The sequence below is a fragment of the Cobetia sp. SIMBA_158 genome (assembly GCF_046566945.1).
GTDB classification, from domain to species: Bacteria; Pseudomonadota; Gammaproteobacteria; order Pseudomonadales; family Halomonadaceae; genus Cobetia; species Cobetia amphilecti.
Map to the genome: position 1 here is coordinate 115,343 of NZ_JAWJYL010000003.1, position 57,671 is coordinate 173,013.

Sequence of the window (57,671 nt, forward strand, 5' to 3'; positions counted from 1 at the left end):
GGCTCAACCACTGCTGATCACTTGACCAGGTCGCGTCAGGAGCAGCCGACGGTCGGGAAGATGGGGCGTCTGCGGTCATCATGAGAGGTCCAGAAATAAAGAAAGATCAGAGACGGAATGGCAGTGTCAGCCCAGCACCAGCGGTGGCTCTGCCAGTCCCTTGAAGCCGTGTGCTGACAGGTCCAGCGCGAAGAGGTCACCATCCCCTGCCGCATGATCCGGCGTGGCCATGCCTTCATGCGCCGTGGTGATATACAGCGTGCTCAGCCCCTCGCCACCGAACAGCGGGCACGAAGGCTGGCTGACCGGCAGCGCCACATGGGCGATTTCCTTGCCGTCGTGGTCGAGCCTTGCCACGCGGCCGGCCCCCCAGAGCGCGATCCACATGTGGCCATCGGCATCGATCACGGCGCCATCCGGGCCACCACCGGCATCCCGCAGATCGGCCCACACTTCGGGGGCGTTGTATTCACCTGCCGAGGTGAGTGGCCAGCCATCGGCGTCCAGCTGCCAGCGCATCACCTGACCGGTGACGGTGTCGGTGAAATAGGCGAAGCGGCCATCCGGCGAGAAGCACAGCGCATTGGGGATGCTCAGCCCCTCGAGCACGCGGGTCAGTTCACCGCGATGCAGCCGATAGAGGCTGCCAGCGCCGGACTCGGCGTTGCAGCCCATGCTCGAGAGCCACAGACTGCCGTGGCGATCGACCCGCGCGTCATTGCTGCGCGTGGCCGGCGTCGTTTCCGCCTCGAAGGGCATGACATCTTCCACGGCGCCGGTCTCGGGGGTGAAGCGCGAGAGCATCCCCTGCGCGACCAGCAGGTAATCGCCGCCTTCGGTAACGGCTGCGTAGGAGGTGCGGCGCGCAAGCTGAGTGATGACGTGATCACTGCCGTCCGCGGCGGCGTGATGCAGCTCGCCGGCGAGAATGTTCAGCCAGCGCACTCGCGCAGGCAGGGCCTTGGTTGCGGGCGTCCAGCCCGGTCCTTCGCCCAGCTCGCAGCCACTGGCGACGAGGCGCCTGGCAGTGCCAAGGCATGGTGATGACGTCATCTGCTGCTCCTTTGCGATATCCGTGGGCTCTTTACGCTGTTCAGTCTGCTGCCTGCCATGCCGCGACCAGGGTGCGGGCACGTTCGCCAACCTCGGCGGCGCTCAGGCCGGGCGTGTAGATGGCCGTGCCGAGGCCAGCGCCGTGGACACCGCCCGCGCGCCATTCTGCGAAGTTGTCACTGCCGATGCCGCCGACGGCATAAAGCTCGGTGTCCTTGGGCAGCACGGCCAGCATGGCTTTCATGTTGACGATGCCGACCTGAGTCGCCGGGAACAGCTTGAGACCCGAGGCGCCGGCAGCGAGAGCCGCGAAGGCTTCCGTCGGCGTGACGATGCCGGGCAGCGAAACCATCTCCAGCCGGCGGCTTTCGCGGATGACATCGACATCGGCATTGGGTGAGACGATCAGACGGCCGCCCGCGGCGTGCACATCGCGCACCTGCTGCGGGGTCAGCACAGTGCCGGCACCGATCAGGATCTTGCCGCCATGCGCGCGCTCGCAGTGCTCGACCAGCGCGGCGATGCTCTCCAGCGGCTGAGGGGAGTTGAGCGGGACTTCGATACGGGTGATGCCGGCGGCGATGATCTCGTCGGCGATGGCGATGATGTCTTGCGGTGTCACACCGCGCAGTATGGCGACCAGAGGCAGGCTCATGGCGATCTCCAGAAAAGGGGCTGTTTGAAGAGGAGCTCTTTGAATAAGGGCTGGGTGAAGTGAGGAGTGACGTGGCTCACTGACTGGCAATGTCAGCAATGCTGAATCAATGGCTCACAGAGGCGCGATCCGATGACGACGCACGGGCCGACGACAAGCCACGGTCTGATGACGATGCCTGCGCGGATGATCGTGCACGCTGGATGCGTCCGAGCCCTGCCAGAATCATGTCGGCGTTGGCCGCGGTGGTGACCTGATAGCCTAGATGCTCCAGCGCGACCTGATAGCGCTGGCACAGCACGGCGTCGCCGATCAGCGTGATGGTAGCGTGATCCGAAAGCTCCGCAGTGGCGCCCGCCAGCTCAAGCCCCAGCACCAGGCCTGACAGGCGAGCACCGAGTACCGCCTTGCGAGCGTCACCTTGAGGCAGAGCCGTATCGAGCAGATCACGGGCACGAATGCCGAACAGCTGCGCGGTGGTGCGCTCCGGGGCGGCAAGCGCCGTGTCGATGCCCTCCAGATAGGCATCGCGCTGGGCGGGGTCGCTGAGATCTCCCGCGGCGACGGAGTGCTTGAGCACCGAATCCTGACTGAGCAGCTTGAAGAGCTCGCCGCTCATGAAGGTACTGAAGCCGGTGATGGCGCCACCGACGAGATGCGCCCACTTGGCGTGGGTGCCGGGCAGACACACCGCACCGCTGTAGTCGGGTTGGGCGGCGACCAGGCCCGCCAGCTGGGTCTCCTCGCCACGCATGACATCGTAGGTCGGCTGCTGCTGGCAGAGGCCCGGCACGATGGCGACGGCAAGGCGGCTGTCGCGGGTCGAAACATGGGTCAGCTGCTCGGAGAGTGCCCCCAGCACATCACGGGAAGGCGTCTTGTCCGTGGGCAACGGCAGGTAAGCCGCCTCCTGCCAGCCTTGACGCGCGCCGGCCATGCCACAGATCAGCACCGGCATGGGAGAGGTCGCATCGTCGGGCAGCCAGTCATTGATCAGCACGCGCAGCACATCCTCGAACTCATCCGCCGCCAGTCCCAGCATGCCGCGGGCACTGCTGGCCTGAGCGATGACTGCATCGTCGCCATTGACGGCCCAGGCGCGCAGATTGCTGGAACCCCAGTCGACGGCGATCCAGGCCGGCGTGACGCTGACGGCGCTCACACTCGGCCTCCGTCTACCACCATCGGCTGGCCGGTCATCATGCGCGAGGCGCTGGAGGCCAGGAACAGACACGGATTGATCATGTCCTCGACCGGAATGGCCTCTTTCAGGCACTGCTGGTCAATGCACTCGTTCAAATCCTTGTCGTTGACCCACAGCTCGCGCTGACGCTCCGTCATCACCCAGCCCGGAATCAGGCAGTTGACGCGAATGGCGTCCGGGCCCAGCTCGCGCGCCAGCGCCTTGGTCATGCCCATGATGCCGGCCTTGGCGGTGACGTAGGTCGGGTAGCCGTCCAGTCCCAGCATGTAGCTGTTGGAAGATAGGTTGATGATGGCGCCGCCACCCAGCGTGCGCATGTCGGGGGCGACGGCCTGGGCGGTGAAAAATTGCGGGCGCAGGTTGGTGGCGATGGATTCATCCCACTGTTCCACCGTCCACTCATCCAGCGTATGACGGGTGTCACGCGCGGCGTTGTTGACCAGCACGTTGATCAGCCCGTGGGCTTCACGCGCCTGAGCGACGGCGGCCTGCAGCGCCTCGATATCCTGGATGTTGCAGGGGATGAACAGCGGACGATTGGCGTAGCGAGCTTCCATGGCGTCACAGAATTCGCTGGCATCGGACAGGCCGACGAAGGCGACCTTGGCGCCCTGGGCGAGGAAGCCTTCGGTCAGCGCGGCGCCGATGCCGGAGCCACCGCCGGTGATGAAGACGCTGGCGCCTTCGAGGTCCGGGTAGCGAAAGTCGGCGAAGGCGGGGCGTTCGGATGATGCGGTACGAGTCATTTCGAATCCTTCCTTGAGCGTGACAGGCCTTCGGCGGAAGGCCTGTCCTGGCATGGCGTCTGTGTTGTCAGTGTGTGCGTTGCGGCATGCTCGGCATTACCACTCGGCGACGGAGCCGTCTTCGTGGGTCCACAGCGGGTTGCGCCAGCGATGGCCGACCTTGGCACGCTCCTCGACGAAGGCTTCGTCGATCTCGACGCCCAGCCCCGGGCCCTGCGGAATGGCGCAGAAGCCGTCCTTGATCGCCAACGCATCCTTGTCGACCAGATAATCCAGTACGTCGTTGTCCTTGTTGTAGTGGATTCCCATGCTCTGTTCCTGGATGAAGGCGTTGTGACACACCGCGTCCAGTTGCAGCGAGGCCGCCAGCGTCAACGGGCCGAGCGGGCAGTGCGGGGCCAGCGCCACATCGTAGGCCGAGGCCAGGGTGGCGATCTTCAGGCCTTCACTGATGCCGCCACAGTGGGAGAGATCCGGCTGGATGATGTCGACCATGCCGTCCGCCAGCAGATCACGGAACTGGAAGCGGGTGTGCAGGCGCTCGCCGGTGGCGATGGGCGTCGCGATGCCTTCGGCGATGTGCTTGAGCGACGGCAGGTGCTCAGGCGCGACCGGCTCCTCGATGAACATCGGGTGGAATTGCTCCAGCTCACGCAGCAACGCCTTGGCCATCGGGCGATGCACGCGACCATGGAAGTCGATGCCGATGCCGACATCCGGACCGACCGCATCGCGGGCCTCGGCGACACGTGCCACGGCGTCATCGATCTTCTTGTGCGAATCGACGATCTGCATCTCCGGCGTGCCATTCATCTTGAAGGCGGTGAAGCCTTGATCGACCAGCGCCTTGGCGCCTGCGCCGACATCTGACGGGCGGTCACCGCCGGTCCAGGCGTACATGCGCATCTTGTCGCGTACCGGGCCGCCGAGCAGCTGGTGCACGGGCACTCCCAGATCACGGCCCTTCAGGTCCCACAGCGCCTGATCGATGCCGGCGATGGCAGACATCAGGATCGGGCCGCCACGGTAGAAGCCCGCACGGTACATCACGTTCCACAGGTGCTCGATATTGCGCGGGTCCTGACCGACCAGATAATCGGACAGCTCGTGCACGGCGGCCTCGACGGTCGCGGCGCGGCCCTCGATGACCGGCTCGCCCCAGCCATAGCAGCCTTCATCGGTCTCGATCTTGAGGAACAGCCAGCGCGGCGGAACTTGCCAGGTCTTGAGTCGGGTGATTTTCACGGATGCATCCTTGTTGAGAATGGGCGTTTGAACGAGGGGCAGCGCCAGGCGAAGCGGGTCGTGGAATCGGCCGTCATCAGCTGACGCTCCGATCAGCATCAGAAGCGGCGGTGTCCCAGCTGCGGGTGGTCAGGTGAGAAGCCGAGATCGCGCGCTGCGGTCTCCAGTACCCGCTCGGCACAGGTGCGTGCCATCTCGGGCTGGCGCAGGCGAATGGCCTCCATCACCGCACGGTGACGATCGAGGCTGGCGCGATGATGGCTGTGATCATGCTGCTGCGCGGACTGTTGGGTGCTGTGGATCAGTTGGCTGATGGAAGGGCGCAGCAAACTGCCAAGCTGTGTCCACACCAGATTGTGCGTGGCGTGGTATATGGCCTCGTGGAAGACGACATCATGCTCGGCATGCGCCTCGCGTGAGCTGTCATTGGCGGTATTGACCATGCCTTCGAAGGCGCGCTCCAGGCGCGCGAGGTCCTGGGCATTGGCCTTCATTGCGGCCAGCGCACTGACATAGGGCTCGACGGAGAGGCGGAAGGCGTAGATCTCACGCATCAGGTCCGGGTTGATACCGTCGAGACCGCTGACCCAATGGCTCATCAGCGGGTCCAGCAGCTGCCACTCGCTCATCTCGCGTACGATGGTGCCGCGCCCGGCGGTACGCTCCAGCAGCCCGGCGCTCACCAGTTGTGCCAGGGCATTGCGAACACGGTTGCGGCTGGCGTCGAAGCGCTGGCAGAGGTCCAGTTCACGCGGAAAACTGTCACCGGGGCCGAAGCTGCCCGCGAGGATTTCCCGCGCCATGCAGGTGGCGATGGCCTCCATGCTGCGCGGGGTCGCGTCGTCAGCCGAGGCGCTGTCAGTGGCGAGCGAGGCTGTCGCCAGAGAGTCGGTCATTGAGATGCCTGTCGTGAGGAGATGATCAGGAGAGTCACTGCATCGCGTCGTCTGCGAGCGCGGCGCTGACACATGAGGTTCCGAGCATCAGAATAAATGTCTGAACACACATTAATAAATGTCGGACATTTCAACAAGGCGCAAACACTTCAACTTTGGTCGCGCGAGAAGCCCGCCCGACACAGCTAACAAGGGCGCAGCTAACAAGGATGGAGGCAACAAGAACGCGGGTAATAAGGGGGGTAGTAAAAAGGAGTGCGCCTATAACCACAGGGGCCAGACATGATGTCTGGCCCTGTCACGCCTTATGGCATTGGGAAGGCGGGTCACATGCAAAGCGCCATGACCAGGTCAAGCCGATGGCGGGTAGCGAGCCAGGTGGCCATTGAGGGTCAGTTGCCATTCCTTGAGTGTCTGGGCACAGGAGAGATCGAGCAGCGTGACCTCCAGCGTCGCGGTGTCCTCCAGCGATGTCAGGGAATCGGCGGTGGGCGGCGAGGCAGTGCCATTGGCTGGCGCCTCGAACAGTGGCTCATTGCCTTCAGGGTGGCGAGTCACTTTCTGCGCAGGCGAGATATCCCGACATTGATGGCCCATCACGATGAAGTTGCCCTCACTGACGCGGAAGACACGCAGCGGATGGAAGCAGGCATTCAGGTGCGGGCCAAGTTGGGCATCGAGTGGCGCAAGTTGTTTGCCGCCAGCGTCGCGTCGCGCGCTTCCCTTCCGGCTCAGACGAAGATGGCACAGCGTGATGTGCTGTCCCATGGCGTCCTGACACTCACGGGCCAGCGCTTCGAGAGCGGCATCCAGCAGCGCACGGGTGAAGCAGCCACTGTGGCTGTCGCGCCACCGGTTCGGGTCACGTTCTACCTGCTGCGGGCAGAGTCGATGCAGGGTGGGCGCCGGCGGTATCGGTTGCTCCGTCAGCACTTCACGCGCCGCCTGCAGCAACTCTGGCGGTAGATGGCCATGACGGTGCTCGATATCGCACAGCGCCTGGGCCTCACTGACCTCGGTGTGTCGCACCAGCTCGATGACCTGCACGACCAGCGCCAGAGTGCTGGCAGCGAGGGACGTCTCGCCATGAGAGGTCGCTGCAGTATCGGGTGAGGCTTGCTCAGCCTGCAGGATGTCTGCATGAGGAGGCGTAGAAGTAGACCCGGACGGAGACGCAGCAGGAGGTGTTGTAGAGGACTGCGTGGGCTGGGAGAGCGCATCAGCGTTGCCGTTTGCATGCGGTGCCAACCTGCTGCAGGCACCGAGCATGAACTGCTGGCTGGCACGCAGCAGGTCAGCTTCGGCGGGCGCCATCAGGGCGTCTTCCATCATGCGTGCACCGATCTCGACATGACGACGCAGCAAGTGATACTGATCGAAATGCAGTTCATCGCGTGGTCGCAGCAGTGAGTCAGGCAGCGCCAGCTTGCCGATATCATGCAGCATGGCGACGCGCTCCAGCGTGGCGATTTCCTGGCGGTCCATCCCGAGTCGTGTCGCGATGGCGCTGACAAGATTGGCGGCCAGCCAGTCTTCTCCCGAGCGCTCGGGGCAGCGTTCCTCGCGGATCATGCGCATCACCGACCCGAGCCTGTCTTCGCCGCGCTGCTCAAGCTCATGCTCCAGTTGATTCATGCGCTGGCGCATCTGCAGCTGTCGCTCGCGATACTGGCGCAGGAAGGCGTAGCCAAAGGCCAGGCAGAGCATCAATGTCACCAGCAGCGTGATCAGGAAGTGCCAACGCTCCAGCGCTTGCTTCTTCTTCATCAAGTCTGCGTGCGCCTTGAAGGCGGCTTCACTGATGTCATCGAGATAGACGCCGCTGGCGATGATCCACTGGAAGGGGGGATACAGGGCGGCGTAGGCGGTCTTGTCGACCTGCTCGGCGCCCGGGCGCTTGGGGAAGCGGTAATCGAAGTAGATGCCACTGCTGTTCAAGACACCCTCGAGCTCGGTGCGATACGGGAAGCGGCCACTGCTGTCCTGGTACTCGGTCGACAGCAACTTGCCTTCGGTGGCCGGCAGCAGAGGATGGATCAAGCGGCGTGCATAGCCCTCACCGCCGGCCGGGTCCAGTATCTCGTTGATCCAGACATAGCGGCTTTCCTCGCGCTCGATACTCGCGTGCAGTGACTGTCTCAGCTCATTGGCGACCAGAAAGGCCACCATCTTCGGGTCGATATGCACCAGCGCCCAGGGGGCAGGCTGCTGTCGACGATCAAGGCGCACGGCGCCGGGGCTGTCTTCCTCTTGCCCCAGAGGCACGGCAAACACCAATCCGGCATCCGTGCCGCGCAGGAATTGCGCCTTGCGCATGCCCGCATTGAGGCGCTGATTCAGCTCCTGATTCCACCAGTCAGGGTGGAGCGTGGTGGGGAGCTGCACGATGTCGATCCAGTCCGGGTTGATGCGCAGGTCCGGGAACTGGCGCAATAGTTCGGTGCTGACGAAGGAGCGATCACGACCACTCAGATGGCTGATGCCCAGAGACGGGGAGCGCATGGTGGTGATGAGAAGACGTTGCAGACGATGCTCGTAATCGCGATGTCGCGAGGCGATCATGCCCAGTGTCTGCTCCACCATCAGGCTGGCCTGTTGACGCCGCTCCCTAGCGACCAGCATCTGGGTCGCCTGGGCCTGCAGAATGTCCTGTTCGCGACTCTGCGATTCCTGAAATACCAGCAGGCCGCCAAGCGAGAGACAGGAAAGTGCGGTCAACCCCAGCCACAGGCGCAAGGGTTTGCCGAACGGACGCTGTCTGTCCGGGGAGCGAAGATCGGGCGGGCCGGTATCTGGCCCATGTCGAGAGAGATCACTATCCTTGATCATCGAGTCACGTCATCCATGAGTGATGCGGTGGCGCTGCGAAGGGCGATGATGGCACTGTTTCGAGCATAGCGGCTAGCGCAAGACCCAAGAGATGTCGTTTCAGGCCTCGACGTCATCTAGCCAACGCTACGGTGTTGCCGTCCAGATGCCAAGTGAGAGTGCTCAACACTCCGTGAAGCCCCAGTTCAGGGCACTTGCGCGCTTTGCGTATCGCGCGATGTCTTGCGAGCAGGCGTTGAAAGGGGCATGATGAAGCTAGTTTTCTGTATGGCTTTCAAGAAGATATCTGTCATTTGTCTATGGCTGTCCAGAAGAGGCTCGCTAACATCTTGATTTGAGGCGCGCCGGTCGAGTGTTGAAGGTGTCGTGCATAAGCTGCAAGTCAAATTGTCGCTCATCGTCCTGCAGTGAACTCATAGCGTTGTCTTCTTGTTGTCGACAAGATCAAAAGTGGAAAATCGTGCATGAACCGACATGATGAAAAGATCATTGCCAGTGCTCGCAAGCAGCGTGCTCTCTTTGATGAGCTCGAAAAGGCGTTGGCGGAAGAGCTGAATGCGCTGGATCGCTCTTCTCAGCCTGCGCCCGCCGCTGAGTCGAACCACGACGCCGACGACGCGCGCGCTCAGCAGCGTGAAGCGGAGTTCGTGGCGCGACTCGAGAGCCTGATCGCGGAATTCGATCTCGATCGCGAGGCCGCCCAGACATGGCTGCGTGAGCTTGAGGCCTTCAAGGGAGACGCGGAGTCAGAGGAGTCAGCGTAAGCCTTAGTCTTGCCTGACGTCTCTTGCACTACGCCCTGAGCCAAGTCCTGAGCTATCACCTGAGCTACGCAGATATGGCACTGCGCGTCGCGTTGGTCTGTTCAGGCCTGCAAGCCTGCAAGCGTGCAAGCCTGCAAGAACAACGCCCGGCACTTCTTCCTGAAGGCTGGGCGTTGTGCGTTTCTCGCTTGGCGCATCTGGATCCAATGGTTATCTAGCCCGATAGATTTTCTGACGTCTTGTTATTGGTTTACCAGCTTAGCGAATTATTGGCTTGCCGACGTATCTACGAGACCGCTTGCCTGTTTGACGGCAAGCTTCATTCGGCAACGTTCCCACCAGCCCTCGGTCCAGGACTGTGGTCTAGATCTCCTCCCAGATGGCTTCCTTCAATTCATCTGTCAGGCCTTGCAGACGTTTCAGGCGCTTGACGGTATGTTCCTGCACATCACTGACAATCTCCGTCAGGCACTCCTTCGACTCGTGTGGGTCAACGAACCCGGTCGATAGCAGACACTGGCCCATTTCCATGCTCTTGGTCTGCCACATGCGAATAAACTCGATTTCCTGCTCATATGCCTTGAGGCTCAGGGTCCACCATACCTGCTGACAACGCATCAAGGGGGCGAGGGAATGCACGAGGTCGTCGGGTCGATTCATCCAGGGCAGTGGGGTGCTGAACATGGCAGCGAAAGGCTGCATCGGTTGATTGGCGACTGGCATTCTGGACTCCTGTCTCATGGTATCTGATAGCTGATGAGTGCAAACCTTGGGGAAATACCTGCGGGGCGGCTGGTGTTTGGCGTTATTGTGACCAATAGTGATAGTGGCTGGTGTCTAGTGGCGCAGGCTTCGCAACCTGAGCTGAGTTGAGCATAGCTCCCTCTGCTGGAATGCGCGCGAGCATCCTGTGCTGTCCCCAGTCAACCCTGGCTTCAACAACCCTAGCTTCAACAACCCTATTCTCAGACAACCCTGTGCCCAGATGATGAATTGCGTGAGGTCACCGACTAGGAGGCGATCATGATCAATGAAGTCAAATCCGTACTGGCAGCATTCTTTGGTGTCCAGAAGGAGGCCAATCGCAAGCGTGATTTCGAGCACGGCCATGCGCTGGACTTTCTGGTGGTGGGGCTGGTGACGGCCGCACTGCTGGTAGGAGGGATGGCATTGCTGTCCACGGTCGTCGCCGGCTGATGAGCCGCTCAGGTGACAGAGACGAAACGTCACACAAGACACTTCAGATATGAAACATCCGGCATGAAAAAAGCCCCCGCCCAGGAGAGCATCCTGGACGGGGGCTTTTGCTTGGCTCACTCGGCTGCGATTGCCTTCTATCCAGTGTCTATCCGAAGGCAGAAGCAGTGAGTGATCAAGAGCGGGCGATCAGCGACGCGCGAATAGCGGCGTCTTCTGGTCGACGCCGGTCTGGTAGCTGACGCTGAACGAGCTCAGGGCATGCAAGGCATCTTCCACGTATTGATCGTCACGCAGGGCGAAAGCACTGATGCCGCAACGGCTCATGTAGTGGAGTTGATCCACCAGCACGTCACCGATGGCGCGAATCTCACCCTGATAGCCGAAGCGCTCGCGCATCAGGCGTGCGATGGTGTAACCGCGGCCATCATTGAAGTTCGGGAAGTCGACTGCCAGCAGCGGTGCGTCCGCCAGTGCCTTGCCCAGTTCCGGCGTGAGCTCGGTGTCACTGGCAAGCCAGGGCGCCAGATGATCAGAGCCTTCACCGGCGGCGACCAGCGCCTGCCATTCTGCCAGCGGCAGCAGGGCGGGTTGCTGATAGCTCGGCAGATTGCCGTCTTCATCCAGACGCACGACCTGCCAGGCATCTTCGCTCACCAGCTGATTCTGACGGATGACGCCACCCTGGCGCTGATCGGTCAATTCACGTGCTGATGTCATTTCTGCAGTCACCTCAGGCATAGACCCGCTCCTTGAACGGCTTCATGCCGATGCGGTGGTAGGTATCGACGAAGACTTCATCTTCCAGACGCTGCTCGACGTACACCTGCAGCACCTTGTCGATGACGTTCGGCATGTCTTCGGCATTGAAGGACGGGCCGAGGATCTTGCCGAGCGTGGCGTTGTCGTCGCTGCGTCCGCCCAGCGAGACCTGGTAGAACTCCTGGCCTTTCTTGTCCACCCCAAGGATGCCGATGTTGCCGACGTGGTGATGGCCACAGGCGTTCATGCAGCCCGAGATGTTCAGGTCCAGCGGGCCGAGGTCATACAGGAAGTCGAGGTCTTCGAAGCGGTCCTGCAGTGCCTGAGCGATGGGAATCGACTTGGCATTGGCCAGCGAGCAGAAATCGCCACCCGGGCAGCAGATCATGTCCGCCAGCGTGCCCACGGTCGGGTTGGCCATGCCGAGTTCTTCCAGCGCCTTCCAGAGTGTCTCGAGTTCATCAACCGGCACGTCAGACAGCACCAGGTTCTGCTCGTGAGTCACGCGCAGTTCACCGAAGCCATACTGCTCCGCAAGGTCAGCCACGGCATCCATCTGGTCGGCAGTGACGTCACCCGGGGCTAGTTCACGGCGCTTGAGCGACAGGGTGACGGCCTTGTAGCCCGGCACCTTGTGGCCGACGACGTTGTTGGTCACGAAACGCGCGAAGGCACGGTTCTCGCGGCGCAGGGTCTCATAGGCCTCGATGGCCTCGGCGCTGACTTCACGGCGCTCAGGCTCGGGGAAGTAGCTGGTCGCCTTGGTGACGGCGGAGTCGGTGAGGGTTTCCGGGCCATCCTTGAGGTGGGCCCATTCTTCCTCGACGCGACGACGGAATTCCTCGATTCCCAGTGCCTTGACCAGGATCTTGATGCGCGCCTTGTACTTGTTGTCGCGACGGCCCCACTGGTTGTAGACACGCACGATGGCGTCCAGATAGGTCAGCAGGTGCTGCCAGTCGAGGTCTTCGCGCACGATGTCGCCGACCATCGGCGTACGGCCGAGACCGCCACCCGCCAGGATGGTGGCCTTGACGCTGCCATCGTCGGCGCGGTTGAGACGAATGCCGATATCGTGGACCTGGATGGCAGCACGGTCGGCGCTGGCACCGGTGACGGCAATCTTGAACTTGCGCGGCAGATAGGCGAATTCCGGGTGAAGCGTGGACCACTGACGGATCAGCTCACACCAGGGACGCGGATCGACGGTCTCGTCTTCCGCGATACCGGCGAACTGGTCAGTGGTGGTATTGCGGATGCAGTTGCCGCTGGTCTGGATCGCATGCATCTCGACCTGAGCCAGTTCGGCGAGAATCGCCGGGACATCTTCCAGCTTCGGCCAGTTCAGCTGCAGATTCTGGCGAGTCGTGAAGTGTCCATAGGAACGGTCATAACGACGACTGATGGCCGCCATGGCGCGCAGCTGGACAGCGCTCAACATGCCGTAGGGAATGGCGATACGCAGCATCGGGGCATGACGCTGGATGTAGAGGCCGTTCTGTAGGCGCAGAGGGCGGAATTCTTCATCTCCCAGACGGCCCGCCAGATAGCGATCCATCTGGTCCTTGAACTGAGCTACCCGCTCGTCGACCAGTGTCTGGTCGTAGGTGTCATAGCGATACATGTCAGGGGTGTCCTGCGGTCGGGCATCAGATGATCGTCCACTGATGCGAATCTTGTTGATGCTGAAGCCACCATACCCTCTATTCTTTATTCTTTAAAAGAATAAATCCTCATAGTTTTCGACGATGGCGTTATTAAGAAGGCGCGTTGAGTTTGCCTACCAGCAAAGAAAAAGAAAAGACCAGCCGCCGGAGGGTGAGGCGTCTGGCCATGTTGCCCGGGGTCTCACGACAGGCACGGGCCTGCCGCGTTCCGGGCTTGCGCAGAACGGAGGGCCTCTGTCAGATGCCATCAGCCCGGGTCATTGTCTGTGCCTGGTGCGCTCCTGACAGCTTTCAGCAGACTGACACGCGCATCCGCGTTGGTGTGAAAGCGAGTCTCGAAGGCCTGCTGCGGCATCGGGCGACCGAAGAGATAGCCCTGGAAGGCGTGGACACCCATGGCCTGGAAGATTTCGGCTTGCCCCCGCTCCTCGACCCCCTCGACAACGACCTGCATGCCGAGTGATTGGCCCATCGCGACGATGACCCGCGCCAGCTCCCTGTCCCGGCGACTGGTCTCGACATTCATGACGAAGGAGCGATCGACCTTCAGGATGCCGAAAGGCAGGTCATGCAGATAGGAGAGGCATGAGAAGCCTGTCCCGAAATCATCCAACGAGAGGTTGACGCCCAGTCTGCGTATTGCCTGCAGTTGATAACGCAGGCTGTCTTTGCTGTCGAGCATCAGGTTCTCGGTGACCTCGACCACCAGCTGCGAGGGACGAATCGGGTAGCGCTCGAGCAGTGACTCGAGCTGGTGCAGAATACCTTGATCCCTGAACTGGATGACGGAGGCATTGACGGACAGATAGCGCTCCTCGATCCCGAGTCGTCGCCATTCGCACAGAATGACGGCAGCCTCTTCCAATACCCAGTTGCCGATCTCGACGATCTGTCCAGTCTTTTCTGCCGCCGCAATGAACTCATCGGGGGGCACCAGGCCGAGCTCAGGGTGCTCAAGGCGGATCAGTGCCTCCGCGCCGAGCAGTTCCGGAGCCTCCAGGTCCGCGCTGGTCGCCCGGAAGATGGGCTGTAGATGAAGGCGGAACCAGCCCATGGTCAAGGCTTCGCGAATCATGCGCTCCTTCAGGAACAACGGCTCACCGTCTTCCAGCGCGCTATCGCGGACGCAGGTACGGTATTGATTGCCCCCCTTGTGCTTGATGTCCACCACGGTAAGTTCCAGTAGACGCATCAGGCGGCTGGGGCTCTCGTCATCTGCCTGCGCCTGCAGGCCCGCCATGCTCAGGCTGAGATGGATGGGTTCACCAGCCTTGAGCAGCGGATGGGAGAAAGCGATTTGAATCCTATGGACAAGTGCGCGCAAGTCATTGATATCACAGGTCATGACGAATTCATCACCCCCAGTACGTCCGATCCAGTCGGGGTCACACTCCTTGAGCCGTGCGCCAACCTCTTTCAACAGCAGATCGCCGTCCATCGGCCCCAGGTGGTGATTGATGCTGTGGAATCGATCGATATTGACCAGCAGCAAACCAAAGACAGCGTCACGTGCGATCAACTGCTGTACATGCTGATTGAGCGACAGCCGGTTGGGTAACTGCGTCAAGGGGTCAATCAGCTCATGCTCCAACAGCCGTTGCTGGGTCCTGGTCAGTTCGGTGATGTCCGTCAGCAGCATCATCGTGCCCCGGGCCTGGCTGCCATTGGCGGCGGGAATGACTACCTGAACCTGACGGTCTTCCTGGTGTTGGCAGTTCAATGTCATCACCAGGTCGTTGCAGGCATTGCCCAGTCGCAAGGCCGTGCTGATGCGATGGATGTGCTTGCCATTCTGACTGCTGATGAGAGCATGAAAGGGCATGCCGACAAGATGTTCACGAGCCCAGCCGGTCACCTCCAGCATTTGCTCGCTGGCATCCTGCACAGTGCCCTTGTCGTCGATCACCAGCAGCAACGCGGGGGTATCACGATAGAAGTGTTGATAGCGCTCCTCGTTGTCACGCAGCGCTTCCATCATGTTGAAGATTCGCTCCCCCAGCTTGTTCAGCTCCACGATGACCTTGTTGATCTCGCGCGAGTGAACGGGGGGAATGCGTTGGAAGGTGGCATGCTGGCCCTCCAGCTGCCGCATGCGCCTCACGGCCTTGCTCAAGGGGTCCATCACATAGCGCTTCAACTGCCAGGAAAGCATCAGCAGGATCGACAGAATGATGGTCAGGGCGATCCCGAACAGCACAGCTCCACCCTGGTAACGGGTGGCAAGCAACGGGGCGTTGGTGCTCTCCAGTTCAAGCCTGCCAACGGCCTGCTTGACCAGTGAGTTCTGATAGACAAGTGGCTTCGAATGCGTGACGGGATCCAATGCTGTGCCGCTCTTGGCAATCTCCTCGACAAGCTCCCCCTCATGATTGAAGTAGCGCACGGCATGAACACTGGCGTGGTGACTGAGAGTCTCGAGGTAGGCATGGATTCTCTCATCGTCGAAGTTCCATATGGCGTCCGGCATCGACAGCGCCACGATATCCATCATTTCCTGATGGTCATCATGCATGTGCTCGACGGCCTCGCTGGCATACAGGTAATAACTCACGGCTCCACTGATGGCACAGATGGTGAATACCAGCGGTGCAAGTATCCGCAGTATTCGCCATCTGAGCGGTGACGCATGCTCGCCATCACTCTCGGGCGCCGTACCGGGGGCCTTGGCGAGTTTCGGGCCATCATTGATCACGCTGTTCTCCCTCGGTGGCGATGGACGTTGCCCTGCGAGCTCTCCTTGCGCCTCCTCATTGGGGGGTGTCCATGAGCGCGCTGGAACGTGCAGTCTTCTTCTGGGTAGCAGGAGCCTGAGGGGGCAATCCAGATGCCGCGGCCTGGTGGCCAAGCATCTGCGTCAATACCCTCATCGGATCAAACTCATAGTCATCCCGCGATGCCTGCAAGCCGAAGGCGGCGAAATCTGCAGCTTCCCAGTCAGGGTTCTCCAGAAGCGGGCCATATCGCGCCACATTGTCATGCGTGATCGCGCTCATCGGGAAGTTGACGGTTCTGGGAGACCATTCCTCGATATCGGCATGGTCTCTTGCCATCACCATCGCCCAGGCTCCCGCCATGAAATGACCGCCGTCCGTCAACAGCATGCGCTGGTCCTTCACCATGCTGATCCCCTCCGGTGACCAGTTGAGCCCTGCCACCAGCACGTCCACGCCGGGCGTGAGGCCCGCTGACTCGAGCGCAAGAATGGCCCCCTCGGCCATGGCATCATTCGCCGCCCAGATCAGATCATTCTGACCGCTTGAGCGGCTGACCCACTTGAGATATTGCGCAGTAAGATGTTCGGCATCCCGGGTATTCCAGCGCGCCTCGAGTATGCGGTCTATCTGGACATCCTGGTCTTGGGAAAAGCCGGCCACCATGCCGGTATTGCGAGCAATCGAGGCAGGGGTTCGGGTGTCACCGATCAAGGCAAGCCCATGCAATTGGCCGGTGGGCGAGCCTTCTCGCGCCACCTTGATCAGCTGGGTCGCCATGCGTTTGCCCGCAGTATGGTTGTCCGGGATGACGCTGCCGATCCAGGAGGGGTGGAGGGACCCCGGGGTGCCATGGGTCAGCGCCTCTTCGCGGGTCAGTCCGTTCAACAGCATCACGACATGGGTGTCGTGGCCATCCGCAATCGCCAACAACTCGGATGCCGCCTGCTCTTCATTGACCAGCAGGAGATAATCCGGAGCGGCAGGGCTCTTTAAAGCCTGAATCGCGAGTTTCTTGAGCAGGTAGGGATTGCGCTCGGCGTAGACGACTTCCAGTGAGATATTCAGGTCCAGGGCGGCCGCTTGCATGGTGTCGGTCACCATGTCCCAGAAGCGTTCGCCACGCAGTCCGGGGTTCACGAAGGTGGCGGTCAGCGGGCGTCCAGGCATCGCCTCCTGTGCACCACGCGCCCTCGATTGGCCTGAAGGGTAGGCAGAGGCTTGAGTGTTTTCGGAGGCTCGAGGCGTGAGAACGGGGGAGGAAGAGTAAGAGGAAGATAAAGAGGATGAGGCATTGACCAGCCCGCTGAGGGCAAGGCAACCACACAGGACGATCAGCCTTGGCAAGCCAAGTTGTGCTCGTCCTGTCCTGATGGTGGCAGCGGACATGGCGTTCTCCCTAGTGCATTTACTTTTGTTTCTATCAGGGTACGCGACTGGGCAAGCTGGGTATGGACTTCAACAAGACTGCCATTTACCAAGCTTCAACGATTGAACGACATATATCATTATCTCTTGATGTATTCCATGGGGGCTACAGGCGCGAGTGGCAGCAAAGGCTGCTGGCTGGCTGCACCAGAGAACATATTCAAAGGCGCAAGGTTTGCCACGCTCTGCGTTGCCAGATAAGCCCGAAGACGAGCGAGTTGAGCAGGCGATAGGCGAGCTGTATCGCCCAGATGGCGACGAGGCCACCTTCCTGATGGACGCCCCACCACCAGGCCGCGGGCAGAAAGATCAGCCACTGCAGGCTCAAGGTGGCAAGCATCACGGTGCGATGGGCGCCGGCGCCCAGCAGTGCCTGGGCCAACACGATGGCGGTGCAGTCGAGCACGATCATGGCGGCTGTCATCTGCAGCGGCAGCAGGCCCAGTTCGATCAATGGCGGGCGATGCAGGAACAGCCCGAGCACGCTTTCCGGCGCGACCCACAGCGGCAAGCCCAGCAGCAACAGACACGGCAGTGCCACGCGCACGGTGTCCCACCCCCAGCGATGGGCCTCTTCATGCTCGCCGCTGCCCAGGGCCTGACCCACCAGACTCATGGCGGCCAGTCCAAGTCCGACCCCGGGCAATATCAGCAGCAGGGAGAGATTCACCAGCACATGGCCGACCGCGACACTGGCCGCATCGATCTGACCGAGTATCCAGAACAGCATCGCGTAGCCCGCCGCGAACCATAGCTGCTGAAAGGAGTGGGGCACCGCCAGCTTGAGCAGCGTCAGGTAATGCGTCATCGGCGGCCAGGCGTGCAGGACGCCGTGCAGACTGCGCTCGCCCAGCGTCGCCTTGATCCACAGCGCCAATGCGACCAGCAGGGACAGCGTCGTACCGGCCCCGGCGCCATCGGCGCCCATCTGCGGGGCGCCGAACAGACCGTGAATCAGAATGATGCTGAGCACGACATTGACCGCCTGGGTGATCAACATGATGCGCAGATAGATGCCGGTGCGCTGCAGGCCATTCCAGAAGCCTCGGAAGCAGAACGCCATGGCGACCGGGATCAGTCCCAGCACACGCCATTGGAAATACGAGGCGGCGGTTTCATGCACGCCGGGCTGGTCATTGATCAGCGACAGCAGCGGCTCGGCCCAGTGATAGCAGGCGAGGGTAACGGGAATGCCGATCGACAACGCCAGCACCAGACCGGCATTCAGGCCTTCGCCACAACGCTCCGGCGCTTCCTCGCCCAGCCGTCGCGAGGTCTGTGCCTGGACGGCGGAAGACAGCCCGAAGATCAGCGCCGTGACCATGAACATGGCATAGCCACCGATTCCCACACCCGCCAGCGCCGTCTCGCCCAGACTGCCGACCAGTGCCGCGTCGATCAGGTTGAGCAGACTCTGCGACAGCATCGCCCCGATGATCGGCAGCGCCAGCTTCAGAATTCGTGTGTTGCGCGCAAGATCCCCCAGCATCAGACGCCTCCACGCGGGGAGTCGGAAAGGTGATAGGAGCAGGAGGGGGCAAGAGCCTCGACGGCGGCTGACAAACGGGAAACCAGTGAACGGGGCTGCGATGAACAGAACAGCGAGAAACCGAGCAGAGACAAACAGGACAGTGATAGACAGAGCAGAGACAAACAAAGCAGTGATAAACAAAGCAGTGACAACGGCAGCACGGGCGACTCACGACAGCAGACAAGGAAGAGCGCCATGATAGCGCGCTCGGCAAACTGAAGACATCGCCTCTCAGACGACAGCGCGCCCACCTCCTGAGAGGTGAGGCGCGTAAAGCTGTCATTGGCTGCATCAACCGGCGTGGCGGCTGATGGAGGGGATCAATCGGCGTCGGGATCGTAGCTCAGCACCGGCGACAGCCAGCGCTCCATCTCGGAAAGCTCCATTGCCTTGCGACTCGCCAGGGACTGCACCTGATCGCGGGTGATCTTGCCGGTGGAGAAGTACTTCGACTCCGGGTGCGCGAAGTACCAGCCAGACACGGCGGCCGCCGGCCACATGGCAAAGCTCTCGGTCAGCACCATGCCGGCATGCGTCTCCGGTTCGAGCATGCGGAACAGCGTGGCCTTCTCGGTGTGATCCGGACAGGCCGGATAGCCGGGCGCCGGACGAATGCCGCGATACTTCTCGGCGATCAACGCCTCGTTGTCGAGCACTTCCTGGCTATCGTAGCCCCAGAACTCCTTGCGTACGCGCTCGTGCAGGCGCTCGGCAAAGGCTTCGGCGAGGCGGTCCGCCAGCGCCTTGACCATGATGGCGTTGTAATCATCGCCCGCCGCCTCGTACTCCCTGGCCAGTTCATCCGCGCCATGTCCGGTGGTCACGGCGAAGCCACCGATCCAGTCCGGCTTGCCACTGTCACGCGGGGCGATGAAGTCGGCAAGACTGTGACAGACGCCATCACGGTTCTTGGTCATCTGCTGACGGATATGATGCAGGCGCTCGACCACCTGGGTGCGTGACTCATCGGCGTAGACTTCCAGAGTGTCGTCGTCGACGCAGTTGGCCGGCCAGAAGCCGATCACGCCACGCGCCAACAGCACCTTGTCATCGATCAGTTTGCGCAGCATCACTCTGGCATCGGCAAACAGCGAACGCGCCGCTTCCCCGACCGTCTCATCCTGCAGAATCTTCGGGTACTTGCCCGCCAGCTGCCAGCTCATGAAGAAGGGCGTCCAGTCGATGCGCTCGACCAGTTCATTCAGATCGTAGTCATCGAAGACCTTGAGACCGGTGAAGCTGGGGGCCGGCGGGGTGTAATGCTCCCAATCGGGCTGGAAACGGCGCTTGCGCGCCTCGCGGTAGTCGAGATCCGCGGCCTTGGGGCGGCGCTTGGCGTTGCGCTCGCGTACCACGGCGTACTCGGTGCGAATCTGGTCGACATAGGCTGCCTTGAGTTCCGGCGACAGCAGGCGCGAGGCCACCCCCACCGCGCGCGAGGCGTCGGTGACATAGATGACCGGCTGCTCATACTGCGGTTCGATCTTGACGGCGGTATGTGCCTTGGAGGTGGTCGCGCCACCGATCAGCAGCGGCAACTCGAAACCACGGCGCTGCATCTCCCTGGCGACATTGACCATCTCGTCCAGCGACGGCGTGATCAGCCCGGAAAGCCCGATGATGTCGGCCTTCTCGTCGATGGCGGTCTGCAGGATCTTCTCCGCCGGCACCATCACGCCCAGGTCGATCACCTCATAGTTGTTGCACTGAAGTACCACGCCGACGATGTTCTTGCCGATGTCGTGGACATCGCCCTTGACGGTGGCCATGACGATCTTGCCCTTGGCCTGGGTCTCGCCGCTCTTCTCGGCCTCGATGAAGGGGATCAGGTGGGCGACCGCCTGCTTCATGACGCGCGCCGACTTCACCACCTGGGGCAGGAACATCTTGCCCGCGCCGAACAGGTCGCCGACCACATTCATGCCGTCCATCAACGGCCCTTCGATGACCTCGATGGGTCGGGCTGCCTGCAGGCGTGCCTCTTCGGTATCTTCCTCGATATGGACGGTGATGCCCTTGACCAGCGCGTGTTCGATGCGCTTGTTGACCGACCAGCTGCGCCATTCGAGGTCTTCCTTCTTCTCGCCGCTGCTGCCATCGCCCTTGTACTTGTCGGCGATGTCGAGCAGGCGCTCGGTGCTGTCATCGCGGCGGTTGAGTACCACGTCCTCGACGGCGTCGCGCAGCTCCCCGGGCAGGTCATCGTAGAGCGCCAGCTGGCCGGCGTTGACGATACCCATGCTCAGGCCCGCCTGGATGGCGTGATAGAGGAATACCGAATGGATCGCTTCGCGGACCGGATTGTTGCCACGGAACGAGAAGGACACGTTGGAGACGCCACCGGAAATCATCGCGTGGGGCAGGTTGTCATGAATCCAGCGCGTGGCCTCGATGAAATCGACCCCGTAGTTGTTGTGCTCCTCGATGCCGGTGGCGATGGCGAAGATGTTGGGGTCGAAGATGATGTCCTCGGCCGGGAAGCCGATGTCATCGACCAGCATCCGGTAGGCGCGCTCGCAGATCTCGATCTTGCGCTGATAGGTATCGGCCTGGCCGACATCATCGAAGGCCATGACCACCACGGCGGCGCCGTGACGGCGACAGATCTGCGCCTGCTGACGGAAGCTTTCCTCGCCTTCCTTGAGCGAGATGGAATTGACCACCGCCTTGCCCTGGATGCACTTGAGCCCCGCCTCGATGATGTCCCACTTCGAGGAATCGACCATGATCGGCACGCGCGAGATGTCCGGCTCCGAGGCGATCAGGTTCAAAAAGCGCACCATGGCCTCCTGTGACTCCAGCATGCCCTCATCCATGTTGACGTCGATGACCTGGGCGCCGTTCTCGACCTGCTCGAGGGCGACTTCCAGCGCGGTGGTGTAGTCCTCCTCCTTGATCAGACGACGGAAGCGCGCGGAGCCGGTGACGTTGGTACGCTCACCGACATTCACGAACAGCGAGTCCGGCTGGATGTTGAAGGGCTCAAGCCCTGACAGGCGGCAGGCCGGCGCGATCTTTGGCACCTTGCGCGGCGGGTACTGGGCCACCACGCGCTTGACCGCCTGGATGTGCTCTGGGGTGGAGCCACAGCAGCCACCGATGATGTTGAGCAGGCCCGCCACGGCGAAGGAGCCGATGATCTCGGCCATCTCGTCCGGGGTCTGGTCGTACTCGCCGAATTCGTTGGGCAGGCCGGCGTTGGGGTGCGCGGAGACGAAGGTATCGGCTTTCTCGGACAGCTCACGCAGGTAAGGGCGCAGCTCCTCGGCGCCCAGCGCGCAGTTGAGGCCGATGCTCAGTGGGCGCGCGTGACGCACCGAGTTCCAGAAGGCTTCGGTGGTCTGGCCGGACAGCGTACGCCCCGAGGCATCGGTGATGGTGCCGGAGATCATCACCGGCAGGCGCGGATGGCCTTCGTCGAACAGCTCCTCGAGGGCGTAGATCGCCGCCTTGGCATTCAGGGTGTCGAAGATGGTCTCGATCAGGATCAGGTCCGCGCCGCCCTCGAAGAGCGCCAATGCGGCTTCGCGGTAGTTGTCGCGCAGGATATCGAAGGTGACGTTGCGCTTGGCGGGGTCATTCACGTCCGGCGAGATGGAGCAGGTGCGGCTGGTCGGGCCAAGCACCCCGGCGACGAAGCGCGGGACGCCGGTCTCGGCGGCCACGGCATCCGCCGTCTTGCGCGCCAGGCGTGCCGATTCGAGATTGATCTCGTGGACCAGCGCCTGCATGCCGTAATCGGACTGCGACAGCTGAGTGGCATTGAAGGTGTTGGTCTCGACGATGTCGGCGCCGGCCTCGAAGTAGGCGCGGTGGATCGCCTCGACGATGTCTGGCCGGGTCAGCGCCAGCAGGTCGTTGTTGCCCTTGATGTCGCTGGGCCAGTCGGCGAAGCGCTCACCGCGGAAGTCTTCCTCTTCCAGCCCATAGCTCTGCAACATGGTGCCCATGCCGCCATCGAGGATCAGGATACGTTCCTGCAGCGCCTGGCTCAGCGCGTCGGGCAGGGGCAGAGAATAGGGTACAGGGGATAGGGCTTGCGCCATGACGGACTCCAGCGTGCGTGACCTGTCGCGTTGTCTCCCGGGCGTGTAGCGTTCTCTGCCAGGCCAGTACTTTGCCAAGCCAGTACCTTCTGAGCCCAGTACCTTGCCGAGAAAGTCACACGCCACAGGCGCGAACTCATTGCTATTGAGAGGCGCTGGCGAGGGATCCGCTCACGAAATCCCCGCCTGGCCAGTTTGGGCTATCGTATCAGACTGCAGAATCGTCACGATGAGCATGATTCATGCGCAACATGAGTCAGTCAGGAGTGCCCGCAAGGGAATGGCTGCGCGCAGGGCACCAAACCCGAGTGATTTGCTCAGGATTGCGAGTGCAGCAGGTTTTCCTTAACATGGAGCCATTAGTCACCTGACATCAAGAGAGTCTCTGCGCCATGAGTGAGAGCATCCAGATTACCGATAGCGCCCAGGAGTATCTTGCCGAGCTGCTCGAGAAGCAGAACGTCGAAGGCATCGGCGTGCGCATCTTCATTACCCAGCCGGGCACGCCGTATGCCGAGACCTGTCTCGCCTACTGCCGCCCGGGCGAAGAAGAGCCGACGGATGAGATCCTGGATCTGCCGAAGCTGAAGGTCTATCTCGACTCGCACAGCGTGCCGTTCCTGGAAGAAGCGACCGTCGACTTCAATGCCGATCGCATGGGGGGTCAGCTGACCATCAAGGCGCCGAACGCCAAGATGCCCAAGGTCAACGCTGACAGCCCGCTGGAAGACCGCATCAACTACCTGCTCTACAGCGAGATCAACCCGGGTCTGGCGGCTCACGGTGGCGAGATCAAGCTGGTGCAGCTGACCGAAGAGCAGGTCGCCGTGCTGCAGTTCGGTGGCGGTTGCCAGGGCTGCTCCGCCGTCGATCTGACGCTGAAGGATGGTGTCGAGAAGACGCTGATGGAGCGTATCCCGGAGCTGACCGGTGTGCGTGACGTCACTGACCACACTGACACGACCAACGCCTACTACAGCTGATGTCGGGTCTGTCTTCGGGCCCGAGGACAGGGTCGAAGCCAGGCACAGGCCAGAAACGCAATCTCCCATCGATTTTCGGTGGGAGATTTTTTATGGGCGCGACGTCAGCCTGTCAGGGGCTGAGGCGACCTGACGCGAGCCTGGGACATCCAGGCCCGGGCATACAGCGTATGAAGGGAGGTTCGGGGGAAGTTGCTGCGTAAAGTATTAGATTTATCTGGTATCGTGGCAGTATCTTTTTCATGCTGGCAGCGCCCATCGGCTGGCCGGCGTGACGCGTTTTTCGTCGAACGTTTCCTCCCATCGTCAAGAGATAGCCTTCATGAGTCTGGCCAACCTGCGCTTTCGCACCATCAACATCATCATCTGTGCGCTTTCCGCCTTGGCGGGACTGGTGTTGCTGGTCGTGTTGGCATTCATTACCCGCAACGTGTCCGACCTGCAGCGCGACTGGCAGGAATATCAGCAGGCACGCTCCGACAAGCCGCGCCTGGAAGGTCAGCTGACCAAGGCTCTGGGCTATGGCGGCATGGTGCATGACTTCAAGAATCTCGTGCTGCGTCAGGACCTCGAGCTGATCGGCGAGGTGCAGAACGAGATCGGTGCCGCTCGCAGCGCTCTGAGCCGTTATCAGAACCTTGGGCTGACCCAGGGGGAGGAAAATGCAGTGGCGGGCCTGCGTGCCACCATCAGCCGCTATGAGCTGATGGTGCCCAGAATACGCACGATGATCGAGCAGGGGCGCTCGAGTGCCGATATCGACAAGCTGGTTCAGATCGATGATTTCCAGGCCGTCTCGGGGCTGGATACCCTGCGGCGTATCTCCATCGCGGAGCTGCGTGACAATGACAATCCGCTCGAGAACGGCATGGGCAAGGCTCGCCTGGTGGCCAACCTGCGCCGTGACCTCGGCTATGGCGAGATGATCCACCACTTCAAGAATTACGTGCTGCGCAGTGACGCCATCTACGGTCAGCAGGCGGCGCAGGACATCGAGTCGCTGCGCGCTACCCTGGCGGCTTATCGTGCGCTGGGCATGAACACCGCCGAGCAACGTGCCATCCGCGATATCGCCGATGTCATCCAGTCCTACGGTGACCGTTTGAACAAGGTCAACCAGCTGCATGACGAGCAGGCAGACCTTTCACCGCGTGAGATCGATCAGCTGGTCAAGGTCAATGATGCCCCGGCGCTTGACGCACTGGCGGTGCTGGATCATGAAAGCCGCATGCGGATCGCGGCCACCTCTGCCGCGGTTGGCAAGACGCTCAAGCTGCTGGCCAGGGTGGCCCCGGTGGTCAATGGCCTGGCGCTGGCGATGATCGTGGTGCTGATCGGCATCTCGATGTGGCTGTTCGGGCGTTATGTGCTGGTACCGATCCGTCGTCTGACCCAGACCATGAATACCCTGGCCAATGACGATGTCAGCGTGGTGATCGACAGCACCCAGCACACCAATGAAGTGGGCCAGATGGCGCGGGCGCTGCAGAAGTTCAAGTACAACATCATCGAGAGCAACAACTACAAGAAGCGCATCACGCAACTGGCGATGCATGATTCTCTGACGGGGCTGCCCAATCGACAGCATTTCTATGAGCGGGTCGAGCATTGGCTCGAAAGCGTCAGTGGCGAAGGCGGGCAGCTGGCGTGCCTGATGCTGGACATCGACAAGTTCAAGCCCATCAATGATACCCACGGCCATGCCGCCGGGGATGTGGCGCTCAAGGTGATCGCGGAGCGACTCAATCAGGTGGTGCGCAAGGGCGATTTCGTCGCGCGTCTGGGAGGCGATGAGTTCGTGGTGCTGGTCCACAATGCCGACATCCAGGCGAATCTGGGTCGCCACGGGGAACTCGCCCAGCTGGCCCAGCGCATCATCGACAGTCTGGGCAAGCCATTCCTGTATGAAGAGCACAAGCTGGAAGTGGGCTGCAGCATCGGGATTGCCATCGCCCCTCAACATGGCACCGACCGTGAACAGCTATCACACAATGCGGACATGGCGCTGTACGCCGCCAAGAATGAAGGCCGCAATTGCGCGGTGCAGTTCAGCCGCCATGATGAGCTGGGCCAGATTGTTGCGACCGCCAGCAAGAAGCGTGACGGGCAGAAACAGCGTAACTGAACCCCAGGGCTTCAAGCCCTGGGGTTCAAGCACTAGAGCAGAAGCCGCCTTTGCGGCAATGGAAAGGCAGTGGCAACGCAAGCAAGGCCAGATGCCGCATGAGCAGCCAAGCAGACGGCGCCCCTCGGGGCGCCGTCTTGCGTCTGGTGGGGACAAATCATCAGCGGGCGGTGGGCAAGGGCGAGAGTTGCCCGGTACTGGTACTGGTTACTGGTACTTGTACTGGCCCGGGCCTGCACGCTCACCGATACGGAGATTGGGATAATTCTACGTTATCCATACGCTTCACGAGAATAATTTATGGTTTGCGACATCCATAACGGTTTGTTATGGTTTATAGCGAATTCGCCAACTGCGAAATATTTTATGAAAACCATGACAATGACTTCCACGATTCAGGGCCTGGCCCACCACACCCACGATGCCGTGATCAACCGCGCCAGCGCGCCGTTGTTCATCCGTCAGCCGACTACCGATGATGGCTGGGGCATCTACGAGCTGGTCAAGGCCTGCCCGCCGCTGGACCTCAATTCAGGGTATTCGTACGTTTTGCTGGCCACGCAGTTCCGTGACAGCTGCGCCATCGCGACAGATGAGGAAGGTGAGGTCGTCGGCTTCGTTTCCGGTTACACCCGCAACGATGCCCCGCAGACCTTCTTCCTGTGGCAGATCGCCGTCGGTGAGAAGGCGCGTGGTACTGGCTTGGCACGCCGCTTGATCGAAGCCGTGATGAAGCGTCCCGAAATGGCGCACGTGCGTCATCTCGAGACCACCATCACGCCGGACAACGAGGCGTCCTGGGCATTGTTCACTCGCCTCGCCGAGCGCTGGCAGGTGCCGCTGCACTCGCGTGAATACTTCTCTTCAGACCAGCTGGGTGGCGTGCACCTTGCCGAAAACCTGGTGCGCATCGGCCCGTTCCTGCCGCGCGACATCTGAGTGCTCGACGCGCTCAAGGCTCTTGTGCCGCCAGAGTCCATGTGCAGCACGGGCGAGTAGCAAGCCGCAAGAAGTCCCGGACGGGACGCCGTCATGATTCTTGTGTCGGTCGTCGAGAAGAATCACGTCCCGTCCGGCAGATGTTCACGACAGGAAGGTTGTGGCATCTCCTGCTGACCCCATGTGTGAGTGAGGTAGGGTCAGTGTCATTCGTTGGATCGTCTTTACATTCTGGTATGGCCATTTCAGTAGTCGGCCATCCATCACCAGGGAGGTGACAGCATGAATACGCAGATTCTCGAACAGATGGAATCCGAGGTACGCACTTATTCGCGTTCTTTCCCGACCGTTTTCACCAAGGCGCAGAATGCCCACCTGTTCACTGAGGACGGCAAGCGCTACATCGATTTCCTCGCCGGTGCCGGTGTGCTCAACTACGGGCATAACCATCCGGTACTCAAGAAGGCACTGGTCGATTACATCAGCAATGATGGCATCATCCACGGCCTCGATATGTGGACTTCCGCCAAGCGCGATTTCCTCGAAGCGCTGGAGGAAGTGATCCTCAAGCCGCGTGGTCTGGACTACAAGGTCCACTTCCCGGGGCCGACCGGCACCAACGCGGTCGAAGCTGCCATTCGTCTGGCGCGCAAGGTTTCCGGCCGCCACAACATCGTGTCGTTCACCAACGGCTTCCATGGTGTGACCATGGGTGCCCTGGCCACCACCGGTAATGCCAAGTTCCGTGATGCGGCGGGTCTGCCGGCGCAGGGTGCGCAATTCGTGCCTTACGATGGCTACATGGGTGAGGGCATCGACACCGTTGCCTACCTCGACAAGCTGCTCAAGGATTCCTCCAGCGGCCTGGATCGCCCGGCAGCAGTGCTGGTCGAGACCGTGCAGGGTGAGGGCGGGATCAACCCGGCCTCCATCGAATGGCTCCAGCGTCTGGATGCCTTGTGCAAGGAGCACAAGATCCTGCTGATCGTCGATGATATCCAGGCGGGTTGTGGTCGTACCGGCAAGTTCTTCAGCTTCGAGCACGCCAACATCGTGCCGGACATCGTCTGCAACTCGAAGTCGCTGTCTGCCTCCGGTGTGCCGTTCGCGATGGTGATGATGCGTCCCGAGCTGGACCAGTGGAAGCCGAGCCAGTACAACGGCACCTTCCGTGGCCACGCCCTGGCCTTCGTGACCGGCGCCGCCGCGCTGCGCCACTTCTGGAGCGATGACAAGTTCGAGCGCGATATCCAGCGCAAGGGTCGTATCGTCGAGGACCGCTTCCAGAAGATTGCCGCCAAGGCCCGCGAGAACGGCTTCGAAGCGCACGAGAAGGGCCGTGGCCTGATGCGCGGTATCGATGTCCGCGACGGTGATCTGGCCGATGCCATCACCTCACGCTGCTTCGAGCAGGGCTTGATCATCGAGACCAGTGGTCACTCCGGTCAGGTCGTCAAGTGCCTGTGCCCGCTGACCATCCGCGACGAAGACCTGCTGGAAGCCCTCGATATCATCGAGGAAAACGCTGCCGCAGTGCTGTCCAAGTAACGCTGTCTTCCCGCGGGGCGCCCGGTCATCGGCGCCCCGCGGGTCGTTGGTGAGCCTCTGGCTTGCCATCCCCACCGATTGCCCATCCAAGTCACCCCCTTCGTTACGGTAATCGCCATCTGTCAGCTGTCGATGTCAGGCAGCCTAGTGAGGAAAACACATGATCGTTCGCAATCTCGAAGAAGCCCGCAGCACTGATCGTCTGGTCAAGGCCGAGAATGGCAACTGGGATAGCACGCGCCTGCTGCTTGATGAAGATGGTGGCAAGTGTTCGTTCCACATCACTCGCATCTTTGAAGGCACCGAGACCCACATCCATTACAAGCATCACTATGAAGTGGTGTATTGCATGGAAGGTGAGGGTGAAGTCGAAACACTGGCCGATGGCAAGATCTGGCCGATCAAGCCGGGCGACATCTATATCCTCAACGAGCACGATGATCACCTGCTGCGTGCCACCAAGACCATGCACCTGGCCTGTGTGTTCACCCCGGGCCTGACCGGCAAGGAAGTCCATCGTGAAGATGGCTCCTATGCACCTGCCGAAGCCTGAGACCCTGTCTCGTCGTGAGTGAAGCGCGAAGCGTCTGACCTCAAAGGGACAAGCGTCATCCAGAAAGCCCCGTAGCCTTGCTGCGGGGCTTTCTGCGTCGTGGTGGTGAGAAACCGCTCCGTGAGGTTGCCGCGCAGCAATGCGCGCAAGGGTTTCCACGCTCAATTATCGTTAGTGGTGCGCAGCTTGCCGGCTCTGCCAGTCAACAGTCGAGACGAGTATGCTCAAGTACGAACATGCGGTTATATCTCCTGGAAATTCCAACGAGGCAGTAGGCCATGGCAGATTCCACCCCAAAGACGACCCTCGCGCCGGGTGGCCGGCCCGGCTTCAGGCCGGCGGCACCTCATCCGCGCGAAGAAGAGCGTCTCAATAGCCTGCATTCTCTGCATGTATTGGATAGTGACCATGAAAAGCGCTATGACGATCTGACGCGCCTGGTCGCCGATATCTTTGATGTGCCCATCTGCCTCGTGTCGCTGGTGGATGAAGACCGCCAGTGGTTCAAGGCCCATTGCGGGCTGGATGCACGGCAGACGGGCAGGGATCTCGCCTTCTGCGCCCACGCGCTGCATGAAGAGCGCTTTCTGGTCATCAATGATGCCCGCCAGGATGAGCGCTTCTTTGATAACGCCCTGGTGACGGGGCCACCGCATGTCTGCTTCTACGCGGGTGCCGTGCTGCGTGACAGTAGCGGCCTGCCGCTGGGGACTCTGTGTCTGATCGACCACAAGCCCCGTCAACTGGATACGGCACAGCTGGAGCGGTTGGAGCGCTGTGCACTGCTGGTCGAGAATGAGCTCATCCAGCGTGATGCGCTGTTGGCAGAGCGCGCACGCGCCACCCTGCAAGCCAATATCGACCCGATCACCGGCTACAGTCTGCGTCGTCGCTACCTGCAGCGAATGACGGCCTGGCTGCAGGAGCGTGCCAGCCAGGGGGAGCTGCAGGTCATCCTGGTCAAGCTGCAGAACGCCGAAAGGCTGCGCAAGCAGCAGGGCGTCGACTTCTACGAGGGCGTGCTGCAATCCCTGTCTCACCAGCTCAATGAAAACTTCGATGACGAGGGTCTGCTCAAGGGGCGCGTCAGTCACGATACCCTGATGATCCTGTTGCCGCGTGACCAGGCATTGCACGGCATGCGCTGGCACCGCTTCGTGGAGCAACCCTGGTTGCTGCATCTCTCTGCCAACAGCCGGCCTGATCTGTTGATCGGGGCGGGCACCTTCGTAAGCGACAGCATGTCAGCGGCGGAACTGGTCGAGGTGGTGGAAGAGGAGCTTGTCTGTGCCAGTGAATGGGCGCCAAAAGAGAAGGGCGTCCAGTTCGCGGATCTCACGGACAACCTCAACCTGCGCCTCGAGATGAACAACCGCTTTGCCCAGGCGCTGCGCGACAATGAGCTGTGCATCCACCTGCAGCCCATCGTCACTGCGGGCAGCCAAGGCCTCAGCGGTCAGGAAGTGCTGCTGCGCTGGCAGGACAAGAACCGCTGGATCACACCCCATCAGATGTTGCGCATCGCCAGACATGCGGGGCTGGATGAGGAACTCGATATCTGGGTGCTGCGCAGAAGCTGCGCCTTGCTCAGCCATTGGCTGGCGACCAGGAAGGGCAACGACAGCCTGTTGCCGCTGTCGCTGAACATCACGGCGTCGCGCCTGATCGAAACCGAATACATGGATGCCCTGCGCCGTGTCCTGCGCCTTTACCGGCTCAAGGGGGATTGCCTGCGCATTGATGTCAGCGGTGTCGAGAGTTTTTCCGCGACGCCTGAGCCATTGGTGCTGGCGATGAAATCGCTGGCCAATGACGGCATCAGCTTCTGTGTCGACCGTTTCGGCCCTGAGCATGACAGCCTGCGCCTGTTGAGCATGCTGCCCATCATCAGCGTGAAACTGCATCCGCGCTGGATCAGTCTGTTGCAGACGGATCCGCGTCAGGCGCGCCTGTTGAAAGCCTGGACGGCGGCCTTGCATGCGTTGGAGATTTCCGCCGTGGCAGTGGGTATCGAGCACTCACGCCAGCGCCAGACCATGGTTGATCTGGGCTTTGACCAGTTGCAGGGATACGCCTTCGGAGAGCCCATGGCGCCAGAAGAGGATTACGGTAAGTGGTTGTCCAAGGTGGAGACATCGCTCGAGCAGCATGCGGGTGACTCCGCCGCCTCATGAGGGTTGGGCTATCAGAAGCTTGAATCGACAAAGGCTGGCGCTATCAAGAATGGAAACCATCAGGCAAGGCTTGAAGCCTTCAGGGGCTCATGTCATTGCCGCGCACGAGCTGTCATTTCGGCTCGGTTGCCGGTGAGTCACAGGGACAGCGCTGAAATGCCAGGGTGATACTGGCGGCTTCCAGGCCCAGTTTGCGCATCGAGGTCCGGTTCAGGATGCGACCATCCGGCTGCAGATACATCCAGTCATCCATGCTGAACTCCCAGGTACTGTCGTCGATCGGTACCTGAAGCACGTAGTTCATGCGCAAGGCGTTACCGCGGGTCGTCGCTGTCGCTTCGCCCGTCACATCCGCCGCTCGACCAGTCCATTGGCGATCACCCGCCGGGGTAAAGGTCCAGCGGCGGTGTTGCGTCTCGCCATCGGCATAGACGAAGTCTTCCTCCAGAATCAGCTGGTTGCCTTGCATGCTGCCGATGACATCGACCACGAACCGCCGCGTCACCTCGCCACGGTAATCCTGCACCATGCCCCAGCCACGTGTGTGGCCCAGGAAGTAGTCATCGATGCGAAGCTCAGGGCCGCTGCCCGCGTAATCCTCTATCTGTGGTCCGCTACAGGCTGACAAGCCCGCTGCCATGATCAACACGGCTGCGCGGCCGCTGATGCGCCGAAGGCGTCGAATGCCGTTGTGCACGAATCCAGCGCTAGCTGACAGACAGAACGGGAAGGAGGGCATCGCTGACTCCGGTTCGCGCCGACCCGTGAGTCATCACGGCGCGCGGCAAGGTTGAGTGACAAGATGAGCGGTGTGGGTCACATGTGGCCCGAATTATTCTACAACACTTGTGCATGAATGCTATCAAGGATAAGTTTGTTCGCGCTCCTGGGCAACGGGCTGTTTGGCACTTGGTTCGTAAAACAGGCCATCGCTGATGCAAGCCGACAGGTTCAACTCGCTGGACTTGGCCCGACGACTCGACTTGATGGACCTGACCTGATGGGCCAAAGGAACTGACTCTACGGGCGCCCAGGATCACTGATGTAACCCGCCTACCCTTTGGTTCGTATAATATATATTATGTTAAATACGGTAGTTCGTGAGCGTGCTCAAGCTGTGTACGCCAATGCTTGAGCGTCGATCTTCAGGCACCTGACCTCCTCCGCGTGCATGATAGCTTCTGCATAGCTGCTTCTGAACCTCAGGTTCTGCTTGTCGATGGAGTCAGCCGTCTTTCCAGCCTATCTTTTGCTGAGTGCCCTGCATTGATCTGCTGAGCGACAATCTGCCCGTAAAGGATTCCGGCAGGTATGGATCTTGGCTGGTATAGCGTTAATGTCAGCCGCTGAGTCAGAGAACGGATGTCATTGAGTTTGCTGGCGTCGTCTCTTTTGGCGTGCCTCGTTAGTTTGGCGACAGTCTGACTTGCTGTGTCGGCGTGCTCTCATCCGAGATCGAGTCGCGGCCATGCTGTGATCCCGCACTGATGATGCAGTGACACCCTGAACAATGCGCAAACAGTGAGGTCTGGCTGTGCAAGCTGTCGCGAAGGCAGCTCCTGTCTGGAGGCTGGATTTCATCAAGGTTTTCGTCACCTTAAAGCGACGCAAGCCAAGCTGGCGTTATACGTCCAGCCAGCTGACAGCGGCCCTGACTCGCGCCTGGTGGGACCTTGTGTAGTCTGTCTTCGACTGGCGACAGAAAGTGAGCGCTACGTTCGTGAATCGCAGGCGACGGCCCGGCGTCAGGTGCTGAAACATGGACAGTCACCATTCGGGCTACGTATGATCGCCTCCAGTAACGCTTCGGTGCTAGAACACCCAAGCTGTACAAGGGAATACCCAGGCATCGTCGGGTCAGTGTGCTAACTGACTGACGATGGACAAGAATTATGTCTGTCGTTCACACAGGTTGTAGAGCGGCAGCAAGGCTGAACAGGAACCTTCTCCCCTATGCTGATCCGCAAGCTGCTATTGCCTGTTACCTTGACCAGTGTCGTCGTCATGGCCGGCTGCGTCCCGGCACAACCGCAACCGCAGAAACCGGTATTGACGCCAGATGCCTTCTCACAGCGCATCGATGCGCTGCAGGAGCAGCTGGCAGGCCAATGCAACGTCCAACAGCAGCAACTTGCCGACCAGCAGGCGCTGAGCCGCTCTCTGCGTCGTGACGTGCGAGAAGTCGGCAGTCAGCTGCGCCAGATCCATGCCGAGATGGAACAGCCCGCACAGCCGCAGGCCGTGGAAGCCTGCAAGGCCGTGACCGATAACCCCATCCTCGACAAGACCCTGCTTGGGCGCGTCGAGTGGGTCGGCTTCCCGACCATCAGCAGCTACTTCAAGGCACGTATCGACACCGGTGCCAACACCTCGTCGCTGTCGGCGCGTGATATCACCGAATTCGAGCGCGACGGCGCCAAGTGGGTCAAGTTCAAGCTGGCACTGCGGGATGACGGCAAGTATTTCGTGTCAGGCGATCGTGACAAATGGGTAGAAGCCCAGGTCAGCCGGACGGTGACCATCATCCAGGCCTCCGGCCGCGAAGAGCGTCCCGTCGTCAGCCTGCTGATGACACTGGGTGACATCAAGCAGAAGGTCGAGTTCACCCTCAATGATCGTCGCGATCTCACCTATCCGGTACTTCTGGGCCGTCGCTTCATGATGGACATCGCTGCGGTGGACGTCAGCCGTACCTTCATCAATGCACGTCCGGAATACCCGGGCAGTGCACCCAGTAACGAAGCGGCCAAGGACGAGGACCCGAACGAAGGCAACCGCGACTGAGTGGCAAGTGCCCTCCTGTCTCCTCTGCCCGGCTTCGCTGCCTGACATGGCTCGGTGCTCCACCGAGCCATCATGACTGCTCCAGACATTTCAAGGACTCCCATGTCGCGTTTTGCTTTCTATATTCTGGTCGGCCTGTTGATGCTGATCGGTGTGGGCCTGACTGCCTACCGCCATATTTCGTTCGATGTGCCCTGGGTGCCCGGTGCACAGCAGAAAGTGTGGGATATCGAAGCCCAGGTGGCCTTCACGGCCACTGGAGGTCCGGTCAAGGCGTCGCTGGCGCTGCCGGAAAACCAGAAAGGCTACAGCGTTCTGACCGAGAACACGGCGTCCTCGGGCTTTGGACTGTCCTATCTGGATGACCTGCCGGGCCGTCGTGCCGAATGGTCGATCCGTGAAGCGGCAGGCTCGCAGCTGCTGTATTACACAGTGACCATGCTGGAGTCCGACAATGCGACTCCTGCGGCCATCAAGCGTCTGCCGGCCCCTCAGGAAGTTTCCTGGGAGCGTCCCTACGATACCGCCGCGGCCCAGGTTATCGATCAGGCCCGTGAACGCAGTGCCGATTCGTTCACCTTCGCACGTGAGTTGATCAAGCAGTTCGACAATCAGCGTCAGGGTGAGAATGCGCGCCTGCTGCTGACCCAGTTCGAGCGTCCCGAACTCATGTTGCGCCTGCTAAATGAAGCCGGTGTCAGTGCGCGTCTGGTCAGCGGCCTGAGTCTGGAAGACGGCCGTCGCCGCCAGACGGTCTCGTCTTGGTTGCAGGTCTTCGCCGAAACGCCGCAAGGCAACGAAGCAGTGGATGTCGAGGCCGCCGACGCTGAAGACATAAACACCGACTGGGTGCTGATCAACCCGGAAACCGGCAAGCAAGGTGAGCCGGACAACCTGCTGCTGTGGGAAGGTCGTGGCGCGCCGATGCTGGAAGTCGAAGGCGGTGTGAACTCCCGTGTCAGCTTCTCGATGATCCGTCACAACGAGCCGGCGGCCGTCGCGGTTCGCAACAAGCTGGCCAATGACGAGCTGCTCAACTTCTCGATCCACTCCCTGCCGCTGGAAGAGCAGGCGCTGTTCAAGACCATCCTGTTGATCCCGATCGGCGCGTTGGTTGTGGTGCTGCTGCGTGTGCTGGTTGGTCTCAAGACCTCCGGTACCTTCATGCCGGTATTGATCGCCCTCGCCTTCATTCAGACAAGTCTGGTCACCGGCTTGATCGGCTTCCTGCTGATCGTCGCGACGGGCCTGGTGATCCGCAGTTACCTGTCGCGGCTCAATCTGCTGCTGGTGGCGAGGGTCTCGGTGGTGATCATCACGGTGATTGCGATCATCTCCATCTTCTCGGTACTCGCCTATCGCTTCGGTCTGAACGCCGGCCTGACCATCACCTTCTTCCCGATGATCATTTTGTCATGGACCGTCGAGCGCATGTCGATCCTGTGGGAAGAGGAAGGTCCCAAGGAAGTGCTCAAGCAAGGTGGTGGCAGCCTTCTGACCGCCGTGCTGGCCTATCTGGCGATGAACAATCCGTGGGTGCGTCACCTGACCTTCAACTTCCTCGGTCTGCAACTGGTGCTGATGGCCTTCATCCTGCTGCTCGGCAACTACACCGGCTATCGTCTGCTGGAATTGCGCCGCTTCAAGCCGCTGACGGAGGATTGAGATGCTCTCGTCATGGCTGAATCGCTGGTCGCGCAACTGGACCACGCCGGGCGCCTTGCGCGCCCGGGGAGTTGTCGGCATGAATCGCCGCAACATTGGATATATCTCGAAATACAACGACCGCCGTCTCTACCCGCTGGTCGATGACAAGCTGCAGACCAAGCTGTTGTGTCAGAATTACGGTCTGGCCTCGCCGGAGATGATCGGTAAGGTCGCCAGTCAGTTCGAGGTCGAGCGCGTCGTCGACATGGTGCGCGATCACGCAGGTTTCGTGATCAAGCCGGCCAAGGGCTCAGGCGGCAAGGGGATCCTCGTCATCGAGCACCATGATGGCGAAGAGTATGTGAAGCCCAGCGGCGCGCGTATCACGCGTGCCGACATGGAGCGCCACGTCTCCAACATCCTGTCAGGACTCTATTCGCTGGGTGGTTCACCGGACGTAGCGCTGGTCGAAGGCTTGATTTCCTTTGATCAGGCCTTTGCCGAGTTCACTTATGAGGGTGTGCCTGACATTCGCGTCATCGTCTTCAAGGGCTATCCCGTGATGGCGATGATGCGCCTCTCGACGGCGGCCTCGGATGGCAAGGCTAATCTTCACCAGGGCGCGGTCGGTGTCGGGCTGGATATCGGCAGTGGCTGGGCGGTGCGCGGTGTGCAGTACGATCGCCCGCAGTTCGCGCATCCCGATACTGGGCACGATATCTTCTCGCTCAAGGTGCCGCAGTGGGACACCCTGCTCGAGCTGGCTGCCGGCTGTTACGAGATGACGGGACTGGGGTATCTGGGCACCGACATGGTCCTGGATCGTCGCCACGGCCCGATGCTTTTGGAGCTCAACGCCCGACCGGGGCTGGCCATCCAGATGGCCAATGGCGAGGGCCTGCGCAAGCGACTCGAGCTGATCGAGCGTCAGCCCGATGGTGTGCCGGTCGCCGAGCGCGTCGCCTTTGCGCGCAAGCACTTCTCGCGCAGCAAGGAAGATGTCGCCAATGTCGGTATGGCGCCTATCGCGGACTGATGCCAGTCCCGAATGTTTGCTGATCGATGCCTTGGCTGATCGACTGCCCTAGCGTCTAGAAATACAGGAACACCCCGCCTTAGCGGGGTGTTCCTGTTTGGTGAGTCGCGAACGGAGCCTCGTGGCTCGACTATGTAGTCTCAACTACGAAGCCTCGGCTCAGCCGGGGTCCATGCTCAACATCAGGCGATTACCATTGGGCACCACCGGTGAGCGATGGATCAGCCCTCGCCCTTCGTTGCCCGGCCAGCACTCGCCCTTGAGCAACGCCAGGCTGCCCGGGCGCAGCTCATGTATCTCGCCGGGGGCCAGGCAGATGTCCTGATGGCCGGGTTGGCCGTGGCCCAGCGCCAGTCTGTCGGCGGCATGTTCCGGCAGCCACTGGGTGCCCGGGCCGTCGTAGGTCGTCACCAATCTGACCGGGATGCGATCGACATGAAAGCGCGGGCACATGGCGCTCTGGGTCATCTCCAGTCGCATGCCGATATCCTTGACCTCGAAGAGCTCGCCCATGGCTTCACCCAGCACACAGATATCCTCTATCAGCGCAGCCCCGGCATCCGGTGCGGGAAGGTAGCGCTCCAGCGCCTCACGCAGATCACTGATCGGGCCGCGCCAGCGCATGCGCAGCGGGTAGGCACCCGAGGATTGAGCCTTCACCGCCATTTTCAATGCCGCATCGATGCGGCGTTGCATCACGGCCAGGCTGATGTCGGGGTCGAAGATCGCCCCCAGGTCATGTGCCTCGTGACCGATATGCCAATGGGTTGTGGGCCTTGGCGCCGACGCGAGGGTCGAAGGTGACGAACTGGCTGCCAGGCGTGGCTCGGGCCGTGTGTGAAGGGGTGGGTGCAGCGCCTCGAACTGGGCCATGAATTCCTCCTGTCAGGGATGGTCGCGGGTCTATCACCGCGACCAGAAAGCGATAATTGTTATGTTATATCATATTGATTGCTTGTCCACGCTTTCATGTCGGCTTCACGCCTTGCGTTGCCTTTACATGACTCACGCAGCCCCGATGCCTTTGCCGGTGGCCCGTCATGGCCCATTTGCCCTAGAATAAGCATCTGGTCATTCAGGCTGCGCGCTGACGCACTTGCCCTCATCGCGCTTGACGCCTTTTGACATCCGGGATTCACGACACTCAGGATTCTTCATGCCAGAGCCACTTTCGCTGATCGACCAGGCCGAACGTCAATGTCTGGCGCGCGGTGTGCGATTTACGCCGATTCGGCGACGTGTACTGGAAATGATCGCGACCAGTCATGGCGCACTCAAGGCGTATGACCTGCTGGATCAGCTCGCCAAGGAACATGGCGCTGCCCGCCCTCCCACGATCTATCGTGCACTGGACTTCCTGCTCGAACAGGGCCTCGTCCATCGCATCGAATCACTCAATGCCTACCTTGCCTGCCACTGCCCGGAACATCAGCACGGCTTTCAGCTGTTGATCTGCCGCGGCTGCGGTCGTGTCGAGGAAATGCATGATGACGATCTCGGCACCCGGCTAGTCGCCAGCGCCGATCGCCATGGTTTCTCGATCGAACGCCAGACCATCGAACTCGAGGGGCGTTGCCAGGATTGCACCTCTCAAGCAGCTGCCATGGCAGAAAACGCTCAGTGAACGGCGCTTGCGAGCGCTTTTGATACGATATAACATTTGCTTCCCACGGAGGACGTCACATGCTGGACATCCGCATCTCACAGGCGCAAGTCGTCAACGAAGGCACCATTTCCACTCAGGATGTGGGCATCAAGGACGGGCGTATTCACGCCATCGGCAGCGACCTGTCTCACCTCGATGCACGTGAAGTGATTGATGCCGCTGGCCGCCATCTGCTGCCGGGCATGATCGATGATCAGGTGCACTTCCGTGAGCCAGGCCTGACCGCCAAGGGCAACATCGCCACCGAGTCTGCTGCTGCCGTGGCCGGTGGGATCACCACCTTCTTCGACATGCCCAACGTCAAGCCGGCGACCCTGGACAGCGATGCACTGGAAGCCAAGTTTGCCGTGGCGGCCGGCCGTGCCCATGCCAACCACGCCTTCTATCTGGGTGCCAGTAACGACAACCTGGAAGCGATCAAGACGCTGGATCCGAACCAGACCTGCGGCATCAAGATCTTCATGGGCGCCTCTACCGGCAACATGCTGGTTGATGATCCGGAGATTCTCGAAGGCATCTTCAAGCATGCACCGACGCCCATCGTCACGCATTGCGAAGACACGCCGATGATTCTCGAGAACGAGGCGCGCTGGCGTGAGCGCTTCGGGGAAGACGTGCCCTTCTCCGAACACGGCCTGATCCGCTCGCGCGAAGCCTGTATCAAGAGCTCGCGTCTGGCGATCGACCTGGCGACCCGCAACGGTACCCAGCTGCATGTCCTGCACCTGACCACTGCCGAGGAAATGGCGCTGTTCAAGGCTGGCCCGATGAAGGGCAAGCAGATTACCGCCGAAGTCTGCGCGCACCACCTGTGGTTCAGCGACGCCGATTACGACACCCGTGGCAGCCTGATCAAGTGCAACCCGGCAGTGAAGACCGCCGAAGACCGCGCCGCCCTGCGCGCTGCCGTGATGGATGGCCGTATCGACATCATCGCCACCGATCACGCACCGCATACCTGGGAAGAGAAGCAGAACCCGTACTTCAAGGCGCCTTCCGGCCTGCCGCTGGTGCAGCATGCCCTGCTGTCACTGCTCGATCAGGTTCAGGCCGGCATCTATGACCTGGCGACCTTGGTCCAGAAGACCAGCCACAACGTGGCGGATCGCTTCTCCATCGTCGATCGCGGCTACATCCGTGAAGGGGCCTTCGCTGACCTGGTGCTGGTCGACCTCAATGGCGAGACCAGCGTCACGCGTGACAACGTGCTCTACAAGTGTGGCTGGAGCCCCTTCGATGGCGTGACCTTCAAGGCACGTATCGATGCGACCTTCGTCAACGGCGTGAAAGCCTATGACGGCAAGACCGTCAATCCGGTGGCCAACGGCCAGCGTCTCTCGTTCAACCGCGGCTGATGGTGGTCCTGGCGTGCCGGTTCTCGGCACGCCCTGCCCGCATCATGCCGTGATCACTAGCAAAGGAAGTGGTGTCATGAGTATGCATGCGGGCTCTCCCCTGGCGTCTCGCCAAATGTTGTGTGAAAAGCTGCTGTCCCGGGTCCAGCGCACGCTGGGTCCGCGGGCTGCGCGTGCCCTGCCGCTGAGTGTGCTGGGCGCGCTTGCCGCGTTCGCGACGCCTGCCGCCCACGCCCAGGACGGCGCCCCTTTGCATGTGGCCGTCAGCGTGCCGCCCATCGCGTGGATGGTCGATCAGCTGGCCGGTGAGCATGTCGAGATCACCACGCTGGTCAAGCCGGGCGACAGCCCGCACGCCTACGATCCGACCCCGCGCCAGGTGGCCGAGCTGTCGACAGTCCCGCTCTATCTCGCCATCGGTGTGCCCTTCGAGCAGGTGTGGTTGCCGCGCCTGGTGAAGAACAACGCCGAGATGCAGGTCGTGCATCTGGAAGAGGGTCTCAACACACGCCACTTTGGCAGTGGTGAGGCGCATGACCACGGCCATGATGAAGCGCATGCTCATGAGCAGGACGCGCATCACGATCATGATGAGCACGACGAGCATCATGACGAGCATGCTGATCATGAGGCCCACGAAGAGCATCACGGCGAGCATGAAGGTCACGAAGAACATCATGACGAGCACCATGATGAGCATGCTGATCATCAGGCGTATGGTGCCCAGCATGACGAGGATGAGGACCTCGGCGAAGCCGACCCCCACCTCTGGCTGGACCCGCAGCGCATGCAGACCGTCGTCGAGCGTGCCGCCGTGGTGCTCGAGGCCCGCCTGCCGCAGCATGCCGGCGAGATCGATGCCAATGAGCAGCGTCTGCTCAAGACCCTGAGCGAGCTGGATGAGCAGATCGCTCAGACGCTGGCGCCCTACAAGGGCCGCAACTTCCTGATCTTCCATCCCAGCTTCGGCTACTTCGCGGACCGCTACTCGCTCGAGCAGCATGCCATTGAAGTCAGTGGTCGTGAGCCCACGCCGCGCGAGATGGCCACGCTGATCACGCGTGCCAAGGATGAGAACATCGGCACCATCTTCGTCTCGGGGCAGTTCTCCCAGACGGCGGCCAAGCGGATCGCGAGCTCCCTGGAGGCCGAAGTGGCCGTGCTGGACCCGCTGGCAGAGGACTATCTCGACAACCTGAAGCACGCCACCGAAGCGCTGAAGGCGGGTTTCGAGTTGACTGACAGCCAGTAATTGCCGGCCGGGTATTGCGCATATCGTCTGATCTTGCACAATGCCCTGCCCCATCGAAAAGTCAGACGGGCGCTCATGCGCCCGTCTGCGTTGCAACGAGGTACCTTACGTCATGGTCAGTCCCATCTCCGTCGCGCGCCCGCGCACGGACAGCCATCCGGAGGCGTCAGCCACCGGGCGCAGTGTCGGACCGGTCTTTCGCCCGGTGCCGGCAGATGCTCCGGATGCCATTGATATTCGCGGCGTGACCTTCCGGTATGGCGAGCAGGTCATTCTCGACGATGTCGACTTTCAGGTCGGCGCACGCGAGATCGTGGGACTGATCGGGCCCAACGGTGGCGGCAAGAGCACGCTGCTCAAGCTGATACTCGGTCTCCACAAGCCGGCGGCTGGCTGTGTCCGGGTGCTGGGGCGCACGCCCAAGGCTGCCGCGCGCCATATCGGCTATGTGCCGCAGTTTGCCAACTTCGTGAAGCGCTTCCCCATCCGTGTGGAAGATGTCGTGCTGATGGGACGTCAGGGGCGTCGTCGTCAGTGGGGGCCCTGGCCACGCGCGGACCGTGAGGCGATCGGTGCGGTGCTGGAAGAAGTCGGCATCAGTCATCTGCGCCGTCGGCATATCGATGCCCTCTCCGGCGGTCAGCTGCAGCGTGTGCTGATCGCCCGCGCCCTGGCGGCCGAGCCTCAGTTGCTGCTGCTGGATGAGCCCACCGCGAGTGTCGACAGCGACGGCGAGCGCTCCCTGTTCGAGCTGTTCAATCGCCTGGCCAATCGCATGAGCGTGGTGGTGATCAGTCACGATCTCGGTTTCATCAGCGATTACGTCGATCGGGTCGCCTGCCTCAACCGCAAGATGATCGTCCATGACACCGAGACGCTCACCGCTGAATCGATCGAGCGACTCTATGGTGAAAACGTCCAGATGATCCATCACCATCACCATCACTGATGCCGCGGCCGGTGACTGTCCGTCTGGCCTGTTTCACTTCCTTCACGTCGCCCGCTCTGCGCTCTAGGCTTACATTACATGAATTTCATCACCGCCCTGGGCAGCCAGGATTTTCTCCAGAACGCCCTCTTCGCCGGTCTGCTGGCCAGTCTTGCGGCCGGTCTGGTCGGCCCCTATGTCGTGGTACGCCGCATCGGCTATCTGGCCGGGGGGATCGCCCATACCGTGCTTGCCGGCATGGGGATCGCGTACTTCATGGGCGCAAGCCCGCTGGTCGGCGCCTTCATCAGCGCCATTCTCGCCGCCCTGCTGATCGGTTACATCAGTCTCAAGGGCTTTGATCAGGAAGACACCGTCATCGGTGCGCTGTGGGCCATCGGCATGGCTACCGGCATCCTGTTCATCAGTCAGACCCCGGGTTACAAGGTCGACCTGATGAGCTACCTGTTCGGCAACCTGCTGCTGGTGCCTGCGGATGCCATCGGTACCCTCGCCTGGATGGTGGGAGGCCTGGCACTGGTGTTGCTGCTGGTGCATCGCCCGCTGACTGCGGTGATCTTCGATGAAGAGTTCGCGCGTCTGCGGGGCGTGCCGGTCAAGACGCTCTACCTGCTGCTGCTGGTGATGGTGGCGATTACCGTCGTGCTGCTGTTGCAGGCCGTGGGCTTGATCATGGTGCTGGCCCTGCTGTCCTTGCCTGCCGCGCTTGCCGGCCATCATGCGCGCTCACTGGGCATGATGATCGTGATCGCGAGTCTGGCGGCCATGGCCTTCACCACCGGCGGCCTGGCGCTCTCCTGGCAGTTCGACCTGCCCGCCGGCGCGACCATCGTGCTGGTGGCCGGTGTCGCCTACCTGCTGTCGCTCATCTGGCGCAGCGCCCGTGGCGGACTGCGTCGCTGATTCGCGGCTTGTGATACTGATACTGCGTGAGCCCCTGCCAGCGTGACATCACGCTGGCAGGGGCTTCGATATGAACTCTGCAAGGAACCCCCTCAATGGCACAGGATGGACTGCTCAAGTCGCTGGAGAATGCCGATATCGGTGAGAAGGTCGCGCTGGAGGCGCTGATCGCCGCCTTGCCCTGGAATGGTGACGGCCTGATTCCCGCCATCGCGCAACAGCATGACAGCGGCGAGGTATTGATGATGGCGTGGATGAACGCCGAAGCCCTGCGCGAGACGCTCTCCACCGGTCGCGTGTGCTACTTCTCGCGCTCGCGCAGCAAGCTGTGGCGCAAGGGCGAAAGCTCGGGCCAACAGCAGAAGCTGGTCAGTACGCATCTGGACTGCGATGGCGACACCCTGCTGGTCAAGGTCGATCAGACAGGCCCTGCCTGCCATACCGGCCGCAAGAGCTGCTTCTACTGGCGCCTGGATGCTGAAGGTGCCGAGATTACCGATGCACCGATCATTGACCCGAACACCCTGTATGGCAACGCCTGAACGTCGCCACTCCCTCAAGCGCGGCGTGACGTCGTTCATGACGCGCCTGCTGACCGGCTTGCTGCGCGGCTATCAGTTGGTGCTCAGCCCGCTTCTGGGACCGCGCTGTCGCTTCTACCCTTCCTGCTCCAGTTACGGACTGGAGGCCATCAAGTTGCATGGGCCCCTCAAGGGGTGCTGGCTCACGGCGAGGCGTCTGTCACGCTGCCACCCGCTGGGCGGGCCGGGTGGCGTGGACCCCGTGCCACCGCGCAAGGGGCACGCCTCGTCTGCCAGTTGCTGTGATGCGCATGATGAGGACGACGCCCCCAGGCCTTGAGGGCGTATACCTTGCGAGTGACTAGGTCGTGTGCTCTGTGAACGGCTAAGCCTTGCGGATGGCTTTGCGCATGTGAAGTGTTTGTGTGTTATCATTCACATGTGTATGGCGTCAGTTGTGACGCCATCGTCAGTCAGCAGGAGAATGTCATGTCCACCGCAGCCGCCCTCGATCGTGTGTCCCCGACCAGCCCCAGTGCGGGCCGCGTTGCCCTCAAGTCCTTCTTCAACATCATGGAGAAGTGGCAGTGCAGCGCGGCGGATCAGCGCGTGCTGTTGGGGGGCATCGGTACCACTACCTATCACAAGTATCGCAAGTTGCCGGAAGTGCGCCTGCCCAACGACACCCTGGAGCGTATCTCCTACGTGATGGGGATTCACAAGGCCCTGCGCATCCTGTTCAGCAATACGCCCGAGATGGCCCATGAATGGGTGCGTCGCCCCAATCGTGCGGCGCCCTTCAATGGCCAGAGTGCGCTGGACTACATGCTGGCCGGACAGGTGGTTTCGCTGGCCGACACTCGCCGTTATCTCGACGGAGTGCGTGGATGAGCGAATGGACGAGCGAAGGCAAGCATGCCGATGACTCCGCCCTGCCCGCGCTGACGCTGCCGGACTGGCAGAACGCCTGGCGCGTGATCTCCAGTGCCTTCCCGCCCATTTCGGTATTCGAGGACATTCTCGAGCCTGATGAGCTGGAGATGGCGTTTGCCATCGAGGCGCTGACCAATGACCGCCTGCGTGAAGAAGCCGGCGAGCTGAGTCGCGTCGCGCCGCAAGATCGCATCAGCGGGCCGGGTTCCACGCCGGTGATGGCGGCCTTCACGCACATAGGGCGTGCCTCGCGCTTTACTGATGGCAGTTTCGGGGTCTATTACTGCGCGAGTACGCTGGATACCGCGATCAGCGAGACCCGCTTCCACATGGCACGCTTTCTGGCCGATACCGCGCAGCCCAGTCAGGAAATGACCATGCGCAGTTACGTCAATCGCGTGACGCAGCCACTGCATGACATTCGCGAGGGCCATGACGCCCTCTGTCAGCCAGACATGGCCAGCTACCCAGCCGGCCAAGCCTTTGCCGCCAGGTTGCGAGAAGCTGGCAGCTTCGGTTTGCTCTACCCCAGCGTGCGCCACGCTCAGGTGGATGCAAGCGCCGAGTGCGCGGCTATCCTGCGTCCGCCGGCGGTCAGTATTCCCATTCAGGGGCCGCATCTGCGGTATGTCTGGGATGGTCAGCATCAGGCCATGACGCATGTTCTGGAGGTGAAGGAACATCGGAAAGGGTGAGCCCGGTGCCAGTTTATCTCCTGAGAATTCGCGTTATCACGCGCCAATGGCATCCTGCGCCTCGAGGCGATGATTCCTGAGTGGGCACCTTGTGGCTGAAACGTTGTCAGACGCATTTGCGTCACGATTCATGCAGCAAGGCCCCGCGACACCAGCTTGCCAAGTTGATGCATGCACCGACCAATGATTCAAAGCCGGAGCCATACATGAAGTTTCGTTCCCTACTATTCGCCGTTGTCACGGCTGTCGTCGCCTGGGTGCCTGTCGCCCAGGCTGGGGCCATCACGATCAACGACGGTAGCCACGACGTCACCATTCCCGAGACTCCTGAGCGCGTGGTCGTGCTGGAATTCTCCTTCGCGGACTCCCTCGCCTCCATCGGTGTTCCCGCCGTAGGCGTCGCGGACGACAATGACCCGAAGCGGTTGCCAGCGGAAGTGCGCAATGTGCTGGGGGACTTCGCTTCCGTGGGTAAGCGTGCCCAGCCAAGTATCGAGGCTATTGCAGCGCTCAAGCCGGATTTGATCATCGCGGATGTCAATCGTCACACCAAGATGTATGACCAGCTGGCAGCTATCGCACCGACCTTGCTACTGCCATCGCGTGGTGAGGATTATGCCGAAAGCCTGGAATCGGCCCGCATCGTGGCCAAATCGGTCGGCAAGCGCGATGCCATGCAGGCGCGCCTTGAAAAGCATGCCGACATCATGGCCAGCTATGCCGAGAAGGTTCCCGATGGCGCCAGTGCCGTGTTTGCGGTAGCGCGCGAAGACAGCCTGTCTCTGCACGGCCCGGACTCCTATGACGGCTCTGTCCTCGAGGCTCTAGGCCTGGAGGTGCCGGATGCGGGGCCTGATTCCCAGAACTTCGTCGGGCTGGAGCAGTTCCTGTCCGTCAATCCGCAATACTTCATGGTGGGCGATTATCGTCATCCCTCCATTGTGGACAAATGGCAGAAAGAGCCACTCTGGCAAATGCTGACGGCCGTCAAACAGCAGCATGTCTATCATGTTGCCCCCAATGCCTGGGCCCGAAATCGCGGCATCATGGCCGCTGAGAAGATCGCTGCCGATGTTGCTGCGATGTTTGATGACCGTTATCAGGATGTCCAAAGCCGATAATGTCGCCCATATCACGTACCTCGAGCAGCCCCGCGCCTCGCGGGGTGTCTTCAGCCCTCTATGCCTTGCTGTCACTGATGGCACTGCTTGTGTTGAGCTGGTGGTCCTTATGGGCCTTCTCGACCTTTACTCTGACACCAGCCAACATCTGGCACTTTCTCCTGCAACGCCAAACCGGGGGCATGACCTCACAGATCATCGGTCAGATCCGTCTGCCGCGAACCCTGGCAACAATCCTGATCGGCGCTCTGCTGGGCATGGCAGGACTCTTGATGCAGGGCATCTCACGCAACAATCTCGCCTCTCCCAGCATGTTGGGCGTAACAGGTGGCGCAAGCCTTGGGCTGGCATTGGTCTCCAGCGGCGTGCTGCCCTTCTCTCTCCCGCTTGGTAATGCGCTGATTTCCGTGATTGGTGGCGGCGCTGCCTGGTTGATCGTCTTCATGCTGGGCGCTGCATGGTCGGCACAGGCCTCACGTGCGCGATTGGTGCTGGCAGGCATCACCGTGGCAGCACTTTGCGCCAGCATGACGAGACTCGTGGTACTGCTGGCGGAAGAGCGTGCCATGGGCGTATTGAACTGGCTGGCCGGCTCGATGGTAGGAGTGCGATGGCCAGAAGTATGGCTGCTGTGCGTCGTGTTCGTGCCAGCCTTCCTGCTGTGCATCGTGCTGGCCAAGCCGCTCAATTTGTTGAACCTCGGGGATGAGAATGCCCAATCACTGGGCGTGTCCCTGACGCGCCTGCGCGTTCTTGCCTTCACCGCTGGCACGATCATGGTAGGCGTCACGGTAGCCGTGGTTGGACCTATCGGCTTCATCGGCTTGATGGCACCCAATATCGCGCGACGCCTGATTGGTGTGGACTATCGCCCGCTGGTGCTGGGCAGCTCGCTGTGTGGTGCCATCCTTCTGCTCGTCTCCGATATCATTGGTCGCTGGGTCGCGTTCCCTTCCGAGACACCTGCAGGCGCGATTACCGCCTTGATCGGCGCACCTTTCTTCCTCCTGATGGCGAGGAAGCTGTGATGACTGCCACATGGAAACTGAGCCTCCTGTCTGTCACATCGGCGATGATGCTGCTGCTGGCACTGATGCTGGGAGAGCATACCGTCAGCCTGCCCGACATCACGCGAATGCTGCTGCAGCACGATGCGCAGGATTTCGTGGTCTGGAACCACCGTTTGCCGAGAAGCCTGATCGCACTGCTGACTGGCGCGGCGATGGGAGTTTCCGGCGCACTGGTTCAAGGCATCATCCGCAACCCATTGGCATCACCGGATATCTTGGGCGTGACGCAAGGTGCTGGCTTGGCACTCAGCATTGCCCTGCTCATCTTTCCTACCACACCTCCCGAGCTTCTCCCGCTGGTGGCAGGCATTGGCGGCTTCTGCGGCGCCGCACTGTTGATGTCCTACCATATCGATGATTTCGAGCCGGTCCGCTTTGCGTTGACTGGCATCGCGATCTCGGTAACGTTCTCCGGGATCACCGAGTTCCTGTTACTGACCCACCCTACCGAGGTCAACACCGCTCTGCTGTCACTCACGGGCAGCCTCTGGGCACGTGGCTGGGAGCAGATCTGGCCTGCGGCGTCTCTGGTGCCGATGCTGATCGCCTCGTTGCTGCTAGCCAAGCCTCTGGATCTGACGGCACTAGGTGATCAGTCCGCCGCCGCACTGGGCGTGCGGATGAGCTGTCTTCGCTGGTGTGCTCTAGGGCTTGCGGTGATGATGGTCTCGGTCTCGGTATCCATCGTCGGGCCGATCACTTTCGTGGGGTTGGTCTCGCCACATATCGCACGCAGGATCGTGGGTGGCAGACACCTTCAGGTACTGCCTGCCGCGGCGATCATTGGTGCGATGATTCTGCTGCTGTCGGACACCGTGGGGCGAGCACTGATGCCACCTTCAGAAATCCCCGCTGGAGTACTTACCGCCATCGTCGGTGCGCCGTACTTCCTGTGGTTGCTTTACAAGGTCAAATAGATGACAAGCGCGACGATTCTCGAGATCAACGACCTCAAGCTGGGCTATGGCAATAGCGTTATCATCGATGGACTGGATGTCGAGATCCCCAAGGGAAAGTTCACTGCACTGGTTGGCCCGAATGGCTGCGGCAAGTCCACACTGCTCAAGAGTCTCGCCCGGACTCTGTCACCGACTCGCGGCACCATCACATTGAAGGGCAAGTCGATTCACAAGACATCGGCCAAGGCATTGGCGCGCGAGATCGCCTTCCTGCCGCAGGTGCTGACCATTCCAGAGGGGATCAGCGTACGCGAGCTGGTGGGGTATGGACGAAGCCCTTACAACGACCTCTGGGGCCGACTGAAAGCCAGCGACCGCAGGATCGTCGATGAGGCAATCGAACGCGTTCAGATAGGCGAGCTGGCCGATCGATGGCTGCACGATCTGTCCGGTGGCCAACGACAGCGCGCATGGCTGGCAATGGTGCTCGCACAGCGTGCGCCCCTGGTACTGCTGGATGAGCCGACAACTTATCTGGACATCAATCACCAGGTGGAGTTGATGGACATGATCCGTGACATGGTCGCGCAGGGACAGACGGTCATCGCCGTGCTGCATGACTTGAACCAGGCCTTTCGTCATGCCGATCACATCATCATGCTCAAGGAGGGGCGTTTGGCGATCAGCGCCTCTCCCGAAGAAGCCGCGACGTCAGAGTTGATGCAGCAGGTCTTCTCGGTGGAAGCGGAGATTCATCCCGACCCGCTGGCAGGTTCGCCAATGGTCATCGTTCGACAATCGCCCTGTGAACGGCAGCCGTCCCCCGCAGCCTGACACCTCGAGACTCTGATGACACAACGCCCGCGCTGCCACACAGATTTCCAGTGGCAGCGCGGGCGTTGTGTCTCTATCTTTCAGCTCAGCGCTCAGTGGGCAAAATTACGCGTTGGCATGCAGCTCGGCCACACCGTAGATGCGCTTGAGCATCGCATGCAGGCCGTTGGAACGTGTCGGCGAGAGGTGCTTGTCGAGGCCGAGCTCATTGAGGAAGGTCGGCTGGGTGGCGACGATTTCCTGCGGCGTCCGGTCGTTGTAGATGCGCAGTACCACGGCGATCAGGCCTGCCACGATGGCGGCGTCCGAGGTCGCCTGGAAATGCAGGCGCTGCTCGCTGCCTTCGCCACGCACTTCAGGATGAATCCAGACGTTGGACTGGCAGCCGTCGATCTTGGTCTCAGGACCTTTCAGTGCTTCCGGGTATTCCGGTAGCGCCTTGCCCATGTCGATGATGTACTGATAGCGGTCCATCCAGTTGTCGAAGAAGCTGAATTCCTCGACCAGTTCCGCCTGCGCTTGTTGCGCGTCGCTCATGCTGACTCCCGGTGATGTCACTGCAAAGTGTCTGAAGATACGCTGTCGCCATAATAACGCCTGACCTCGCCGGACGCACGGCGCCTTCGGGCCTGAGCGTGTGTGACAACGCTCATGGGTCGTGCTCTGGCGCCTCAGGCGGATGGCCTGGCGTCGCCAGCGAATGTCTGGCCATCTGCTGCTGCCACTCGCTGTCCTCGGCGTGCAGGTAGCGAGATGTTGTATCCAGTCGCGAGTGTCTGGCGGAGCGCGACAGAAAGCGCAGCTCTACCCCGGCCTGTGCCTGATGGGTGATCGCGGTGTGGCGCAGCCAGTGAGGGCTTGCCTGATCGAGGGTGCGTGCCATCAGCTCGCTGGCATCGCCGGGGCTCTGGATTCGCTGGCGCATGTCGTTGGCGGCCTGGGCAAAAGCCTGCTTGATCAAGCGGTAGAGCTGGTTGTCGCCGAGCGGTGTCGTGCCATCCAGACGTGCCAGCAACGGCAGCGACTCATCGGTGGGCAGTGCCTGCGGCAGATCACTGAGCCCGCGCAGGCGTCGCCAGCGAACCAACGCCTCGAGCATCGGCGGCGGCAACGGAATCTCGGCTAGCTTGGCGCCCTTGCCTATCACCCGCCACCACCACTGACCTTCCCGCTTGACGATATCGCCCATCCTCGCGGCGGCCATTTCCGCGATGCGGGGCGCCATCAGATAGGCGAATGCGAACAGAAAGCGCTGGCGCTCGGCCATGAAGCGCTCGCGGGACACTCCGTCCTCAGGTGAAGCGCCGACCGGTGTCAGCTCCTCGCAATGCGCTTCGATACACCCCCACAGCCAGTCCCACAAGGGGCGCTCGAGATAGCGTTCGATGCGCAGCGTGCGGTTGTCCATCCGGCGCTTGTCGCGCATCAGGCGGAACGGGTTGCGTGACAGGTAGCCAGCCTCGATCAGCCAGGCATACATGCCCTGTAGAATCACCAGGCTCTGGCGGCGGCTGGCGGGGGCCAGCGGGCCACGAAAGGGACGCCACTGCGGATGCTTGCGAGCGCGTACGCTGCCGACCCAGACCTCTGCAGGCTGCGGGTCGGCCAGAAACGCCTCGAAGTGTTCGAGGCGTTCGCGATCCAGACTGGCTAGGGCTGATTCTCTGCCCTGCTCTCCCTCGGCCTTGAGCCATAGCAGCAGGCGCTCCGCCTCCTTGCGATAGGCACGAAGCGTCTGAGCGCTGTGGCGATATTCGTTGAGCCAAGAGGCCACGGCCTCGACATTCGTGCGGGCGCGAATCAGTGAGCGATCATCAGTGGTCGTCAGCTGGGCATGCTGCTGCGCTCTGGATAGCTCGCCCTCCAGATGCCCGACCAGCGCGGTGATGCCGTCGTGCGTGCTTTCTTCCACCGGTAACTCCCGTAGCTGCGTCTTGGCTGTATATCGCCCGCCTGGCGCCTCATATCAGGCGTGCGCCGGTCTGGGGCGCCTCGCGGTCCTTCCTTTTCCTGTCTTGTTCAAGCTTGCCCTGCCCTCGGGGCTAATTGTGACGTTACATCCATGATAATTCAAGATAAGGCGCGTAATCATGAATTTATCAGCCCTCCTGTATCGTAAATTACGTATTACGTAATATGTAATTATCTTTATCTTGTCAAAAAACATCGCTAAGATGGGCACCAGGCTGGGGGTGGACTGATGGCAGAAGAAGGCGAGCGGCATCCAAGGTATTGCTCTCGTCAGATGGTGTGGTCCATCCGCTGCCTTTACGTGTACGAGAGCGCGTGCTGGAGAGTGGTAGTTGGCCGCGCTTCGTGGCGTAATGGCGGTCAAGCAGCAACGACTGACGACGTATCAATGACAGACTACGGACGGAGATTCCCATGGCGCGCACTGGCGTCCAGTACGAGGATGTACAACGAGCCATCGAGTCACTGATGGCACGGGGCGAGGCCCCGAGCGTGCAGAAGATTCGCGAAGTGCTGGGGACCGGCAGCTTCACCACCATCAGCGATCACCTGCGTGACTGGCGCCATCGGCGCGCCGAGAAGCGTGATGAGCCGCTGAGCCAGGCCATGCCTGACAGTCTCACCGAGACCCTGGCCACGGTCTGGAAGGAGGCGCAGTCACTGGCCAATGAAAGCCTGGTGCACTATCGCCAGGAAGCGGACAAGCAGACCGTCGAGGCGCGTGAAGCCGAAGCGCAGGCACAGCGCCGCGCGGAAGATGCCGAACAGCGCCTCAGTGCCCTGTCCGAGCAATTGGCCCAGGTGCAGGCGCGCCTTGAAGAGCGTGTGCAGGCCCTGGCGACGTTGACCAATGAGCAGGAACATTGGCAGCAGCTGCAGGACAAGCTCGAAAAGCGCCTGACCCTGGCCCAGGAAGACATCGCGGCCATGGAGCGCACGCGCGAAGTGGACCACGAGCGCCATCAGCAGACGATCCAGGCGCAGGAAAGCGAGTGGAAGGAGCGCCTCGCACAGGAAGAGGCGCGCCATGAGGCCAGTGAAACGCGCCTGATGAAGATGCTGGATGATGCGCGCCTCGAGAAGAGCGAGCTCGACAAGCAGCATCGACGTCGTCAGGAGCAGCTCGAGAAGCGCGTCGAGCGTCTCGATGCCCAGGCAGCCGAGCAACGCAAGCAGCTGCAGGAAGAAGAGCGTCGCCGCTTTGAGGAGAGCTCGGCTCGCCAGCAGCGCGAGACGGAGCTCAAGGACATGCGCGCGCAGCTGGAGCACTCCTCGGCGGAATACTCACGCCTGGAGGCCCAGCTGGGGCAGCTGACGCATGAGAACAAGCTGCTCAAGGAACGCCTGGCCTTTGCGCCCTTGCCGCCCTTCGTATGCTGAAAGCCTTGCCGAGTGATCGCCACGCACTTGCGGCGTGATGATCTCCATGACTGACGTGATGCAATGCACACGAAAACGCCGCCCTGATGGGCGGCGTTTTTTGTCAGTGCTGTTGAGATATCAAAACCGTCAGTGTCGTGATGGCGACGCCATCGGGTGAACCAGGTTGTCAAAAGTGTGGCGAACATCTCACAGCAGCTCTTCCGCGACCAGCGCCAGACGTGAGCGCTCGACACACTTGAGTGTCACGTGACTGGCATGCGGCCACGAGCTGAAGCGCTGCACTGCCACCGCCAGGCCGCAGGTGTTGGCGGTCAGATAGGGAGTGTCTATCTGGCCCACATTGCCCAGCAGTACCACCTTGGTGTTGGCGCCCGCCCGTGTCAGCAGGCCCTTGAGCTGCTTGGGCGTCAGGTTCTGGGCTTCATCGATGATCAGGAAGGTATCGCTCAGCGTGCGGCCACGCATGAAGGATGGTGAACGAATCTGGACACGATTGCCGATCCAGGCGCGCGTGGCCTCCTCGTTCCAGGCGCTGGTGCCTTCTCCCTCCTTGCGCAGCAGGTTGTCCATGTTGTCATGGAAGGCTCCCATCCACGGCGACATCTTCTCTTCTTCGGTGCCGGGCAGAAAGCCGATCTCTTCGCCCATCGCGATCGGCGCGCGGGTGAAGATGATGCGCTCGAAACGCTTCTTCTCCAGTGTCTGCTCGAACGCGGCAGCCAGCGTCATGTAAGTCTTGCCGGTGCCTGCACTGCCCGCGATCGACACCATGTCGACGCTGTCGTCCATCAGCAGGTTGAGGGCGAAGTTCTGGCGACTGTCATGGGCATTCACCCCCCAGGCGCTGCGCTCGTTGCGATAGTTCTGCAGCACTTCCAGGCGTGCATAGTCGTGCTCCAGCTCGCGCACGATGGCCTCGAAGCTGGCGCCATCATCCCCATCACAATCCGCGATCAGCATGCCCGGGTACCAGTCCTTGGGCATCTGGCCTGACAGCTCATAGAAGGTGCGATGGTGCTCGCGCGTGACGGTGACATCGACCTGCATGTCGTCCCAGACGCCCTGGCCGTCGTGGCCGGCCTCATGAAAGAGCTTGACGCCCTCGATCATGGCGTCGCTGTCGGTGAAGGCGCGATCCGTTAGATAGTCTTCCACCGCCATGCCCAGGGCGGCGGCCTTGATGCGTAGGTTGATGTCCTTGGTCACCAGGATGACCGAGGCGTCCTGACAGCGTGCAGACAGGCTGCGAGTCTCGGCGAGAATGCGATTGTCGGCACAGGCGTCGCTCTGATCGACATGGCCGGAGAGGAAGTGAAGGTTGCCCGCGCCATTCATGGAAGGCGGGAGCGGAATTCCACGCAGGATTTCCTGAGGTGTGACATCCGCGGTGAGATCGGACAGCGTACGGCTGATCTGGCGGGCGGTATGGGCAATCTCCTTGTTGCCATTCTTGTGCTTGTCCAGCTCCTCCAGCACCGTCATCGGGATGACGACATCATGCTCGTCAAACTGGAACAGGGCTGAGGGGTCGTGAATCAGCACGTTGGTATCGAGGACGTACAGACGACGGGACTGCTTCTCGACTCTTACCATTGGCGACATGCCTTCCGTTGGAGTGTGCCCCTTGAAGCTAGCATGATGAATATGTCGATCGTGTTGCAAAAACGCGTTCATATTTCACGCTAGCCTTGCAGACAGGTCACGCAAGGCAGGCGCATACTGTTGCTCCCTCATGAAATGCCCTCTTGCCTGGTGCCTGACAGCAGCATGCTGAGCAGCGCCACCTGGCAGCAGAGAGAGCCAGCCGCGCCGCAGGCATGAAAAAGCCGCCCACCGAGCATCTCGGGGGCGGCTTTTGTTTATTCCCTTACGGCTTCCGCCGTGAGGGTTGGTGCTCAAACGCTACCTTGTCGAGCGGATAGCGCGTCGGCGTCAGGCAACGGCGGGTTGCTGACGACGTCGACGTACCTGCAGGAAGCCGATCAGCCACAGCAATGCCAGTGCCGGCAGCATGGCGATTTCCTTCGGCGGACGCTCAGCCGTCTGCTGGATGCCATCGATGGTGTAGTCGAAATCGATGCCGGCCTGCTGTGCCACGCTGCCGTACTCGATCATGCTGACCAGCACCTGCTCGTCGCTGATATCCAGCGTCAGGCCGACATCGGTCAGACGGGCTTCGCCACTCTCGGCGTCAGAGACCGGCAGCAACACGGTCTTGGAGACCTCGTCGCCATCCAGGTTGATGCCCGAGACGTGAATCGGCAGCTTGCTGTCCACCGGCGCTTCGGCGATCAGCGTCTCGATCTGCTGCGGCGCGGCCATGGTGGTGGGCGGATAGATCATGTCCCACCAGTAGCCCGGACGGAACAGCGTGAAGGTGATCAGCAGCAGACCGATGGTCTCGTACCAGCGCGTGCGCGTCAGCCAGTAGCCTTGCGTCGCCGCCGCGAAGACCAGCATCGCCGCGACGGCCGAGGCCACCGTGATCGCCAGGTGCCAGTAGCTGTCGATGTTCATCAGCAACAGGTTGGTATTGAAGATGAACATGAACGGCAGGATCGCGGTGCGGATATCGTAGGTGAAACCCTGGATACCGGTCTTGATCGGGTCTGCCTTGGCGATCGCGGCCGCCGCGAAGGCGGCTAGCCCCACCGGTGGCGTGTCATCGGCCAATATCCCGAAGTAGAACACGAACAGGTGCACGGCGATCAGCGGCACGATCAGGCCGTTTTCCGCGCCCAGATTGACGATGACCGGCGCCATCAGCGTCGAGACGACGATGTAGTTGGCAGTCGTCGGCAGGCCCATGCCCAGAATCAGGCTGATCACGGCGGTGAAGATCAGGATCAGCATCAGGTTGCCGGCCGAGATGAACTCGACGAAGGCGGTCATCTTGAGACCCAGCCCGGTCAGGGTCACGGTGCCAACGACGATACCTGCCGCCGCGGTCGCCACGCCGATGCCGATCATGTTCTTGGCACCGATCACCAGGCCATGGAAGAGGTCTTCGCCACCGCGTTGTGCGGCGCCGCCGACATTGCCTTCCTTGCGGAAGATGGCCACCAGCGGACGCTGGGTCACGGTGATGAAGATCATGAACAGCACGGCCCAGAAGGCCGACAGCCCCGGTGACATGCGTTCGACGGTCAGGCACCACACCAGTACCACGACCGGCAACAGGAAGTAGAGACCGACCTTGACGGTCGGGCCGACCGGCGGCAGTTCATCGATGTCGCCTTCCCCAAGTTCCGGGAAGCGTGCTGAATAGGCGATCAGTGCCACATAGGAGGCCAGCAGCAGCGGCAGCACGATCCAGACCGCGCCATCCCCCGCCAGGGTCTTGATCCAGCCGATGCCGTAGTAGACGACCAGCGTGAGTATTCCCATGCCGATGAAGACGGTCAGGAAAGTCAGCAAGGTCGCGATCATGCTGGTCTTCTGGGTGCGCTTGAGGCCTTCCATGCCGGCCTTGCACGCCTCCAGGTGCACGATGTAGATCAGGGCAATGTAGGAGATCAATGCCGGCAGCAAGGCATGCTTGATGACGTCAAGGTAAGGAATGCCGACGTATTCGACCATCAGGAAGGCCGCGGCGCCCATGATCGGCGGCGTCAGCTGGCCATTGGTGGACGCGGCCACTTCCACGGCGCCCGCCTTGGTGGCCGGGAAGCCGACCTTCTTCATCAGCGGGATGGTGAAGGTGCCGGTGGTGACGACGTTGGCGATGGAGGAGCCGGAGATGATGCCGGACAGGCCAGAGGCGACGACGGCGGCCTTGGCCGGTCCGCCCCGCATGTGGCCGAGCATGGAGAAGGCCATGCGGATGAAGTAGTTGCCGGCGCCAGCACGTTCCAGCAAGGCACCGAACAGCACGAACAGGAACACGAAGTCGGTGGAAACGCCGAGCGCGACCCCGAACACCCCTTCCGTGGTCAGCCACTGGTGGCCGAGCAGCTTGTTGAGGCTGGCCCCGGCATGCGCGATGACATCGGGCATGTAGGCGCCGAACAGGCTGTAGAGAAGAAAGACGCTGGCGACGACCGCAAGGGGCGGCCCGAGTGCGCGCCGTGTGGCTTCCAGCAGCAGGACCAGGCCGATTCCCGAGAACACCAGGTCCACGGTGGTATAGGCGCCAGCGCGACGTGCCAGTTCATCACTGAAGATCAGCACATAGGCGACACCCGCCACGGCGAAGATCGCCAGGGCCCAGTCATAGAGGGGAATGCGATTGGCGGGAGCCCCCTTGTAGGCCGGGTACGCCACGAAGGCCAGCGAGATGGCAAAACAGAGATGCACGGCGCGCGCGGTGTCGGAATTTAGCAGTGACAACGGCGAGGCGTGGTAAAGCTGGAACAACGACCATGCCAGTGGAATCAGCCACATGAAGTGGCGGCCCACGAAGCCTACGGGATGACGGCCGCCGGTTTCCGACTCCAGCATCTCGAGGACTTCAGCATCATGATGCGTCTCGGCGTCTGGCGCCTGAGACGTTGCTGCAGTTTGGGTTTTGGTCATTTTTTGTGATCCGGTACGCGAGTCAGGCGATGGCTGACAGGTCACCTTCTTGCTCGACCAGAAGGCCCTGCTCAACCACATGCTTATCAAGCTGGTTACGTCTTCAGTATGTCCGGCCTGACAGATGTTTCCATTGATTCACCCGTTCAGGGCGTAAATTTCCTGAACGATTTCCTGAACGGGCAGCGAGCTAGGCTCGTGACGAGCGTGAGACCTTGCCTGGTCACGCTTGTCCATGCTGCGGCTGCCGTCACGCCACTTGCCACTCGCAGGCAAGTCTTGATTGCGCAATGACGGCGGGTGTCTCTGCTGCGCTTTCCCTGCTTGGCCTTTTCCTGGTTGGCCCTTTCCTGCTCGACCTTTTCCTGCACGACCTGAGTGGCCGCCCGGGAATGCAGACTTTCCACAAGCACGGAGACCGCAACGAGTGCGGTCTCCGGGAATTCCCTGTGCTCCCTGTGCTCGGCTCCCTGAGCACAGGGTGAGCGTTCATGCACGGCGCCTCGCAGGCGAGGCGCGCAGGGCATATCACTCGCTCAGCAGGCCAGCTTCCTTGTAGTACTGCTTGGCGCCATCGTGCAGCGGCGCCGTCAGGGAAGCATTGACCATCTCTTCCTTCTTCAGGACCTGGAACGCCGGGTGCAGGCGCTGGAACTGATCGAAGTTGTCGAACACGGCCTTGACCACTTCGTAGGCGACGCGGTCTTCGACTTCGGCACTGGAGACGATGGTGGCGCGGACACCGAAGGTGGTCACGTCGTCATCGTTGCCGCGGTACATGCCACCCGGGATGGTCGCGACGGAGAAGTAAGGCTTCTCTTCGACCAGCTTGGTGACGGCGTCGCCGGTGACATTGACGATGTTGGCGTCACAGGTGGTGGTCGCTTCCTTGATGGAACCGGACGGGTGACCCACGACGTAGACGTAACCGTCGATCTTGTTGTCACACAGTGCGGAAGACATCTCGGAGGCCTTGAGCTCGGAGGCCACGGAATACACGCTGGTGTCCTTGTCCTGCGAGGACAGCAGAGTGTCGATGGTCGAGCGCTGACCGGAACCCGGGTTGCCGATGTTCATGCGC

Annotated in this window: 47 protein-coding genes (2 of these 47 running past the window's edge); 25 read left to right on the top strand and 22 right to left on the bottom strand. The window is 61.3% G+C overall.

The window, feature by feature from the left end; genetic code table 11:
* From R2R70_RS06495 to R2R70_RS06530, 8 genes are all read right to left on the bottom strand, one after another.
* A protein-coding gene (locus tag R2R70_RS06495; protein ID WP_410977630.1) for an alpha-galactosidase crosses the window boundary here: on the bottom strand, positions 1 to 82 show its 5' portion. The gene continues 2,141 nt to the left of window position 1, outside the view; the window shows 82 of its 2,223 coding nt (coding positions 1–82); it begins with the start codon at positions 80 to 82; its stop codon lies off the left edge, out of view.
* Between the two features lie 44 nt (positions 83 to 126).
* Entirely contained in the window at positions 127 to 1,053 is a 927-nt protein-coding gene (locus R2R70_RS06500) for an SMP-30/gluconolactonase/LRE family protein (RefSeq protein WP_410977631.1), read from the bottom strand.
* Between the two features lie 40 nt (positions 1,054 to 1,093).
* Complete coding sequence (locus R2R70_RS06505; RefSeq protein ID WP_107334768.1) at positions 1,094 to 1,708, bottom strand: 2-dehydro-3-deoxy-6-phosphogalactonate aldolase; 615 nt, start codon at positions 1,706 to 1,708, stop codon at positions 1,094 to 1,096.
* A 106-nt stretch (positions 1,709 to 1,814) separates the two neighbouring features.
* On the bottom strand, positions 1,815 to 2,870 hold the full coding sequence (locus R2R70_RS06510; RefSeq protein ID WP_131432062.1) for a 2-dehydro-3-deoxygalactonokinase: 1,056 nt from the start codon (positions 2,868 to 2,870) through the stop codon (positions 1,815 to 1,817).
* Positions 2,867 to 3,658, bottom strand: a complete 792-nt coding sequence (locus R2R70_RS06515) for an SDR family NAD(P)-dependent oxidoreductase (protein ID WP_410977632.1) — start codon at positions 3,656 to 3,658, stop codon at positions 2,867 to 2,869. The genes R2R70_RS06510 and R2R70_RS06515 overlap by 4 nt, the downstream gene beginning before the upstream one ends.
* 96 nt (positions 3,659 to 3,754) lie before the next feature.
* Complete coding sequence (gene dgoD / locus R2R70_RS06520; RefSeq protein ID WP_054556643.1) at positions 3,755 to 4,903, bottom strand: galactonate dehydratase; 1,149 nt, start codon at positions 4,901 to 4,903, stop codon at positions 3,755 to 3,757.
* A 98-nt stretch (positions 4,904 to 5,001) separates the two neighbouring features.
* A complete protein-coding gene (locus tag R2R70_RS06525) occupies positions 5,002 to 5,799 on the bottom strand; it encodes a FadR/GntR family transcriptional regulator (protein WP_410977633.1) in 798 nt (265 codons plus the stop codon).
* 351 nt (positions 5,800 to 6,150) lie between these two features.
* Positions 6,151 to 8,628 (bottom strand): cache domain-containing protein, encoded by a 2,478-nt coding sequence (locus R2R70_RS06530; protein ID WP_410977634.1) that lies wholly within the window; start codon positions 8,626 to 8,628, stop codon positions 6,151 to 6,153.
* A 464-nt stretch (positions 8,629 to 9,092) separates the two neighbouring features.
* On the opposite strand from R2R70_RS06530, the gene R2R70_RS06535 reads away from it, so the two are divergent.
* Complete coding sequence (locus R2R70_RS06535; RefSeq protein WP_153635790.1) at positions 9,093 to 9,392, top strand: hypothetical protein; 300 nt, start codon at positions 9,093 to 9,095, stop codon at positions 9,390 to 9,392.
* A 363-nt stretch (positions 9,393 to 9,755) separates the two neighbouring features.
* Here R2R70_RS06535 and R2R70_RS06540 read toward each other — a convergent pair whose 3' ends face one another.
* Positions 9,756 to 10,115: a hypothetical protein gene (locus tag R2R70_RS06540; RefSeq protein ID WP_410977635.1), complete on the bottom strand. Its 360-nt coding sequence runs from the start codon at positions 10,113 to 10,115 to the stop codon at positions 9,756 to 9,758.
* Between the two features lie 300 nt (positions 10,116 to 10,415).
* Between R2R70_RS06540 and R2R70_RS06545 the strand changes: the two genes are divergently transcribed.
* Positions 10,416 to 10,589, top strand: a complete 174-nt coding sequence (locus R2R70_RS06545; RefSeq protein WP_410977636.1) for a DUF2970 domain-containing protein — start codon at positions 10,416 to 10,418, stop codon at positions 10,587 to 10,589.
* Positions 10,590 to 10,778: 189 nt separating this feature from the next.
* Here R2R70_RS06545 and R2R70_RS06550 read toward each other — a convergent pair whose 3' ends face one another.
* The 6 genes from R2R70_RS06550 to metH form a co-directional block, all read right to left on the bottom strand.
* Positions 10,779 to 11,330 carry a DUF934 domain-containing protein gene (locus tag R2R70_RS06550; protein WP_082388755.1) on the bottom strand — a complete coding sequence of 184 codons (552 nt, stop codon included), beginning with the start codon at positions 11,328 to 11,330 and terminating at the stop codon, positions 10,779 to 10,781.
* The gene (locus R2R70_RS06555) at positions 11,323 to 12,975 is read right to left on the bottom strand and encodes a nitrite/sulfite reductase (RefSeq protein ID WP_141391638.1); all 1,653 of its coding nucleotides are present in this window, start codon (positions 12,973 to 12,975) and stop codon (positions 11,323 to 11,325) included. The genes R2R70_RS06550 and R2R70_RS06555 overlap by 8 nt, the downstream gene beginning before the upstream one ends.
* Positions 12,976 to 13,265: 290 nt before the next feature.
* Positions 13,266 to 15,710 (bottom strand): putative bifunctional diguanylate cyclase/phosphodiesterase, encoded by a 2,445-nt coding sequence (locus R2R70_RS06560; protein WP_410977637.1) that lies wholly within the window; start codon positions 15,708 to 15,710, stop codon positions 13,266 to 13,268.
* Positions 15,711 to 15,765: 55 nt separating this feature from the next.
* Positions 15,766 to 16,899 (bottom strand): ABC transporter substrate-binding protein, encoded by a 1,134-nt coding sequence (locus R2R70_RS06565; protein WP_410977638.1) that lies wholly within the window; start codon positions 16,897 to 16,899, stop codon positions 15,766 to 15,768.
* 418 nt (positions 16,900 to 17,317) lie between these two features.
* Positions 17,318 to 18,646 (bottom strand): MATE family efflux transporter, encoded by a 1,329-nt coding sequence (locus tag R2R70_RS06570; protein ID WP_410977639.1) that lies wholly within the window; start codon positions 18,644 to 18,646, stop codon positions 17,318 to 17,320.
* Positions 18,647 to 19,008: 362 nt separating this feature from the next.
* A complete protein-coding gene (gene metH / locus R2R70_RS06575; RefSeq protein WP_410977640.1) occupies positions 19,009 to 22,734 on the bottom strand; it encodes a methionine synthase in 3,726 nt (1,241 codons plus the stop codon).
* A gap of 392 nt (positions 22,735 to 23,126) precedes the next feature.
* Here metH and nfuA point away from each other — a divergent pair, with 392 nt between their 5' ends.
* From nfuA to R2R70_RS06605, 6 genes are all read left to right on the top strand, one after another.
* On the top strand, positions 23,127 to 23,717 hold the full coding sequence (nfuA, locus tag R2R70_RS06580; protein WP_410977641.1) for a Fe-S biogenesis protein NfuA: 591 nt from the start codon (positions 23,127 to 23,129) through the stop codon (positions 23,715 to 23,717).
* A 322-nt stretch (positions 23,718 to 24,039) separates the two neighbouring features.
* Entirely contained in the window at positions 24,040 to 25,842 is a 1,803-nt protein-coding gene (locus R2R70_RS06585; protein WP_410977642.1) for a diguanylate cyclase domain-containing protein, read from the top strand.
* A 381-nt stretch (positions 25,843 to 26,223) separates the two neighbouring features.
* Positions 26,224 to 26,781 (top strand): diaminobutyrate acetyltransferase, encoded by a 558-nt coding sequence (gene ectA / locus R2R70_RS06590; protein ID WP_404813685.1) that lies wholly within the window; start codon positions 26,224 to 26,226, stop codon positions 26,779 to 26,781.
* A 282-nt stretch (positions 26,782 to 27,063) separates the two neighbouring features.
* Positions 27,064 to 28,329 carry a diaminobutyrate--2-oxoglutarate transaminase gene (gene ectB, locus R2R70_RS06595; protein WP_192838801.1) on the top strand — a complete coding sequence of 422 codons (1,266 nt, stop codon included), beginning with the start codon at positions 27,064 to 27,066 and terminating at the stop codon, positions 28,327 to 28,329.
* Between the two features lie 160 nt (positions 28,330 to 28,489).
* Positions 28,490 to 28,882 (top strand): ectoine synthase, encoded by a 393-nt coding sequence (locus tag R2R70_RS06600; RefSeq protein WP_043334232.1) that lies wholly within the window; start codon positions 28,490 to 28,492, stop codon positions 28,880 to 28,882.
* 278 nt (positions 28,883 to 29,160) lie between these two features.
* Positions 29,161 to 31,056 carry an EAL domain-containing protein gene (locus R2R70_RS06605; RefSeq protein WP_410977643.1) on the top strand — a complete coding sequence of 632 codons (1,896 nt, stop codon included), beginning with the start codon at positions 29,161 to 29,163 and terminating at the stop codon, positions 31,054 to 31,056.
* A 112-nt stretch (positions 31,057 to 31,168) separates the two neighbouring features.
* On the opposite strand, the gene R2R70_RS06610 is transcribed toward R2R70_RS06605, so the two are convergent.
* Positions 31,169 to 31,795 (bottom strand): DUF3833 domain-containing protein, encoded by a 627-nt coding sequence (locus R2R70_RS06610; protein WP_410977644.1) that lies wholly within the window; start codon positions 31,793 to 31,795, stop codon positions 31,169 to 31,171.
* A 1,214-nt stretch (positions 31,796 to 33,009) separates the two neighbouring features.
* Here R2R70_RS06610 and R2R70_RS06615 point away from each other — a divergent pair.
* The 3 genes from R2R70_RS06615 to R2R70_RS06625 all read left to right on the top strand — a co-directional run bounded on the left by R2R70_RS06615 (position 33,010) and on the right by R2R70_RS06625 (position 36,523).
* Complete coding sequence (locus R2R70_RS06615) at positions 33,010 to 33,840, top strand: ATP-dependent zinc protease (RefSeq protein WP_054556656.1); 831 nt, start codon at positions 33,010 to 33,012, stop codon at positions 33,838 to 33,840.
* A gap of 102 nt (positions 33,841 to 33,942) precedes the next feature.
* Positions 33,943 to 35,505: an inactive transglutaminase family protein gene (locus R2R70_RS06620; protein WP_107334785.1), complete on the top strand. Its 1,563-nt coding sequence runs from the start codon at positions 33,943 to 33,945 to the stop codon at positions 35,503 to 35,505.
* A gap of 1 nt (position 35,506) precedes the next feature.
* Positions 35,507 to 36,523, top strand: coding sequence for an alpha-L-glutamate ligase-like protein (locus R2R70_RS06625; RefSeq protein WP_107334786.1), 1,017 nt, complete (start codon positions 35,507 to 35,509; stop codon positions 36,521 to 36,523).
* 159 nt (positions 36,524 to 36,682) lie between these two features.
* On the opposite strand, the gene R2R70_RS06630 is transcribed toward R2R70_RS06625, so the two are convergent.
* Entirely contained in the window at positions 36,683 to 37,396 is a 714-nt protein-coding gene (locus R2R70_RS06630; protein ID WP_410977645.1) for a DUF1826 domain-containing protein, read from the bottom strand.
* 283 nt (positions 37,397 to 37,679) lie between these two features.
* Between R2R70_RS06630 and R2R70_RS06635 the strand changes: the two genes are divergently transcribed.
* The 13 genes from R2R70_RS06635 (at position 37,680) to fecE (ending at position 48,721) form a co-directional block, all read left to right on the top strand.
* Positions 37,680 to 38,147 carry a Fur family transcriptional regulator gene (locus tag R2R70_RS06635; protein ID WP_043334236.1) on the top strand — a complete coding sequence of 156 codons (468 nt, stop codon included), beginning with the start codon at positions 37,680 to 37,682 and terminating at the stop codon, positions 38,145 to 38,147.
* A gap of 59 nt (positions 38,148 to 38,206) precedes the next feature.
* A complete protein-coding gene (locus R2R70_RS06640) occupies positions 38,207 to 39,544 on the top strand; it encodes a dihydroorotase (RefSeq protein ID WP_410977646.1) in 1,338 nt (445 codons plus the stop codon).
* 76 nt (positions 39,545 to 39,620) lie between these two features.
* Entirely contained in the window at positions 39,621 to 40,796 is a 1,176-nt protein-coding gene (locus R2R70_RS06645; RefSeq protein ID WP_410977647.1) for a metal ABC transporter solute-binding protein, Zn/Mn family, read from the top strand.
* Between the two features lie 112 nt (positions 40,797 to 40,908).
* Positions 40,909 to 41,745, top strand: a complete 837-nt coding sequence (locus tag R2R70_RS06650) for a metal ABC transporter ATP-binding protein (protein WP_410977648.1) — start codon at positions 40,909 to 40,911, stop codon at positions 41,743 to 41,745.
* A gap of 78 nt (positions 41,746 to 41,823) precedes the next feature.
* Entirely contained in the window at positions 41,824 to 42,648 is an 825-nt protein-coding gene (locus tag R2R70_RS06655) for a metal ABC transporter permease (RefSeq protein ID WP_043334239.1), read from the top strand.
* Positions 42,649 to 42,743: 95 nt separating this feature from the next.
* The gene (gene hisI, locus R2R70_RS06660; RefSeq protein ID WP_043334240.1) at positions 42,744 to 43,190 is read left to right on the top strand and encodes a phosphoribosyl-AMP cyclohydrolase; all 447 of its coding nucleotides are present in this window, start codon (positions 42,744 to 42,746) and stop codon (positions 43,188 to 43,190) included.
* The gene (yidD, locus tag R2R70_RS06665; RefSeq protein WP_410977649.1) at positions 43,177 to 43,509 is read left to right on the top strand and encodes a membrane protein insertion efficiency factor YidD; all 333 of its coding nucleotides are present in this window, start codon (positions 43,177 to 43,179) and stop codon (positions 43,507 to 43,509) included. The genes hisI and yidD overlap by 14 nt, the downstream gene beginning before the upstream one ends.
* A 149-nt stretch (positions 43,510 to 43,658) precedes the next feature.
* Positions 43,659 to 44,060 carry an MbcA/ParS/Xre antitoxin family protein gene (locus R2R70_RS06670; RefSeq protein ID WP_052384668.1) on the top strand — a complete coding sequence of 134 codons (402 nt, stop codon included), beginning with the start codon at positions 43,659 to 43,661 and terminating at the stop codon, positions 44,058 to 44,060.
* On the top strand, positions 44,057 to 44,797 hold the full coding sequence (locus tag R2R70_RS06675; protein WP_205741723.1) for an RES family NAD+ phosphorylase: 741 nt from the start codon (positions 44,057 to 44,059) through the stop codon (positions 44,795 to 44,797). The genes R2R70_RS06670 and R2R70_RS06675 overlap by 4 nt, the downstream gene beginning before the upstream one ends.
* A gap of 206 nt (positions 44,798 to 45,003) precedes the next feature.
* A complete protein-coding gene (locus tag R2R70_RS06680) occupies positions 45,004 to 45,918 on the top strand; it encodes a Fe(3+) dicitrate ABC transporter substrate-binding protein (RefSeq protein WP_410977650.1) in 915 nt (304 codons plus the stop codon).
* Between the two features lie 77 nt (positions 45,919 to 45,995).
* Positions 45,996 to 46,946, top strand: a complete 951-nt coding sequence (locus tag R2R70_RS06685; RefSeq protein WP_054556727.1) for an iron chelate uptake ABC transporter family permease subunit — start codon at positions 45,996 to 45,998, stop codon at positions 46,944 to 46,946.
* Positions 46,946 to 47,905, top strand: coding sequence for a FecCD family ABC transporter permease (locus R2R70_RS06690; RefSeq protein ID WP_054556663.1), 960 nt, complete (start codon positions 46,946 to 46,948; stop codon positions 47,903 to 47,905). Before R2R70_RS06685 ends, R2R70_RS06690 begins: the two co-directional genes overlap by 1 nt.
* Positions 47,906 to 48,721: a Fe(3+) dicitrate ABC transporter ATP-binding protein FecE gene (gene fecE, locus R2R70_RS06695; RefSeq protein ID WP_410977651.1), complete on the top strand. Its 816-nt coding sequence runs from the start codon at positions 47,906 to 47,908 to the stop codon at positions 48,719 to 48,721.
* A 105-nt stretch (positions 48,722 to 48,826) separates the two neighbouring features.
* Here fecE and R2R70_RS06700 read toward each other — a convergent pair whose 3' ends face one another.
* Positions 48,827 to 49,258: a SufE family protein gene (locus tag R2R70_RS06700; RefSeq protein ID WP_054556665.1), complete on the bottom strand. Its 432-nt coding sequence runs from the start codon at positions 49,256 to 49,258 to the stop codon at positions 48,827 to 48,829.
* A 112-nt stretch (positions 49,259 to 49,370) separates the two neighbouring features.
* On the bottom strand, positions 49,371 to 50,633 hold the full coding sequence (locus R2R70_RS06705; RefSeq protein ID WP_410977652.1) for a tyrosine-type recombinase/integrase: 1,263 nt from the start codon (positions 50,631 to 50,633) through the stop codon (positions 49,371 to 49,373).
* A 473-nt stretch (positions 50,634 to 51,106) separates the two neighbouring features.
* On the opposite strand from R2R70_RS06705, the gene R2R70_RS06710 reads away from it, so the two are divergent.
* A complete protein-coding gene (locus R2R70_RS06710; RefSeq protein ID WP_303568017.1) occupies positions 51,107 to 52,072 on the top strand; it encodes a DNA-binding protein in 966 nt (321 codons plus the stop codon).
* A 189-nt stretch (positions 52,073 to 52,261) separates the two neighbouring features.
* On the opposite strand, the gene R2R70_RS06715 is transcribed toward R2R70_RS06710, so the two are convergent.
* The 3 genes from R2R70_RS06715 to R2R70_RS06725 form a co-directional block, all read right to left on the bottom strand.
* A complete protein-coding gene (locus R2R70_RS06715) occupies positions 52,262 to 53,668 on the bottom strand; it encodes a PhoH family protein (protein WP_043334244.1) in 1,407 nt (468 codons plus the stop codon).
* A gap of 339 nt (positions 53,669 to 54,007) precedes the next feature.
* Positions 54,008 to 56,590, bottom strand: coding sequence for a TRAP transporter permease (locus R2R70_RS06720; protein ID WP_153635767.1), 2,583 nt, complete (start codon positions 56,588 to 56,590; stop codon positions 54,008 to 54,010).
* A gap of 528 nt (positions 56,591 to 57,118) precedes the next feature.
* A protein-coding gene (locus R2R70_RS06725) for a TAXI family TRAP transporter solute-binding subunit (RefSeq protein WP_215824541.1) crosses the window boundary here: on the bottom strand, positions 57,119 to 57,671 show its 3' portion. It continues 431 nt past the right edge of the window; 553 of the gene's 984 nt are visible here — the last part of the coding sequence; the start codon falls outside the window, past its right edge — the gene reads right to left on this strand; the stop codon is at positions 57,119 to 57,121.

Coding starts and splice junctions, on each gene's coding strand:
- R2R70_RS06670 (WP_052384668.1), top strand. CDS start 43,659: ATGTCCACCGCAGCCGCCCTCGATCGTGTGTCCCCGACCAGCCCCAGT.
- R2R70_RS06525 (WP_410977633.1), bottom strand. CDS start 5,799: ATGACCGACTCTCTGGCGACAGCCTCGCTCGCCACTGACAGCGCCTCG.
- yidD (WP_410977649.1), top strand. CDS start 43,177: ATGGCAACGCCTGAACGTCGCCACTCCCTCAAGCGCGGCGTGACGTCG.
- R2R70_RS06530 (WP_410977634.1), bottom strand. CDS start 8,628: ATGATCAAGGATAGTGATCTCTCTCGACATGGGCCAGATACCGGCCCG.
- metH (WP_410977640.1), bottom strand. CDS start 22,734: ATGGCGCAAGCCCTATCCCCTGTACCCTATTCTCTGCCCCTGCCCGAC.
- ectB (WP_192838801.1), top strand. CDS start 27,064: ATGAATACGCAGATTCTCGAACAGATGGAATCCGAGGTACGCACTTAT.
- R2R70_RS06690 (WP_054556663.1), top strand. CDS start 46,946: ATGACTGCCACATGGAAACTGAGCCTCCTGTCTGTCACATCGGCGATG.
- R2R70_RS06640 (WP_410977646.1), top strand. CDS start 38,207: ATGCTGGACATCCGCATCTCACAGGCGCAAGTCGTCAACGAAGGCACC.
- R2R70_RS06570 (WP_410977639.1), bottom strand. CDS start 18,646: ATGCTGGGGGATCTTGCGCGCAACACACGAATTCTGAAGCTGGCGCTG.
- hisI (WP_043334240.1), top strand. CDS start 42,744: ATGGCACAGGATGGACTGCTCAAGTCGCTGGAGAATGCCGATATCGGT.
- R2R70_RS06685 (WP_054556727.1), top strand. CDS start 45,996: ATGGCACTGCTTGTGTTGAGCTGGTGGTCCTTATGGGCCTTCTCGACC.
- R2R70_RS06630 (WP_410977645.1), bottom strand. CDS start 37,396: ATGGCCCAGTTCGAGGCGCTGCACCCACCCCTTCACACACGGCCCGAG.
- R2R70_RS06675 (WP_205741723.1), top strand. CDS start 44,057: ATGAGCGAATGGACGAGCGAAGGCAAGCATGCCGATGACTCCGCCCTG.
- R2R70_RS06625 (WP_107334786.1), top strand. CDS start 35,507: ATGCTCTCGTCATGGCTGAATCGCTGGTCGCGCAACTGGACCACGCCG.
- R2R70_RS06610 (WP_410977644.1), bottom strand. CDS start 31,795: ATGCCCTCCTTCCCGTTCTGTCTGTCAGCTAGCGCTGGATTCGTGCAC.
- R2R70_RS06555 (WP_141391638.1), bottom strand. CDS start 12,975: ATGTATCGCTATGACACCTACGACCAGACACTGGTCGACGAGCGGGTA.
- R2R70_RS06720 (WP_153635767.1), bottom strand. CDS start 56,590: ATGACCAAAACCCAAACTGCAGCAACGTCTCAGGCGCCAGACGCCGAG.
- R2R70_RS06715 (WP_043334244.1), bottom strand. CDS start 53,668: ATGGTAAGAGTCGAGAAGCAGTCCCGTCGTCTGTACGTCCTCGATACC.
- R2R70_RS06615 (WP_054556656.1), top strand. CDS start 33,010: ATGCTGATCCGCAAGCTGCTATTGCCTGTTACCTTGACCAGTGTCGTC.
- R2R70_RS06605 (WP_410977643.1), top strand. CDS start 29,161: ATGGCAGATTCCACCCCAAAGACGACCCTCGCGCCGGGTGGCCGGCCC.
- R2R70_RS06645 (WP_410977647.1), top strand. CDS start 39,621: ATGAGTATGCATGCGGGCTCTCCCCTGGCGTCTCGCCAAATGTTGTGT.
- R2R70_RS06680 (WP_410977650.1), top strand. CDS start 45,004: ATGAAGTTTCGTTCCCTACTATTCGCCGTTGTCACGGCTGTCGTCGCC.
- R2R70_RS06585 (WP_410977642.1), top strand. CDS start 24,040: ATGAGTCTGGCCAACCTGCGCTTTCGCACCATCAACATCATCATCTGT.
- R2R70_RS06535 (WP_153635790.1), top strand. CDS start 9,093: ATGAACCGACATGATGAAAAGATCATTGCCAGTGCTCGCAAGCAGCGT.
- R2R70_RS06710 (WP_303568017.1), top strand. CDS start 51,107: ATGGCGCGCACTGGCGTCCAGTACGAGGATGTACAACGAGCCATCGAG.
- R2R70_RS06700 (WP_054556665.1), bottom strand. CDS start 49,258: ATGAGCGACGCGCAACAAGCGCAGGCGGAACTGGTCGAGGAATTCAGC.
- nfuA (WP_410977641.1), top strand. CDS start 23,127: ATGAGTGAGAGCATCCAGATTACCGATAGCGCCCAGGAGTATCTTGCC.
- R2R70_RS06655 (WP_043334239.1), top strand. CDS start 41,824: ATGAATTTCATCACCGCCCTGGGCAGCCAGGATTTTCTCCAGAACGCC.
- R2R70_RS06505 (WP_107334768.1), bottom strand. CDS start 1,708: ATGAGCCTGCCTCTGGTCGCCATACTGCGCGGTGTGACACCGCAAGAC.
- R2R70_RS06545 (WP_410977636.1), top strand. CDS start 10,416: ATGATCAATGAAGTCAAATCCGTACTGGCAGCATTCTTTGGTGTCCAG.
- R2R70_RS06565 (WP_410977638.1), bottom strand. CDS start 16,899: ATGCCTGGACGCCCGCTGACCGCCACCTTCGTGAACCCCGGACTGCGT.
- R2R70_RS06540 (WP_410977635.1), bottom strand. CDS start 10,115: ATGCCAGTCGCCAATCAACCGATGCAGCCTTTCGCTGCCATGTTCAGC.
- R2R70_RS06500 (WP_410977631.1), bottom strand. CDS start 1,053: ATGACGTCATCACCATGCCTTGGCACTGCCAGGCGCCTCGTCGCCAGT.
- R2R70_RS06650 (WP_410977648.1), top strand. CDS start 40,909: ATGGTCAGTCCCATCTCCGTCGCGCGCCCGCGCACGGACAGCCATCCG.
- R2R70_RS06550 (WP_082388755.1), bottom strand. CDS start 11,330: ATGCCTGAGGTGACTGCAGAAATGACATCAGCACGTGAATTGACCGAT.
- ectA (WP_404813685.1), top strand. CDS start 26,224: ATGACTTCCACGATTCAGGGCCTGGCCCACCACACCCACGATGCCGTG.
- R2R70_RS06635 (WP_043334236.1), top strand. CDS start 37,680: ATGCCAGAGCCACTTTCGCTGATCGACCAGGCCGAACGTCAATGTCTG.
- R2R70_RS06620 (WP_107334785.1), top strand. CDS start 33,943: ATGTCGCGTTTTGCTTTCTATATTCTGGTCGGCCTGTTGATGCTGATC.
- R2R70_RS06515 (WP_410977632.1), bottom strand. CDS start 3,658: ATGACTCGTACCGCATCATCCGAACGCCCCGCCTTCGCCGACTTTCGC.
- R2R70_RS06600 (WP_043334232.1), top strand. CDS start 28,490: ATGATCGTTCGCAATCTCGAAGAAGCCCGCAGCACTGATCGTCTGGTC.
- fecE (WP_410977651.1), top strand. CDS start 47,906: ATGACAAGCGCGACGATTCTCGAGATCAACGACCTCAAGCTGGGCTAT.